The following is a 57,671-nucleotide window of genomic DNA, read 5'->3' on the forward strand; positions in this document are numbered from 1 at the left end:
ACTTAAAACGGGCTTTATATTAGATATGTGAAAAGCATCTGGTGTCATGAGTATCAATATAAAGCTCGTTATTTTTATTAAAATCAATATTATAACATAAAGTTGTGCCATACTGGCCAAAGTCTCTATACCACAATATGTTACATAAATTATAGTAGCAGCTATAACCACTCCGAAAAGTATCTTTGGAGTATACTCCAGTGCTGTTTGAGATGTAAGCTCCAAAAATTCCCTGAATATATTGCTGGCTATATATACAAAGTAGGCAATATACACAACTGCCAGTATATTGCCTATAATTTTTCCATATATTTTAGGCAAATAAGTTACCAGCGTATCCTCAGGGTATTCTTCATAAACAGTTATATACATAAATTGAAACAATATGCCCACCAAAGAGTATATTAAATATGCTATCCACATATCTTGTTTTACATCCGGAGTCAAAAAATACAATATAATGCTTCCATATTGAAAAAGTACCATTAATATAAAAAATTGATATATGGACATTCTTTTTGGCATAATTAACCCTCTTCTACAAGTTTATATGATTGAATATTATTTTAATCATATTTCTACTTAATTATACTGTCCATCCAATACAAAGTAGTTTTCCACAATCTTATTTCAAAATATTTCTTTAAATTTATAGAAATATAAACAGCCGCAAAAGCCTAAGATTGCTATAATTCCCATAAAATAATAAGCTGTTCTCATTCCAAAATTCTGCGATAGCATTCCTGAAAATATTGGAATCAAGGTCATTCCAACTGCATATATAGCTTGATAATACCCCATGGCGGTTGATTTTTTTGTCTGCGGAACATTTTTCATAGCTTCACTTGTGCAAAACGAGAAAAGAATTCCCTGTGACATAGCAATTAAAACTTGTGAAAAATATATAGTTGTAAGGGATTCAGCATTGGGAACAATTATACAGTATATTGAAACACATATAAGTATCCATGGCAAAAAGAACCCTGCTCCAAGCTTTTCAGCCATTTTCGATGCTGAAAAGTAGGAACTGGCCACCGCAAATCCTATGTATATTATAGAAATTATTCCTATTTGATATCCCCGTGCACCAAGTCCTTTTGCTATCTCATTTGTAAAAGACATTGCCGTAGACATAACTATACCCTGCTGAATCATAGCTACAACAGAAAAACCAATAAGTCTCTTGTCCCTGTAAACAGACGTAAGTTCTTTTATAGGTAGAGGTATAAAATCAGGTTTTGGCTCCTTTATAAAAATTGCCATTATAGTAGACAAAACTGACGCAACTATACTTAAAACACATAGAAAGTCCATTCCAAATCCGTCATAAAAAAATAATCCCGCAACAAACCCAAGTAAAATTCCTAAATTATTCGCAGCTATAATTACCGCCATGGACTTTTGCATATGACTTTTATCAAAATAATTAGAATAAAGCACCATAAAAGATATCCACATTGCAGATGCAAGCCCTGACAGAAAATTTCCAAGTAGGAACCCAACTGGTCCTGGTAAAACCACTCTTAAAATTGAGGCAAATCCGCTTGCTCCTGCACCTATCAGTATAAAACTTTTGTGCCTTCCTCTAATATCTGCCATTATGCCTACAGGCATGCGCAGAAGCATTTGAGACAGTCCGTATACTCCAACTATAACTCCCACAAAACTTGCTCCAGCACCTTTTGAGAGAAGGTATGGAGTCTGATATGGCATGTATACATATTGTGAAAACCAAAATAATATTACAATTCCAATCAAGATATTTTTTTGCAGCTTCAAAACTATTCCCCCTTAAATAATATCCGGTTTATTTTTTCAACAAGCACAAATAAAAAGCTTTCTATGATTTTTATTCTATCATAGGAAGCCCCGTTTTTTTTATAAATCATCCATATTCAATATATTACTTGATATTAAAGGAATCAACTATAGTACATCTTCGTTTTCTGCAAAATGACCTGGCCGATGTAAGACCTTCGCCTGTAGGTCCTGCAATGGTAAAAGTAGTGTGTCCTTCACCACCGACTCCTATGCCCGCGTAAGATGGAGCATTTTTAACAAATATTGTTGTCTCAAGCAGTCTTGCCATTTTAGTGAGCTTGTCAACATTTTTTGAATGCATAATTGCAGTATGCCTATTACCGTGCTCTGCTGCATATGCACATTCTATGGCATCATCAACATTGTCGGTCCTTACAATAGGAAGTATTGGCATCATCATTTCTTCTGTTACAAAGTGATGACCCCTGCTCACTTCCATTATAATTACCTTAATATCATTACCAACATTTATTCCTATTTTATCTAAAATATATGGAGCACTTTTTCCTACGAAGGAAACTTTGGGCCCGCCTTTTTCATTTGTAACCAGCTCTAAAAGTTTTTCTATTACAGAAGCATCCTTAATCTCATAGGCACCGTTGACTTTCATATAATGTATCAAATAATCACATACTTCGCTTACTACAAATACTTCCTTTTCCGCAATGCACGGAACATTATTGTCGAAACTGCAGCCATTTACAATGTCAATTGCAGCTTTCTCTATATCTGCCGTTTCATCTACTACAACCGGTGGATTTCCAGCCCCAGCCCCTATTGCCTTTTTTCCTGTTGACATAACCTTTTTTACAATAGTAGGACCGCCTGTTGCAACAAGCATGCGAATTTTTGGATGATTCATCATAATATTTGTGTTCTCAATTGAAGGCTCTTTAACTGTAGCAATTAAATTATCCGGCGCACCTGCTTCCTCAAGCGCCTTGTTTAACATTATAACCAACTTTACAGATGTATTTTTAGCCCTTGGATGCGGACTGAATACAACTGAATTTCCACCTGCAATCATGGCAATTGAGTTGCAGATAATCGTTTCTGTAGGATTTGTAGTTGGTGTTATAGCTCCAATTACGCCAAAAGGACAATACTCAACTAGTGTAAGGCCTTTGTCACCTGTAATAGCTTCTGTTTTCAAATCCTCCGTCCCATATGTCTTTTCTGCTGCAATCCTGTTTTTTATTAATTTATGTTCATATTTGCCTATCCCTGTTTCATCAACCGACATTTTGGATATTAATTCTAAATTTTCTTTTTTCAAAACCGCCGACTTTATAGCATCAACATATTCTTGTCTTTTGCTCACCGATGAGATCAATAATTTTTTCTGCGAAATGCTGGAGGTCTCGATAGCGTCATTCATAGTTTCAAAAATACCGTAGTTTTTTGCGGCCCTTACGCCATCATTGTTGGTTCTAACCTCTTCTACCGCTTCTTTTACCAACTTTTCAATTATACTCATATCCAATTCCATTTTTATTCTATTCCTCCTTCTCATAATTATGGATTATCATAAGCTAAAACCCACAATTCCCTACAGCTTCTTTACAATGCATGGCAATGCCAAGTGGAGTTACAAGCAACGGCTCATTAAAAGTTATTGTTTCTATACCTGTTCGTTTCTCAAACACACCACAAAATTCTTTAAAAGAAGACGCACCCCCGACAACATAGATATCAGGCACATCATATGGTGTTATATATTTTTCTGCGATAGATGCCATTTTATCCACAACCGGCTTTATAATCGGAAAAATTTCTTCATGCCTTTTTACATCTGTCTTGATTTTCTCTGCTTCATCTACGGATATACCATAATAACCTGCGAGAACCAATGTCATATGAATACCTCCTGTAGGTTCATCAGATGAAAATATCACATTTCCATCTTTAAGTATGCTTATACCTGTAGTACCACCTCCGACATCAACTACTGCACCATTTCTTATATTCAATATACTTGCTGCTGCCGTTGGCTCGTCAACAACGTTTATTACTTCAAACCCTGCTGCTTCAGCAACATTTACCATACATCTTACATTTCCCTTTATTATTCCCGGAGGTACCGCAACAGCTGATGTATTCAAGCTTCTGCCTATGCTGTTCTCAAGATTCTGTTTTAATTTTTTAATTATATTTATAGCTCCTACAAAGTCTACAACAATGCCGTCTTTTACAACCTTGGAGGGATGCATGGCTCCACCAACCGAATTACCTTCTGAATCAATGACTGAAATTACGATATTCGCTGTACCAAGATCTATCCCAACTTTTAAATCAGCACTGGAAGGATTGCATTTATGCTTTTCAACTAATTCTGCAAACCTTGCAAGAGTATCATTTTGAATTTTCACTAAAATACCTCCTCATTTTTTGTGCAGCACTACAATGTCATTATTTTTCAGGGCACAGGCATTAGCTTCATCTACATCTATGTGCATTTCCAATGCAGATTTTTGAGATACTCTAACTAGGACATTTCCAAGCACACCTTCTCTTTCTCCAACAGTTTTTACTTCTATAACATCTTTATCCTTAAAGCCCAGTTTTTCAGCATAATCAGGTGTCATGTGAACATGCCTTAGAGCAATTATTGTTCCTTGTTTAAGCCTGATTATTCCTTCAGGTCCCTCTATTTCAATTCCCGGAGTATTTTCAAGATTTCCGGATTCCTTTATAGGCGCTCTCACTCCTAATCTGAAACTGTCCGTCATAGATATCTCAACCTGGCTTTCATTTCTCACAGGCCCGAGGATTCTAACCTTTTCGAACTGTCCCTTAGGGCCCCTTATTGTCACAGTTTCATTGGCTGCAAATTGTCCAGGCTGTTTCAAATCCATCTTTTTTGTAAGTTTATAATTTTCACCAAACAAACTCTGTAAATCTTCATTACTAAGATGTACATGTCTATTTGATATTCCAACCGGAACACAATATTTCTTTATATTTTCAATTTTATTTACTACAATTTTTGTAATTAAATTAACCGCCTCTTCTTTATTCATACACATATCACTCCAATTATTTAAAACTCTCTTCTATATATTTCACGGCTTTACTTTTCAATTCATCTACTTTATCAACTTTTTCCCATCTAAAATTTTGATTTTCTCTTCCAAAGTGACCATAAGCCGCAGTTTTTAAAAATTGAGGTTCCCTCAAATGAAGTTCATCTATAATATCTGAAACGGAAAAAGAAAATGTATCTTTTATTATCTTTGAAATATATTCGATATTTATATTTTCTGTACCGAATGTGTTTACTACTATTTCCTCCGGAGCCGAGGAACCTATAACATAATTCACTGCAATTTCTATTTTTCCCGCCAGCTTTGCCGCTACTACATTTTTTGCTGCATATCTTGCCATATACGCTGCCGATCTATCTACCTTGCTTGCATCTTTTCCCGAAAAAGCACCTCCACCATGCTTTCCAATTCCGCCATAAGTATCTACCATTATTTTTCTGCCGGTCAATCCTGTGTCTGCCGCAGGGCCTCCCAGTACAAAACTTCCTGTAGGGTTTATGTGTATTTTGGTATCATATTTCAACAGATCGCTGTCCAGTGCCTTATCAATAATTTCATATTTAATAACTTCTCTCATATAATCATAATCAATATTCGGCTCATGCTGAGTTGAAACAACTATACTTGTAATTGATATTGGTTTCCCTCCTTCATCATACTTCATTGTAACTTGAGATTTACCATCCGGCCTTATCCATGGAATTTCCCCATTTTTCCTGGCTTCTGCGAGACGCATCGTAATCTTGTTTGCCAAATCCTGTGTTAAAGGCATAAAGTTCTCTGTATCATCACAGGCATACCCATACATAATCCCCTGATCTCCTGCACCAAGCTCCCCTTTGCATTTATCAACCCCTACTGATATATCTTTTGATTGAGCAGTTATATTGGTAAGTATTATGCAGCTTTTATAATCAAAACCAAGTTCTTTCCTATCATACCCGATATTCTTTACAATTTTTCTGGCTTCATTTGCTATATCAACCTTCCCCTTTGAATTCACTTCGCCTGCTATCATAATGGCGTCCTTGGAAACCATGGTTTCAATAGCCACCCTTGAATTTTCGTCTTGTCTTAAATAAGCATCCAGTATGCCATCTGATATCTGGTCGCAAATTTTATCGGGATGCCCTTCTGTAACGGACTCTGATGTAACAAAATATTCATTCATACCTCATCCCCACCCAAAACCATCTTTTTATATTTGTTGATTGTCCTATTCTCATATTTCTTGAAAACCTTGCTAAAATAGCCGCTGTCATTATAACCGAGCATAAAAGCAATTTCTGTAGTCGTTAAATTTGTAAAACAAAAATAACTCTTTGCCTTGTTAATTCTCATCATGTGCAAATATTCCATTATACTTATATTAAACTGTTTTTTAAATATTCTGCTCAAATACCCCTGACTCACAGGACAATTGCTAATTATTTCATTCAACCCGATTTCTTCATACACATGTCTGTCAATAAATGAAAAAACTTCGGCTAAAACAGGGTATTTTTTTACACTGTTATATTGAAAAATATAATTAATAACTTTAAAAAACCAAAATTCAAAATATTTTTCTTCTCTTGAGAATTGATCATCTATACAAATTAATTTTGTAATATCCTTTTTTTCACCTTTAATAAAATTAACACTATCCAATAGACTCTGAGCAAATTCTACAGCAATATCTTTTTGAGTTTTTCCACAGGTGATTTTTGAAAATAATCTTTTTACTATTTTTGGAATAGATTCTTTTGCCTTTTTGAAATCATTTTGTCGAATTAACTTGCTAATTCCACCCAGTTCATTTTCAATATGCTTTGAATTCTCCATCTTGTACCTTTGCAGGATCTCATTTATTCTATTAAACCTTACAGGTTTTGATATATATGCTTTTACCTTGCTTTCCAGAGCCTCAATTGCAAAATCAAACACATTGTATGAAGATACTATATATATAGTTGTGTTTTTATTTTGTGCATATATTTCTTTACTTGCTTCAATACCGGATTCTCCAGGCATCATTATATCCATAAAAGCTACATCCACTCTATTTCTTTCGCATACATCAACTGCATCTTTTCCATTTCCGACACAATATGAGACCATGAATCCTTCCACTTGGCTTATCATTATTTTTAAAGATTCTCTCATAAGAGGCTCGTCATCTGCAATCATTACTTCATACATATACTTATACAATCCTCTCCTCAAGTTTTAACGGGCATCGTATAACTATTTTTGTACCTTTCCCTTCTGATTTTTCAACCAAAACATCATAATTTTCTCCGAATAATGTTACAAGCCTCTTTCTAGCACTCTCCATACCTATTTGAATAGATTCACCTTCATAATTTCCCTTATACAATCTAAACTTTTTTAATACTTGATCACCGCTCAATCCAGGTCCATTATCCTCTATACATACCACTATGTCTTTTTCTTCTAAATACACGTTTATTTTAACTTTACCACCTTGCATATTGCTCGCAACTCCATAAAAAACCGCATTTTGCACAAATGGCATTAAAATATCGGCAGGTATTTTTCTTGTACTTGCAGCGTTGTCCATATTTATTTCATAACTAAGTAATTCGCCGTATTTTACTTTCTGAATTTTTAAATACAGCTCGGCACTTTCTACTTCTTCCTCCAGTCTTTTATATCTTCTGTCACTGCCCAATGTATGTTTGAGATATTCAGCAAACATAACTATCATTTCATTTGTCCTAGGAGCATTTTCTATTACCGTAAGACTTGAAATTGAATTTAGAACACCAATTAAAAAGTGTGTATCCGATTCTGCTTTTAAATTCATTATTTCAATATTTTTCAGCTTATTTTCTATCTCCAGATTTTTATTTAAATTTTTCAAACGGTAAACCTTCATTTTCAAGGCATCTTTTTGAACCAGTCTATGTGCCTCTTTCTCTCCTAATTGATTCATAACAAGAGCTACAAGTTCCACAATATTAATAAATTTGTTGTAATCATATACTTGAACTTTCTGCTTCAATTTTTGCAGTCTCTCATCTTCTTTATAATGACTTAAATGATTTATTACGTTTTCAAATTTTGTAATATTATCAGGTGGATTAAAACACCTCGCTTGTCCTCCAATAAAAGCTCCAAGGTAATGCCCCCTTACAATTATGGGTATAGCTGTTTCCATTAAACCGTGTGGACAAAAATATATATAATTTTTCTTGGTAACTGCTGCCTGAATTCCGCCTAAGGCATCCGATGCCTTACATGCACAGAGTCCGGTTTCACTTTTTCTTATTTGATTGCAAAAACCAGTAAAAGAAGTCATTTCTGTAATCGGATCTCCTTTGTAGTCTACAGTAACAAATGCAAGTCCGGTTGCCCTTGATATTTTCTCCTGGATATTTTCCAAAACCTTTTTACCGAACAAATTACTGATATTAAATTTATTTATCAAGCTTTCGTTGATATCATCAATATCAGTTTCAACATTAGCTCTTAGTTCCTGCATTTATTTCACCCTTTCATGGATTAAAAGAATATACTCATTGCGATTTTATATTCTATTATATGAAAGAGCATATCAATATATTGATTCTAATATGTTTTCCAAATCTTTATTACCCGCAGCTACTGCATTTGATTGAGTACAGGCATCTTTCAATGCATTCTCTGCCATAGAAGCCTTTTTTATATCAAATTCAGACTTTTTAATACCGCACTGTCTGAGTTTTGTCTTCATGTTCATAATGTTTTTTATTGCTTCAATGTAGCTTTTAAGAACTTCTACTGCAAACTTACTTCCTTTGTCTATATCCACCATGCCCGTCTTGTAAACCAATTTTGCGTATTTGTTCAAGGTTATTTCATTCTTACTGTTAAAATCAATCACTTTACATAGTAGAAAAGAATTGCTAAGCCCGTGGGACATATGAAATTCCCCGCCAATCTGATGAGCCATACTATGATTAATTCCAAGTCCTGCGATATTAAATGCCATACCTGCCAAATTGGATGCCTCCTGCATATTTTTTCTTGCCGTTATATCTTCTCCATTTTCATAACACCTAATTAAGTTTTGTACTGTAAGTTCAAATGATTTCTCACACAGCGCGTCAGAGTATACATTTGAATTTATTGATACATAAGCTTCCATAGCATGGGTTAATACATCAATACCTGTGTTTGCAGTTATGTCCCGTGGTACTGAAACCGTAAGCTCTGCATCCAGTATAGACTCGTCCGGAAGTATCGCATCATCAAAAATGGCATGCTTTATCCTTGTCTCGGAATCTGTAATAACTATAGCCGAACTAACCTCGGAACCTGTACCGCTGGTGGTTGGAATTGTCATAAATTTAACTTTATCTATAAAATTTCTTTTCTTCAATATATATATAATGCCTTTGGCAGTATCAATAGCCGAACCTCCTCCAAAACCAATTACTACTGTGGGTTTTATCTTTATTAGTTTGCTGACTCCAAGGGCTATCACATTAAGTGGAGGATCCGGTACCACATCATGAAAAATATTCACTTTATTACTTCCATTAATCAATTTTAAAAGCTTATCTATACTGTTATTCCCTACTAGAAAATCGTCACAAATTATCCATATAACTTCATTATTAAACTGCTTTAATCTTTCAAGAGAATTTGTTCCAAAATATATTTTTGTCTTTATATATACACTATTCAAAATTCAACACCTCTTTTTTAGCGTATAGAAAACCCACTTGTCAGGCTACAGCGTCTTCTTCTTGCAAAATGTCTTGCAGTTGTAGTTCCCTCTCCTGTTGCTGTTGCAACTGTAAAACTTGTATCACCTTCTCCATTGAATCCAATTCCCACAAGAGATGGACCATTTTTAACAAATATTGAAGTTTGCATAACTTTTGCAGCCCTGTTCAATCTCTCAATTGATTGTGAATGTATTGTCGCAGTGTGTCTAAGTCCCTGCTCTATTTCAAGTGCAGTATCTATTGCTTCATCAAAATTCTTGACCCGAACAAGTGGTATGAGAGGCATAAGCATCTCAACTGTTACAAAAGGATGATATTTTACAGTGCTTAAAACTATCAGCCTTACCTTCCTGTCACAGTGAATTCCTGCTGCATTTAATATTTCACCTGCACTTTTTCCCTCAAATCTTTTATTGAGTTTTATGTCACTTGTCAAAGTAACCCTTGCAAGCCTTATTTTTTCTTCTTCACTGGATACATAATATACACCGTTTTTTATGAATTCACTTGTCAATTCATCTGCAATACTTTCTACTGCAACAACCGACTTTTCAGTTATACACATAATGTTATTATCAAAGGAAGCACCATATACAATATCACGTGCCGCCTTTCCTATGTCCGCTGTTTCATCGACAATCGCTACCGGATTTCCGGATGATGCTCCAATAACCTTCTTTGCAGACTTCATTGCTGTGCTTAAAAGCTCTCTGCCTCCTGTGGTTACAATTAGAGCTATATCCGGGTGCATCATTACTTCTTTGGTTTTAGCCATAGAAATTTCCGAAAAAGTAACGACTAAATTGTCAATGCCGCATTTTTGACTTATAGCGGAAGAAATTATTTCTGTAACAAATTTAGATACATTTATTGCACGTGGATGCGGACAATGAACAACAGCATTTCCAGCTGCAAGCATTCCAATGGTATTACTGATTAATGTGGCACAGGGATTTGTTGAAGGATGCACTGCACAGACAACTCCATAAGAAGACAATTCATATAGTGTCATTCCATTGTCCCCCGTCTTTACTTCTGTTATAAGATCCTCTATGCCTGGTGTCTTTTTGATTGCAAAAACAAGCTTTTGCAGTTTATCCTTTTCATTTCCCATCTCTGTTTCCTCTACAGTTCTTTTTGCTATTTCACTAACATGTTGAAGCAATTTTTCTTTAACAAAATCAATGATTTCCTGCCGCTCGTTAAGCGTTAATTTTGTGTATTGGCTATATGCACCTAATGCAGAAAATACTGCACTATTAACTGAAGGAAATATACCATTTTTTATTTCATCCAACATATTATTCTCCTTCTTAAACAATGATTTTGTCTATACATCTATAGTGTCTATAATTCCAACAATCGCCATATCTATAGTAACTTTTGGCGTATTTATTCTAACAGCTGATCCCCTGCACACCAAAACATAATCTCCAATACCGGCGCCTACATAATCCGCTGCAACTTCATCATGTCCAACAAGATTTTTATCGGCATCCATTCTTTTTAATACCATTAGTTTATAACCAACCAGTGACTCCTCTTTTCTGGTGGCAACAACTGTACCAACAATTTTCGCCATATACATTTTTCATCACATTCCTTCTAGCCAGTTTTTTATATTTTTAATATATCTTGAATTTCAATGTCAAATCTTAAAAGCATTCTGTAATACTCCAGCATTTTTTGTATATACGCTTCAGGTTCTTTTCCAGTAAATTTATCAAAGCCTTTACTTATGAGAATAACTCTCTCGCCTTTTCCTATACTGTCAAGTATCCATCTGCTTTCAAAGGTATCATCTATACATAACGCAGTTTTTACAATTATGTTTCTTGGAGTCACTGGAAATACTGTAATATAATTTTCCAGGTTATGACTTGATATTTCATTTCGAGTCAGTATTTTTTCAAATACAGGAAACTCTTTTAGTCTTTCATTATATTTTATATTCAAAGGAACCACTGCGTATATTTCACATTTGTCATTCTCACAAATGCTTTCAAGAAAAGAATTATATTTTTCACTCCAATTCTGATTGAATATCATATATATCTTTTTTTTAGGTTTATTTTCAGCACAAAGCAACTTAATAATTCTTGTAATCAATTGACTTAACTGTCTTTCATCTATTTCCATAACTTACCTCATTCAAAGTTGAGAATCAAAGAACACCTCCAATCCTCAACCCAACAATATATTATTCAAACTTTGGTATGATTTTTTCAGTATCTGTATGTGGTCTTGGAATAACATGTATCGATACTACTTCTCCTACCAGCTTTGCCGAAGCAGCTCCAGCATCTGTTGCAGCCTTTACAGCTCCAACATCCCCCCTGACCATTACAGTTACAAGTCCGGAACCTATTTTTTCGTATCCAACCAAGTTTACATTTGCAGCCTTTACCATTGCATCCGCTGCCTCTATTGCTGCAACAAGACCTCTTGTTTCAACCATTCCCAATGCATCTGAATTCATATTAAAATACCTCCTATTTTTTCATTCTTTAAACAATCTACTTTTATCCCATTATATTTTAAATATACGGCACTGTATTGGACTTAGGTTCGTCCCCCAATGTCCCCAGTAATTTTTTGCCAACATCTATAGCTGCTCTCACAGCCTGTCTTACCGCACCTGAATCTCCACTGAAAGTCAATATAACTTCATTTGAATAGCTTGTTCCCCCATTTCCCGGTGAACTGTACCCTATAACATCCACGTTTGCCGCTTTCACAGCCACATCGGATAAAACCGTTCCTATGGCAGCCGGTCCTGCGCAAACCATTCCAAAGGCTTTTCCCACTGGAGCTTGAAATGCCTTTTCAAGACAATAACTTGCTCTGGCAGTATACTGAAATTCAAGGTGTCCTGCATCATTACCATATACATCCCCAAAATATTTTCCAACGCTGTCAAGTGCTATTTCCACAGCCCTCTTTGCATCTGATACATCATCTGCTCCTATATATATAAGACTTCCATGACCTGCACCGCCTTTTGTATCTCTTGGGAGTTCTACAGTTATTACCTCTGTGTTAGTGGCTTTAACTGCATCATCCACCGCCATAATCTGCGGTCCCGCTCCAGTTCTCGCCCCAATAATTCCTATGGATCTGTACCTGCCTAATTTCATAACTTCAGTGAGCATTGGATCTACGCTTGCTATAACCAATCCTATGGTGTCTCCAATTGCAGTACCTATGAACTCTGTAACGCCAATATCAGTCTTGTCGGCTTTGTCTTCCAAACAAGTTTTTTTATCTGTTTTATTTTTTATTCCAAGTTCATCAGAAACTTGTTTCATAACCTTTTCAATTAATTCTTCATGCATTTCAAATCCTCCATTCCACTATTTAATTTTCTAACCGCCAATTACACAATCAAATCCGGCCTTTTCAACCAATTTTTTTAGATCCTGTATATTATCTTCTTTAAGTTTTCGAGCATCCTTCATCTCATATTCTCTTCCAATCAGTTTATATTTGTTTTCTCCATAAGTGTGATACGGAAGCAAATGAATGCTCTTGACATTACTAAGTGATTTGGCAAATTTACATATATCCTGAATACTGCGGCTATTGTCATTGAAATTTGGTATTAAAGGTACCCTGACTATCAAGTTTGTCAATTCGCTAAATTTTTTTGCATTTTGCAGTATTTTTTCATTGCCAGCGCCTGTAAATTGCCTGTGCAGATCTGAATCCATATTTTTTATATCCATAAGTATTAAGTCAATGTACAGAAATAATTTTTTAACCTTTTCAAAAGACACACATCCTGTAGTTTCTATTGCTGTATGCCACCCCTGGGCTTTTGACGCTTTAAATATTTCTTTTGCAAATTCTGACTGAACCAGCGGTTCACCACCGGACAAGGTTATCCCTCCTCCGGATCTCCTATAATTAGTGGCATCTTTCTTTAATTCTTTTACAACCTCTTCCACAGTCATTGTCTCTCCCTTCAAAGTCAGGGCACTTGCTGGACACACATTTACACATTCCCCACAGGCAGTGCAAATATTTCTGTCAATATACCATTTATTGTTTTCATTAATAGCCCCTTTTTTACAAGCTGCAATACATCTTCTGCAATGAATACAATTATCCTTTTGATACATTATAATGGGCTTTAAGCTTTGCGATTCCGGATTGCTGCACCATTTACAGCTTAATGGACATCCTTTTAAAAAAACTATAGTACGAATTCCAGGTCCGTCATGTACCGAGAACCTTTGGATATCAAATACTACTCCCGTCATGTTATAATTTATTGTACTCATAATTAAAGAATCCCCTCATTTACAAGGTCTGTTCTGTACGGCTGATTATGTTGTCCTGAACTTCCTTTGCCAGCACTACGAACTGGGCACTGTATCCTGCAACACGGACAACTAAATCCTTATGTTTTTCCGGTTCTCTCTGTGCTTCTAATAGAGTCTCTCTGTCCACAACATTGAATTGAACATGCATGCCCTTATGGTCAAAATAACTTCTGACTACAGACGAAAAATTTTTAAGTCCAGTATCTCCTGCAATTGCAGACGGAAGGAATTTCTGATTATAAAGTGTACCATTTGATGCAATGCAATGATCCAATTTTGCTACAGAGTTGGCAGCTGCCGTAGGTCCGTGTGTATCTTTTCCAGCCCTTGGTGAAACTCCATCTGCAAGAGGCTGTTTTGCAAGTCTTCCATCTGGAAGCGCCTCCACATCTTTTCCAAACAGCACATTTGCCGAAACTGGATAGATTCCTGCCTGAAATTGTCCTCCTCTAGGATTTGTGTACTTTTCAACCTCATGGCAGTAAATTTGAGCACATTTTCTGGCAATCATATCAACTGCATCTATATCATTTCCATACGAAGGTGTGCTGTCAAGCAATCTTCTGAGACTTTCAAAATCGCTGGAATCATCATAACCTCCAAACTCATTTACAATCTTGTTTTTAATCTGTTCCAAGTCTGCAGAACCTGAAGCACTTAAAATTTTCTTGACTGCCTCATAAATCTTCATTTCTGTGATATTCTCGCTGTCGGCACTGCCCTTTTCCGTATCCTCATGACCAAAATTAGAATTTAGCGCTTCCTTCAATTGTTCCATATTTACATCTTTATCTTCAAACACATGTTTTTCAATCGCATATACGGAATCTCCGGTATCTGCTATTCCAAAAGCCTGAGGTCCGGTGAAATTATAAACTGCCCCACCTTCTTGAAGTGATTTTCCTCTTCCTATACAATCGTCTACCAAAGCTGACAAAAATGGAAGTGGTGCTCTCTCTGCATGTGCATAATCTACACAATTATCAGCCTCTGCAAGATGATATACAAAATACTTCATCTGCTTCTTGAACGCAGTAAAGAACTCGTTTATATTCTTAAAGGATGTCATGTCTCCTGTAGCAGGTCCCAGCTGCTTATCTTTGACCTTCCCATCATTAAGTGTTATTTCAAGCACTTTTGCTACATTGAAAAATGCTGCATCATGCCAACCCTCTGTTTTATGTGGACACTGAGGTTCAACACACCCAATAATGCAATAGTTTCTAGCATCACTGAGACTTACTCCCCTGTTTACAAGTGCAGGAATAATGACCTCATCGTTATACATAGCTGGTACACCCGTTCCAAGTCTCGCAACTTCGCAAGCCCTTAATAAAAATTCATCTGGAGTTCCCTGCCATATACGAACAGAAAATGATGGTGCTGGAAGTTTGACGTGAGCAGTTGCCTCCATGCACATGTATGAAAGTTTATTCGTAGCATCAAGTCCGCCCTCTGTCTGTCCACCTACACATAAGTTCTGAAATACCGCATATCCTGCAAATGCCTGGGCGGAAACTTCATCACGTGTTTTATTTATATCGTTGAACTTTACCCAGACACAGTCAATAAGCTCTTGAGCAAATTTTTCAGAAATACTCTTGTCAGCCTCCAAATATGGATACATATATTGATCAAAACGTCCTGGAGAAATTGAATGTCCACTGGATTCAATTTGCAATAGAATTTGTACAAACCAAAATGATTGACAAGCCTCATAAAAACTTGAAGCTCCGTTTTCTGGAACCCTATCACAATTTTCTGCTATTTTTAAAAGTTCTGCCTTTCTTGTGGAATTTGCTTCTTTACTTGCCATTTCTCTTGCTTTATCTCTATATCTATGTGCAAAATTAATAGCAGATGTATATGCAATAATTACTGCATTGTAAAACTGCTGTTTTTTAATATAGTCCGGATCTTTTCTTTCCATTTTACTCATTGCACAAACAACTTCAGTAATTACACCTTTAAACCCTTTTTTAAGAACCTTTCCATAATCCACACAAACATGTCCAACCCCGCCGTAGAAATAGTTTCCTACTGTGAATACTCCATTTTCCATACATTCTTTGGTTTTTTTAGACATATATGAATCCGCCAATTCACTTGTTGTTTTTCCCTTCCAGTATTTAAATGCCTGACTAAGTTCCTCCGCCGTCTGTTTTGGTATCTGAAATGGGTCTGCCATCCTGGTGCTCATAGTATCAAATTCTTTAGCAACCCAATCATAGGAAAATTCCGGACAAATCTCTGTAGAACGAGGGTTTTTAGTAATTGATCCAACAATCAATTCATCATCACGAATAGTTATGGGCAAATTATTGAAAATTTTCTCTACAGCTTTTGCACGTCTCATAATAGGAGATTGTCCCTCTGTCTCCTTATATGATTCAGTAATAAGTACTGCCCTTTCAGATTCAACAAATGGAATAGCATTTACAATAGTATTTTTTAATCTTTCAATTCTTTCAGTTGGTTTTGTAAAACCTTTAGATATCATTATATAGCCTCCCTCACATAATAAAGTTAATAAATACCAGTTTGTCAATACAACAACAATTATATACCATTATTTTGAAAACGTTATAACACTATTAAGACTAATTTTTCGTAAATTTAAGACCTCATTTTACTAGGTAAAATTCCAACTTTAAGATATTGGTTTGAATTTTACCTATTATAGAACTGTACTTTACATGAAATATAATTTTTTTAGTAATAAAGTATACATAAGTATCTTGTTTGAGGTGATTTCTATGGGAAATGATATTCATATATCTAAACTAACATTATTAATAGCAAAAAAACTGCTTGATAATGCAGAGAAAACTGCTTTAAAAATGAACGTACCTGTGACTATATCAATAGTTGATGAAAGCGGAAATGTAATCGCATTACATAAAATGGACAATTCTATTTTAATAAGTATTAAAGCATCAATTTCAAAAGCTTATACTTCACTTGCATTAAAAACAAGCACTCAAAAACTTCAGGAACTTGTAAAACCCGATGGTGATTTTTATACACTGCAAAACATAAGGAACAGTAATCTTTGCTTCATGAGCGGAGGAATACCTATAGAAATTAACGGAAAAGTCATCGGTGCCATTGGAGTCAGCGGCGGGACAAAAGAAGAAGATATACGGATTGCCGAAAGCGCATTTAGATAAAAATTGTTAACGTATTGATACTTTTACATGCAAAAACTTGTTTATAATAAATTATATCGTTTGAATTTAATCCGTTAATACATTAGCCAAGGAGGATAAAATAATTGAGCAGATTTCTAAAGCATAAATCCATTGTAGTCATAATTCTATGTGTCATTGCATCAGGAGGAATATATAAGCTTATACGCCATGAAATTAAAAAAAATTATGGTACCGTTCACGAATCATGTATAAAAATACCTGAAAACATAAAAAAAAGGTCAGCTTATCTTATTAATAAAGAGCGTACTGAAAAAGGCTATGAAATTGGAACAGACGGCCGGGCTGTGGTGTCACTGCGATTTGATGATTATCAAACCATTTTTAATCATCAAATATATCCTATGCTTATTAAAAGAGGGCTTCCTGCAAGCATGGTACTGATATCTCGTTTCAACACTGCACAAAGATGGGGCAAGGGCACTACGTGGAATGATGTAAAGAAGTGGAATGAAAATGGCATTGAAATTTGGTGCCATGGAACAGATCACAAGGATTATGACAAAGCCGGTTACAAAGGACTATATGAACAGGTAGTAACTTCAAAACATGAGATACAAAGTCATAACATAAAAGTGCTTGGTTTTGCACAGCCAGGTACTGAAGCCACTACAAAATACATTCCCTACAACGGACTTACAAAGCCTTCAGATTTTAACAGCCAGGCTGGAATACTGCTCATGCAAAACTATGGACTTGTGGAATCCTCTGCATACGCTCCAGAGAGACCTTTGCCAATACATAACTTTTATGGTTTAAATCATTTTACTGTATCTGATGGATCCGGCGAATCGCTGGCAGACTCAAAAAAAGAAATAGACAATGCTATAAAAGATAAAGCTGGTGTTGAACTTATGTGCCATTCCGGTAATCTAGGAAAACCGAGAAACATAACCTTAAACCAGTTTTCAGAACTCCTTGATTATATAAAAGAAAAATGGGATGATGGATCCATAGAAGTTTTAACACCCTCTGGACTTTGTTTTGCAAATCCAAAAAGTAACCATAGATTAGAAATATTAAATCGCAAGTCAATTGTAGGAACAACATCATTGACAATCAACGATCTGGATAAAAAGCATGTTCAAGGAGAACAATTTGTTTTTGAGGGATCATACAAATCGCTTAATGGACAACCAAGCCTCGGAAGTATACAAATAAACTACCATAACAAAATACACACTTTAGGAGTCAATCACAAAATCAAAAGTAATGCTTTGTGGAAAATGGAACGTTTTGTTTTCGGAATACCTGTCAATACCAAGAATATAAAAATTGATTTTAATGACCTTAAGCACACAACTTCTTGGAAAGACATAACCATAAAAATAATATAAAGTATAACACATTTATAAGTATAGACTTTGCACAAATCTATACTTAGTATATTTATTTTATTCATGATGCATCCATGTTACAGGGTACTCTAAATTCTCCGGCAGTTTTGTATTTTTATTGCCTTTTGCACAATTTATCTGTCCTTGGGTTAAGAAAACCGCCTCCCTTAAATCTGCATTATTGAAATTTGTATCTCTTGTATCAGCACCTAAAAAAATTGTTCCATCAAACCTGCAGCTGTCAAAATTAGCTGCAATCAGCAGTTCCATTCCAAAATCAAATCCGCTCATATCTTTTTTTGAATAATTTTTTCCAAAAAATTTTGATGGTTTTTTTCTATTTTTATGACGAATGTCTTTTTTTATAAAATCACAGACCTGCTTTAAAACTACATTAACCTTGTCCTTGTACTTTTTCATATCAATATCAAGTAGGTCCTCTGGAATATAATTGCACATGTTTTCATTCTCACAAATTAGACTCTCGATATTGCTTTCCAGTCCTTTGTCCAAAATTATTGTCATGGATTCCTCCAAAAAATAACGTATTTGATATAATTGAAACACTATGACAAAGATATCAAATATTTCTTGTGATTTTTCCTTTTCACTTTGCCACGTAACTCCTTTATATATTGATTGTGTTACATGCTGTCCAGCACCAAAACAGTCATAACCTATACATCCCTTCATATTACGTTTTTCGAGATTCTCATGAATTCTGCAGCGATAATTTTTTTCTAAATTAATACAAGGTTTGCCTGCAATTTTATTTTCAGGAAAGCCGTCTATTTTTGAGAAAAACAGTGCAGTACAGCACAGACCACTGCACTTTGAACAGTCTACCTTCAAATTTTTCAGTCTGTTTTTACTTTTTTTATGTATTATCATTTTAATATCCTCAATTTCTAAAAAATTTCTGCTTACTTTTCTTTGCAGTCATGTTCCTTTCCCCACTGGCACATCGATTTTACAATGGGAATGAGACTTTTACCCCTTTCACTGAGTGAATACTCTACCTTAGGCGGAACTTGTGCATATTGTTTTCTCAATATGATTTGTGCACTTTGTAATTCTTTAAGTTGTGAACTTAACATTTTATGGGTGATTCCGCCTATATTTCTTTTTAAGACACCATACCGTACAGTCTCCATACAGGCAATCGCATAAATAATTTTCAATTTCCATTTTCCGCCTATAATTGACAATGTATATTCAAAAGGTTCTTTATTTCCTAAATAGCATATTTTCTCTAGCATATCATTACTCTCCTTTATGATAGTATATCACAAAAAAGTTCATACTATTAATTATATTCACATTGGCTATAATTAAATTAGTTAATACAGAAAGGATTGATATTTTATGATTATAGATGGACATTCTCACTTAACTTTTCCTGTGGAAAAACATATTGAGGCAATGGATAAAGCCTTTGTGGCAAAAACTATCCTATTTTCCACATCCTTTCATCCTGAACTTGCAAAAAACGCAGAAGAGGTTAAAAGTTCAATGCAATATCTCGCTGACCTCTTAGCAGGTAAAAAGGGAAACATGACTCAAATACGGGAAAAATCCAACGAAGAATTGAAACATGCCATAGAGAAATATCCAAATCGTTATATTGGATTTGGAGCTGTCCCCCCTGAGTTGAATTTAGAGGATACAATGGAGTATGTTTATAACAATATTTCGAGGAACCACTTCTGTGGTATGGGAGAATTTACTTTAAGAACTGGAATGACTTCTCTTTTAGAGAATATATTTAAGGTATCAAGAGAATTAAGCAATCTTCCTATATGGATACACGGATTTTTCCCAATGACTCTAAATGACATTAAAAAAATATATGAATTTGCCGCATTATATCCTCTAACTCCTGTTATATTAGGACACCTTGGAGGTGTTAACTGGCTTGAATCAATGGATATGGCAAAACAATCTCCGAACCTATTTCTTGATACTTCCGCATATTATTCTACCTTTGTATTAAAAACCGTAATAAATGGTATTCCAGAAAAATGCATTTTTGGAGTTGATAGACCTTTTGGTGATATTGAACTTTCCATTGAAGCTGTGCGTAAAGTTTCAAATTCAAAATCCATTTCAGATGCAGTACTCGGAGAAAACATGGCATCACTGCTTAAACTCTAGTAATAAATATCCTCTACACCAAAAACACCTATTCCCATATTTATATTTTAAATTTGAGAATCTTTCAAATATCATTAAACTGCTCTTTCCTTTTAAAAATCCCATAAAACCGGATACACTTATCTTTGGTGGTATTGATAAAATCATATGTATATGATCTTCACATGCACAGCAGGTGGTTTTCTTTTGGACATTAAAAACCGCAGGATTCTATTAAACCCTGCAGTATGTTTTCACCCTAAAGATTCTATTAAATTATTGACATAATCTATAACCGGTTTAATGCTTTTTCTGTCAACAAAATTGACTTTTTTTCCGTAACTGTCCAAAAACAAACGTTCCTCTTCTGACAACTCATCACGAGATTTTCCTGCAAAAGTAATTTTTTTCATCATTGCCATCATGCTCCGGTGAACCATTCCAAGTTTTTTGTAGTCCATACTCCCGCGAAGATGAAATATTTTTGCCCTACTCCTAGTTTCCTCAGATAAATTCTTGTTCAGTATCTTGGAATAATCTGTAGTAAGTGGATCTGCTAGGCCTACAGTGAAAACAATCAAGTTTTTACACTGAACTTTTTCTAAAAAGTCAGCTCCTATAACACCACCTGCATAAAGTGCCCCTCCATATATTACTATATCAAAACCTGAAAGTGTCTTATAATTTATAGACGACCTCTCCATTAAATCAGCATTTAAAGCTTCAGAAATCCACAGGGCATATTGTTTTGTAGTACCATATTTGGACTTGTATACAACAGCAATTTTCATATACCAGTTCTCCTAACTCTCACTTATTTACAATGGCTTTATTATATCATACATTGAAAGTTCTCTCCTTACTTTTTCTACATCTTCTATAATTCCATCCGCATCTTCTCTGCACTGTTTTCCGTATTCAATAACCAAATGTGCACAGGGAGTGTATTTTCTATACATATCGAAAAAATCTTCAATGTTCATTTTGCCATTTTCAATCCTATCGTGGCTGTCATGAACTCCATCGTTATTGTGAATATGATATGATGCAATTTTGTCCTTCAATACACTTATGACATGATTTAAATCCCAGCCGTTGGCAAATGCATGTCCAATATCAAGCAGTACCCTGTTTTCAGACATTAGCGCAATATTTATAAATTCTTCCTGTTCAAGTAGTACATTTTCAAGTGACTGAACTCCTGAATTTTCTACTACTATTTCTGCTTCATATATTCTAGCCATTTCATTTAATTCTGCAAGATTCTTTACAGAGATATCTATCATATCAGTCTTACATTCATCTTCTACCTTACAGTTGTTGTAATGGTACACTATATATTCACTATTTAGTTTTTCCGATACCTCAAGTGTATTTATAAAATACTCTTTTGCTCTGTTGTATTCTACTGTTCCTCTTCTTGCCGAGTGTTCCGTATCATAATAAGGGCCGTGAAGTGTACTTTTATATTTTTTTAATCTGTCTATATTTTTATTCAGCTCAGTTATGAATTTCCGATCCTGCCATTCCGGGAAAAGCTCTATTCCAACAGTTTTATCATTAATCCTGTCCATAATTGAAAATATATATTCCATCTCACCAGGTTCGCATAAATTGGTACTTATATATATACTCATAATAAAATTCATTCCCTCCTATAGTTCCTTTGGATATCCGATTGAAACTGAATTGCTTCTATAAAACAAATGTATTTTTGGAGAATCAGGTCTAAAGTATACAACATCCTCAGATTTAAATTCATTCTCCTCTGATATTGCAATGATTTCATTGCCTTCCACCTCAAAATATATTCCAACCTTGTTGCCATAATCCTCAATATATTTTACAATGCCTTTTAGCCCATCCTTTATGACATCCCTGCTTAATTTTATATGCTCAGGTCTTATTCCAAAGAAAAATTCATTTGACCCAGCTTCATTCACTTTTTTCTTCCATATATTTGCTAAGGGCATACTTTGCTTTCCTAAATTTATCATACCTTTTTCACAAGTTACTTCAAAAATATTCATAGATGGTGAACCTATAAATTTTGCAGTAAATACATTCTTAGGCCTGTTATATACATTATATGGGGTATCTATCATTTGAATTGTACCTTTGTTCATAAGAGCAACTCTGTCTCCAACGGTCATGGCCTCCACCTGATCGTGAGTTACATATACAAATGTCTGATTGTACATCCCGTGGATTTTGACAAGTTCTTTTCTTGCATGTCCCCTAAGCTGTGCATCAAGATTTGACAGTGGTTCATCCAAAAGGAAAAAGTCACTTCTCTTTACAAGTGCACGGGCGAGTGCCACTCTCTGACGCTGTCCTCCAGACAAGTCCTTTGGCTTTCTATCCTCAAGTCCGTTTAATTTAAGCGTGTCTATAACAGATAAAAGTCTGTTTTCAACATCTTCCTTTGGAACTTTATGAACTTTCAACCCGTAGGTTATATTATCTTTTACCGTCATATGTGGAAACAAGGCATAATTTTGAAACACCATCGACACATTTCTGTCACCACTTGGTATATTGTTTACGCACTTTCCATTCATATAAAGTTTGCCTGATGTTATATCCTCTAGTCCAGCTATAATTCTAAGAGTTGTAGACTTTCCACATCCTGACGGGCCAAGAAGTATAAGCCTTTCGCCTTCTTTTATTGTTAAATTCAAATCCTTAACGACCTCATTTTTTCCATAAGACTTACATATATTTTCAAATACAATTTCCTTCATAATTATTCTCCTATCCCTTTATTCCTGATGATGTATATGTACTTATAATCTGTTTCTGGAATACTACATACAAAACTACAGGTATCAACATAGTCACTACAGATACCGCCATTGCAATAGTAAAATCCGTTCCACCCTCCGAGCTTATAAAAAGCTGTAGTGCAAGAGGTAGTGTATAATTTGTTTTTGATTTTAATATAAGTACCGGCCACACATATTCATTCCATGAATTAATAAAAAACATGATTGCCGTGGAGATAATGGCTGGCTTTACAATTTTAGATACAATATCCTTTAGTATTCTAAGATGTCCTATATTATCAAGCTTTGCCGCTTCAATCAAGGATTTTGGAACAGTTTTCATAGCCTGTCTTATAAGAAATATTCCCGAAGCATCACTTAACTGTGGAAGAATAACTCCTAGAATATTATCATTAAGACCTATTTTAGAAACTGTAAGATAGTTAGGAATCATAGTAACTGTAAACGGGATAAAAATTGTACTTATCAAAGCAAAGTACAGTATATTTTTGTGCTTAAAATCAAAATATACAAAGGCATAGGCAGAAAATATTGAAGTTATAATTTTAAATCCAGTAACGCATATGGAAATAATAAACGTATTTTGTGTAATCTGCCCAAAAGGAAGTCTTGTAAATACTTCCCTGTAATTATTCAAGGTTGGATTATTGGGTATGATTTCAAATACATTTTTATAAGCTTCATTCAGTTCCTTGAAAGAGCTTGAAACTGCGAAAACTATTGGGAAAAGTGCAATAATCACAAATATCACCAAAAGTACATGCCATTTAAATTCTGATTTAATTTTCATAATGTATCCCCTTTTCCACATATTTGAATTCTAAAATTAGCAATGCTACAAACAATACCATGGTCACAACGGCAAAAGCCGATGCATTGCCTGTTCTAAACAGTATGAATCCTTCCTGATATGCATTGTAGATGGCATTTGAGCTGGCATTGTCGGGTCCTCCTTGAGTAATTACTTTAATTGGTGTAAACACATATTGAAGTCCTTGAACTATTGTCATTATAAAAATATACACACCTGTTGCACTTGACATTGGCATTACAATGTCTAAAAATATTCTATGCATTGGTATTTTATCTATTTTAGCAGCCTCTATAACTTCACTTGACACTCCAGATACCCCTGCAAGTATTACAATGAAATTATATCCAAATATTTTCCATGAAGTTATAATACTCAATACTACAATAACAAGTCCGTCAGTTTTGCTCCACACGGGAAGCGCAATTCCAAATAGTCTGGCAATTACAGCTGCCGGCCCTGAAACGGGATTTAAAATCCATAAATACAAAATAGAACCTACAACAAGTGATACAACGCTTGGAAGAAATATTACGCTTTTGTAAAAACCCCTGTTCTTTTTTATAACTGTTGAAAGTATAAACGAAAGAACATAAGGTGCTGCAAAATTTATTACAAGCAGAATTATAATATACAAAAATGTATTTCCCATGACCTTGTAAGTAAGTGGATCCCTGAACAACTGTATATAGTTTTCAAGACCTACGAAGGTCTTTTTAGGTTTTATCATATTCCATGAGAAAAAGCTCAAATATACCGTCCTTACAAGAGGCCAGAACATAAATACTGCAAAAGCTGCAAAAGATGGCACAATAAACAGGAATGTCAAGATCTTCTGCCTTTTATTATAATTTAAAGCCCTATTTTTATATTTCACTTGAATCCTCCCAATTTGCAAGGAAAGGCAAACTATTTTCCACCTTTCCTTTAATTAACTGAAATTATTTGTTAAGCAACTTGTTTATCTGCTCCTGGGTAGACTTCATACCCTCTCTTACTGATACTTTACCGCTCAAAATTTTATCTCTCATATCAATCAGTAATTGTTCTGCTTGTAATCCCGCATCTCCAGGGAAGGATGTCCATGATACAACACTGTCCATTTGATCAATTGCTGCAGTCATCATCTTGTTTTCTTTCAGGAAATTTTTCAATCCCTTTTCAGACGTTGCCACGTCTTTTCTCGGTGGAACATATCCAGTTCCCTCTGTCCATTTTGCCATGGATTCTACACTGTAGAGATACTTCTCAAATTCCCAGGCTGCCTTTTGCTGTTCATCACTTTTTGCAGTTATTGCAAGGAAACATCCTCCTGCAGGAAGTCTTTTTTGTTTTCCCTGCCATGAAGGTGAACTGATTGCAGCTACATTAAAAGCTGCACCTTTTTGAATGTTCGCCCTCTGAGCAATAGTTGTATATACCATTCCCACGTTTCCATCAATAAAGGATTGAACTCCTTCATTCCATGATATATGCAATGCTGATTTTGTTTTTAAAACCATATCTGCATAAGTTTCATAAGCTTTAATACCATCTTCTGATGCAAAACTTGCCTTATTGTCTTTCATGATCCTTGCACCATTGCTCTCTAGAAGTGCCTGCTGAGCCCAGTTGTCTGCAGGTTCCTGCATGTAAAAACCGTACTTTCCTGTTTTTTCTTTAATAGTATTTGAAAACTTAACAACATCCTCCCAGGTTTTAGGTCCATTTTCATCAAGTCCTGCTTTTTTGAGAATGTCCTTGTTTATGTAAAGTACCGGTGTACTCAAAGAATATGGTATCCCTACCTGCTTGCCTTCCTTGTTCTTTGCAAGATTGGTTACATTTGGCAAGAACTTATCTTTTATAAAATCTTTGTCCTCTGGAAAATTTTTGTCTATGACCTCCTGAGGCTGTACATAATCGAAATTGTTTGAAAAATAGTCTAGAAAAGCCCAGCCAACCTGCACAATAGCAGGTGTTTTTCCAGTTGCAGACTGAGCCTGGAGATTCTGCAAGAGTCCCTTGTACATATCCGGATTATATTTTGCTACAACCTCAACATCCTTACTTTGTGCATTAAAGTCTTTCACCAGCTCGTCTACAGTTTTTCCTCCCTGAGTTTCAGCATTAACATGCCAGTATTCAATTTTAACCTTTTTCCCATTTGAACTTGCATCTTTATTACTTGAACTCACTCCACACCCTGTAAGTGCTGCTGTGAGCAATGTAACTATTGAAATCATTTTTAAGATATTTTTTTTCTTCATTATATTTTCCTCCCAATTCTGTACAAGACTTTCTTTAATTATGTATTAGATAAAAGCAGAGATTCAAAAAAACACAAAATCACCTTCTCCCACACAAATATGTTTATAACAGATACATACTACAAACATAACTTTTAAAAGATAATTATGGCTTTCTCAAATCTCCGCCAATTTGTAACTTAATTACTTGGAATTTATATCTACATTCCACAAATCACTTTCACTAAATGATATTCCATCTGCTCCAGCCTCCAGTCCTTTTAATATCTGCTCCTTTTTTTTAACAAGTCCACCTAATATTATAGGCCTTTGAATTTCATTTTTTATATCTCTAACAATAGAGCTGGCATAATCTCAACTGCATTCGGGTTATTCTCCTTTATACTTGCTATGGCATTTTTCAGTGAATCAGAATCAATCAGGAAAATCCTCTGTACTGTAATTAATCCTTTCTTCTTTGCCGCCTTTAACATACCACTTTTAGTCGAAACAATTCCAACAGGATTTATATGTTCTTTTATAAAGTTTACCGCTTCTTTGTCATTAGATAACCCTTTTACAAGGTCAGTATGCAGGATTATGCGTTTTTTGTCATTGCATGACTTAAACTTTAGACTCACAAGCTCATTTAATCTTCCATTCATTAAAATTACAAATGAAACTTTTGAATTCACCGCAAATTCCAAATTTTCGTGCTTAGCTGCTGCTATCAAAGGATTGCTGATTAAAATTTCGCCTATATTCAAATAACTTCCACCTTCTAAATTCATTTTATGGCTTTATTTTAATCCATCCAGGTTAACAACACATTATACTTAGTTTAAGTTTGACTTAACAATTGTTATATACCTATTAACAACACTTATTGCTTAGCTGCAAGACAGTAATTAACATTATCAAAGGCTGTTATCGTGGCATTTGTTGCCAAACCACTTTCAGCCAACATTTTTTCCACTTCACTGTATGAATAACTTCCAAGCATTTTTTGACCTGTCAACTCAGCCATTGCAGCTTGTTTTTTGGCACGTTCTCCTGCTTTATCCGTAGCAGTAAATTGATGATCTATTTCAAAGATCTCAATTTTTGATGCCCAATCAGACTGACGATAGGCAAAAGAATCATACCCTGCAGCAAAAATCAAATATTGACTTGCGCAGGCTTTAACAGAATTTTCAAGGTATTTTTCTGCAAATACTGCTCTGCCAAGTGGCGTAGGCGATAAATAATTATCAACTATCCAGCGCAGTGCCTGTTTTTCTGTGCCCTTAAATGATGGGTTGAAGAATACTACCCTTTTGACATATTATATATTATAATGTAAAAGTTTACAAAATAGACATATTTATAAATTCATTTAGCCAAAAATCATTTTATGAATATGCTTTTTTTATTTATCTGCAGTTCACTTGATGTCAATTGAATAATTAACTCCTCAATTGCCGATATGCTTGCAACAGCACAAATGAAATAAATTAATGAATTTATTTCAATATAAAAAAGCAATATTGGAAATCCAAATAATAATATTCCTGTTGTTTTATTTCCATAAGTATGAATACTTGCAAACGTTTTATACTTTTTCACAGCTGCAATCATAGATGCTAATCTAATAAAGGCTATTAAAAAAATCCATATAATTACCTTAAACTCAAAATTTACAATTTTATAAAATACAAATAATAACACAATGTCCATTACCATATCGGCTACTGAATCAAGCTTCGCTCCAAACATACTCGTAGTGCCGGTTTTCCTTGCAATAATCCCATCCATAATATCACTGACTCCACAAATGATATATACTGCATAAAAAGATATGCTTAATGGTTTGACAAAAATTAAAATCACTGAAAAAATAATCCTACTAAATGATATGCAATTTGGTATTGTTTTCATATTATCCTCACCTCATCCAAATTATAATAAGGGAACGACTAAAATTGCATAGCCATTCCCTTTGTTTTTTATATTTATTTACTTTTTCGCTTCTATAGATGTAAAATCAAACTTTGTCACATCAAACAATCCAACGTCTGTGATTTTAAGCTCCGGTATAACTGCCAGCGACATAAAACATAACGTCATAACAGGTTCTACTGTTTCGTTTACCTTCAGTATATTATGGGCATCCTCATGAATTTTTGTGAGATGTTCACTAACCCACTCGCCGGATTTGTCCGTCATAATTCCCCCAATTACAAAAGGCATTGAATTTATAACAGAACCATTTTCTACAAGAACAATACCGCCTCCCTGCCTTGCGAGGCTTTCAACTGCTGTTGCCATATCCTCATCGTTAGTTCCGACTACAATGATATTGTGGGAATCATGAGCTATTGAAATGGCTATAGCACCGGTTTTAATTCCATAATTTCTTATAAATGCAGTTGACACATTTCCTGTACCCTTATGTCTTTCCACTACTGCAACCTTTGCTATATCGGAAGTTTCTTCAAATATAAAGTTCCCCTCTTCATCAGTTTTCACCTCTGCCACACCACTGCCTGTAACCACTCCTCCAGGTAAAATATCTATAGTCTTTACCCTGTTTGATTTCAGGTGCATTTTAAGCTTTTCCACTGAAAAGTCCTTTATATTGAAACACCCTCTAACTTTAGAATCGTCACTGCGTTTTACAGGAAAGAGATACTTTCCGTTTTCAGCTACAAGTTCACCTTTAATAAAGACCTTTTTAACTTTAAATGTACTTAGGTCCTCAAGAAATACCAAATCCGCCCTTAAACCCGGTGCAATAGCTCCCCTGTCTTTAAGTCCGAAACATTCTGCTGCATTTAAACTTGCCATTTGAATTGCAGTTATTGGATCCAGCCCTTCTTCAACACACATCTTTAGATGATGGTCAAGATGTCCCACAGACAAAATAGTCTTTGGCTGTCTATCATCCGAGCATAGTATGAATCTTCTGCTGTTCACTTCAGTTACAGCTTTTATTATAGTTCTCAAATTATGACAGGCAGAACCTTCTCTCAGCATTACATACATTCCCTTTGAAAGTCTTTCCTTGGCGTCTTCTACGGTTTCACATTCATGGTCATCGTGAATTCCAGCTGAAACATATGCATTTAAAGCATTACCTGCAAGACCCGGACTATGACCATCCACTATCTTATTTTCCATTTTTGCAACCATTATTTTTTCAAGAACATCATCTTTCCCATTTATAATTCCCGGAAAATCCATGAATTCACCAAGGCCAAGTATTCTTTCGTCTTTAATTGGCTCCTTCATTTCAGCTGCATTTATTTTTGCTCCGGAGTTTTCCCAGGGAGTAGCAGGCACACAGGAAGGAAGCATGTATTTTATATCAAGCTTTCCCCCTTCTGATGCCTTTAGCATATATTGAAGTCCCGTTATACCCGCAACATTTACAATTTCATGAGGGTCTGCAATGATAGTCGTGCCTCCATGAGGTACAAGAAGCCTTCCAATTTCCTCTGGTGTTACATATGAAGATTCTATGTGAATATGGCTGTCAATAAACCCGGGTGCAACGTAAGCACCTTCTGCATCCAGAATATTTTCACAGTCATAATTTCCAACGCCTGCTATAAAAGCACCTAAAACCGCTATGTCCTTTCCTTCTATAATTGAATGACTGTAAACATCAACTATTTTTGCATTTTTTATTACAAAGTCGGCATTTTTTCTTCCTGCTGCAACATCAATTAATTTTTTCAATCCGTTTTTATCCATCAATACTACCTCTCTATTAATCTATTCTTCATTTAATTCGAGAATAGGATTGTATACACACAAATTTATACAATCCACAGGTCCACAATCAGTTATAGCATAATCCGGTATTGCAGTAATTGGAAGAAAAATCATATACATTATAGGATCTGGAAGATTGCATCCAAGTTTTCTAGCTGCAAGAGTAAGTTTTTCTTCCTGTTTTGAAACCTCCTCTGGAGTTTCATCTGTTACAATTCCTCCAATAGGCAGCGGAAGAAACTCTGATATTTTTCCATCTTCAACTACAACCTGGCCACCACCATTTTTAATAAGGTAGTTTGCTGCAGTAGACATATCCTCTGCGTTTGTACCCATAACAACAAGATTATTATCGTCTGGTGCCGCAGAAGATGCCATAGCACCTTTTTTAAGCTCCCATCCAGAACAAAATCCAAGGGATTTGTTGCCATTGACTCCAAATCTCTCAATTACCGAAACCATAGTTACATCTTTTTCTATGTCGGGAATAACCACTCCATTTTGAACTTTTAATTCCACATCTCTCCTCTTTCTGACAAAAGGTCCTTTAACATCTGCTGAAAGTACCTTTGCAGTTCCATTTTTAATATCCACATGATATTTAAAATCTTCGGGAACTGTTAATTTGCATTTTAACTCCCCGCTGAAAACAGAAGTTCTTTCAGGAGCAGTTATATTGACAAGTATTTTATCATCTTTAGACACTAATTGTCCATTTGTCATTACAGATAGAACATTAAACTTTTCTGGTGCATCTACAAAAACAATGTCTGCTATTTTTCCTGGACATATGGAACCTATTCTGTCATCAATTCTATAGGCTTCGGCACTATTTATTGTTGCCATCTGAATTGCCTGCATAGGTGAAACTCCTGCCTTAATTGCAAGTCTTACAACATTGTCAAGATGTCCCTTTTCAATCAAATCCGATGGTGTTACATCGTCAGTGCAAAAACTTATTCTTCTTGCAAGATAAGGATTTACTTCTGTCACTGCTTTTATGTTCTCTGCAAGAAAATGAGTAACTGATGATTCACGTATAAGCATGTGCATGCCTTTTCTCATCTTTTCAACTACTTCTTCATGATCATAACTTTCGTGGTCCAACCTGACTCCTGCACATAAATATCCGTTTAGATCCTTCCCTCTTGCCATTGGAGCACATCCAAACACAGGAAGATTATTCTTTGAAGCAAGGGAAATTGCAGCAAGAGTATCATGATCGAGTTCCTGTACAGCTTCACGTACTGTTTCCCATACACCGTTGCATTCTTCCCATCTTTGCACTTCACTGTGAATTTTCTCATTAAAATTACATGAAATAGTTGATGTAGGGAAAGTATATGGAGTTTTATACGGAGCTCCCCAGAATACTTTTAGAGGAGTTTTCTTTGCTTCTTCAAATACCTCCTTTAATCCTTCAAGACCGGCTACTGATATATACTCGTCAAGTCCTGAAATCATACTTGTTGTACCATGCGGCACTACAGCCTTTGAATAACTTGTAATACTAAGTTTTGAACACTCGCTGTGAATATGTCCGTCAATCATTCCAGGCACCATATATTTGCCTTTTGCATCTATAATTTCTGTTTTTCCACCAATATAACCATCTATATCTCCAACTGCTACAATAGTATCTTTATAGATTGCAATATCTGCCGGATACACTTCGCTTGTCATTACATTTACAAGTATTCCTCTGGTGATTGCCTTTTCAGCAGGAATAAGTGCCCTTCCAGCCTTTATAAGTAACTCTAAATTTTCTATTGTTTTCTCCATTAATACTTCTCCTTCTTATGTAAAATTACTTCATTTCTCCAATTATATTGTCTACAAGGAAATTCTGCTTCAATATTTTATCATCACTCATTATTTTTCCTTTTTCTACAAGCACATTTCCTTTATTGTCCTTTAATTCTCCAGCGTATATTTTAATTTTACCGCTGTCTATATCAGCTTTAACCTGTTTTGCCTTATCCTGAATATCCTGTGGAACCAATGCTGAATTGAAAGGAGCAAGTTTTGCACAATCTCCGCCTTCATAGTAATAGTCATCTGTTGTAGCTGTTCCATTAGATACTTTGGTTATTATTTTTTTGAAGATAGGAGTGAAATTCCACTCAAAAGATGTAAGTACTGCCTTTGGTGCAAGTTTTTGCATGTCTACATTATATCCTATACAAAATGCTCCATTGCTTTCAGCTGTCTGTGGAAGTGCCGGCGAAGATGCTTCCATTGCCAAGTATTTTATTCCCTTGTTTATAAGAGTTTTGGCACTTTGGGTTTCAGTATCCACGTTATACCATGTGTTGTTCCATATAAGCTGTACCTTCGCATTTGGATTTGCATATTTTGCTCCAAGGGCATAACCATTTGCTGCCGCTCTTACAGATGATTCCGGCATTGAAGCTGCAAATCCTAAAAGATTGCTCTTTGAAAGGAGTTCTGAAACATAACCTGCTACAAACATTCCTTCATAATTCTTAATCTGATATCCTATTAAGTTATCTGCCTTTATTCCACTTTGAGCCACCATTATGTCCGGATTCTGCTCTGCAAGATCGGAAAGGAATGGAGCATAACCTGAGCTTGCACCAATTACAAGATTTACATTGTCACTTGCAAGGGCATTATATGCATTTTGAACTGAAGTCTGATCCTCTGCAACATTTTCAATAGTAATAAGATTGTCCTTAGGTATACCAAGTTCCTTCATTGCATCAAGCAAACTCTGATGTGTAGCCTGACACCATCCTCCATCATTAACCACAAGAGACGTTATTTCTCCAATTTTTATCTTTGACATATCAACTTTTGTTCCTGTTGACTTTGATGAAGTGTCACTACCTCCTTTAGATGATGAACATCCCGTAATGCCTACAAGTATCATACAAAATACAATCACTGCACTTAAAACTCTTTTTTTCATAGTTTATTTCTCCTTTTTTAATTATCTTTTTTCACGGTCAAAAGCCTTGCAAAGTGCCGCTGGTTCATTTGATACTTTGTTTCGAAAATTTGCCGTTGAAATAATAAATGCGATTATAGTTATAGCATATGGAAGCATACTGTATATCTGGGACGGAATTTCAGGCACATATACCTGCATATTTATTCCAATTATACTTATAGCACCGAATAAGATTGCCCCAAGTGCCGCCTTCACTGGATTCCATCCCGAAAAAGCCACAAGTGAAAATGCAATCCAGCCTTTTCCTCCAGTCATTCCCTCTGTCCAGAAATTAGTATATGCAAGTGATATACATGCTCCACTTACAGCTGTCAAAATACATCCTAAAGTTACATATATGTACCTAAGAGCAAATACATTGATTCCAATGCTGTCCAATGCTTTTGGATTCTCACCAAGCGCTCTTAAAATCATGCCATACCTTGTCTTGTATAAATAAAACATGCTCATTGCCAAAAGTATGTACATTATATACACAAGCAGGTTCTGCTTGAAAAAAATCGGACCTATAAAGGGTATTTTACAAAGTCCTGGGATCGCCAGTGTATGAAACTTAACAGGAACTGCAAGTCCGGCAACCTTTTTGCCTATAAATCCACTAAGCCCTGCCCCAAAGGTAAGGTATGCCATTCCGCAAACCGTCTGATCTGCCTGAAGTGTAACAGTCAAAAATGAATACACAACTCCCATTAAAATTCCAGTTGATATAACAACAAGCATAGCTGTAAAAAGACTGTGTGTATGATATGCAGTTACAAATCCTGAAGCGGCTCCCATTAGCATCATTCCCTCAAGGCCAAGATTCATCACACCTGCTTTTTCTGAAAATATTTCTCCAATAGCCGCATATAAAATTGATACTGCATAAACTATTGACGCCGCACCAATAGATACTATAATGCCTGACATATTATTCCTCCTTGCCGTCTAACATTTGTATTTTATGAGTTGCAAAGAAATCTCCCGCTATTACAAAAATCAAAATACTTGCTTCAATCATCTTTGCTATCTGTGAAGGAACACCTATAATCTGAACAACAGCACAGCTATTATCCAATCCTCCAAATAAAATAGCTACAACGACAACCAAAATTGGATTGAATTTACTTAAATATGCAATTACAATTCCCGTATACCCACTTCCGTTTGGCATTTGAGACTGAACCCTGTGCATGATTGAAGTAATACCAACAAAACCCGCTATTCCTGCAACAGCACCACTTAATGAAAGAACAAGCAAAATATTTCTCTTTACTTTGATGCCTGCATACTCAGCTGACTTTGGACTGTATTTTACAACTTTTACTTGATATCCAAAAGTCGTACATTTAAAAATAAAAATAACAATAATTGCCACCGCAAAAGCTATAAATATTCCTGAACTGATGTTTATATCTCCAATATAAGGCAAATAGAGATCTCTTGGGATGAATTTTGTAATTGGTATGGTCTGGCCTTTTGCCATCCAGGCTCCATAACACAAATAATCCAAAAATAATAGTATTATGTAGTTGAACATAAGAGTTGTTATGGTCTCGTTAATATTCCAGTAAGCCTTTAAAAGAGCTGCTGCAAGGGCTGGAAGCATACCTCCGGCTATACATAAAACAAACATTACAATGAAATTGAAAGGTGGATTTAAATGTGGCCCAAACAGAGCGAATGCTCCTCCAAGTATCGCTCCCATTGCATACTGTCCTTCAGCTCCGATGTTGTTTAAATTCATCTTAAGTGCAATAGCTACGCTTATTCCTGTGAAAATGAGTGGAAGTCCGGCATTTACTGCACTTCTAATACCTCTTATGTTAAAAAACGATGATGAAATCATTTTTCCATATACAGTAAGTGGATTTAATCCAATGGCTTTTAATATTATTCCATTTAATAAAAACGCACATAATATTGATAAAATAGGAATTAAAATTTTGATATATCTTGGTGTAAATTGTCTCTTTTCTACTAAAACATTTTTAAAAATCATGGCTTTATTCTCCTTAAGCATATTCTCCTGACATCATTTTGCCTATTTCTTCATAATTTGTATCTTCTATATCTTTTATTCCAACAAGCTCTCCATCACAAAGTACACCAACCCTGTCACAGGTATGAAAAATCTCATCCAGCTCCTCTGAAATTAGAAGAATTGCAGCACCCCTGGCCTTTTGCTCAAGCAAAATTTGATTTATAACCTCAGCTGCACCTATATCAAGTCCACGTATTGGATATGCCGCCACTATAACCTTTGGATCTCCCTCAATTTCTCTTGCAATTATAAGCTTCTGCTGATTCCCGCCGGACATCATACTTACAGGCAAATCCTTACCTCCATGTTTTATGGAAAAATGTGATATGAATTTGTGCGTTAATTTTCCTATGGCATTCTTTTTCATAATTCCATGATTGCTATATTCTTTTCCTTTAAAATTTTTTAGAATTGCATTTTCTTCTATGCTCATTTCAGGGATCAACCCCATTTCCAAACGATTCTCAGGAATAAAGGCAATCCCTGCTTTTATATGCCGGCTTCTGCTTGAATTTCCAAGCTCCAAGTCTTCCATATTTATACTTCCACTTTTTAACTTCCTGATTCCAGAAACAACTTCCGAAAGTTCCTTTTGTCCATTTCCCGCCACACCTGCAATTCCGAATATTTCTCCCTGACGTATACCAAAACTTACATGCTTTAAGGCCTCTATTCCTTTATCATTCAAGGCACAAATATCTTTCATTTCTATAACTATTTTTGCATCTTTAGAAACCTTTGTTTTTTCAACGGTGCTTTTAGGATCCCTTTTTCCTACAACTGCTTTTGTAAGTTTTTCTACGGTAGCTTCAGAAGAAGGTATGGACTCTTCAACTTTTCCGCTTCTAAGTACTGTAATGCGATCTGCATTTTCCATGACCTCATTCATTTTATGAGAGATAACTATTACAGCCTTCCCTTCATTTGCCATACTTCGAAGTGTTTTAAACATTTCCCCTGCTTCCTGCGGTGTCAGCACTGCAGATGGTTCATCCAAAATTAAGATTTTAGTATCACGACAGAGAAGTTTAAGTATTTCAACTCTTTGCTGTTCGCCAACCGACAACTGCCATATTTTTGCTTTTGGATCGACATCCAAATTAAATTTTTCCGAATATTCCTTTATGTTCTTCTCCATGCCTTTATAATTTAGAATTTTATTGCATTCTGGAATATTCAAATAAATATTCTCCGAAACAGACAATGTTGAAACAAGTTGAAAATGTTGGTGGACCATGCCAATGCCAAGTGACACTGCATCTTTAGGTGATAATATCTCAATTTTTTTGCCATTTAAAAAAATCGAACCTCCATTCGGCTTGTAAATACCTGTAAGTATATTCATAAGTGTACTTTTCCCTGCTCCATTTTCTCCAAGCAGTGCATGAATTTCTCCTCCACTGATATTAAGATTTACATTGTCATTTGCTATAAAATTTCCAAATTTCTTTGAAATATTCTTCATTTCAAGCAATAATTCTTTACTCATAGCTACCTCCATAAAATGACTTAAGATTTACACCTATGCCATCTTCCATATAGTATACCCTGCTCAATTAGATAATAAAAAAGCAGAACGAGATACCTACCAGGCTTCCCGTCCTGCAAACATATATTTCAATATCTTGAAATACTACTTGTCGAATTTGAATATTTAATTTTTACGAAAAAAACCCCTTTGAATAACAAAGGGGTTTACAAGCATAATAAAATATACCTACAAACACCCATAGTCAGACAATTTACGGTAATCTGGTAGAAACGCCCGGACCTTATTTCCAAGCATATACGGGTACTTTTTTATAAACATCAAAATAACTTCATTTCATTGTTTATAATATTACAATATTTTTTAATATAAATCAACAGGAAAATTTATTGCATATTTTCCCAAAGCCCGGTTTTCAAAAATCCTTCTGCATCATTTTGTGCCTTTTTCACAATATTTTTCTCATATCCAAGGAGTTCAAGAAGCTTTATTGCATTTTGAGTTACCGACCTACCATAGTGTATCTTATAATCAAACAATACCTCTTTTTCCTCAATACGCTCCTGAAAATGATAGTTTTTAAAATATTTCTCAAGTATGTGGGTGAGTTCCACATCATGGGTTGCGGCAATACATATACAGTTCATTTTAGAAACATGTTTAAGTATATTGGAAGATGCCGCTATTCTCTCAACTGTATTTGTACCTCTAAGTATCTCGTCTACAAAACATATCACTGGAATCTCAGAATTTATGGCATCAATAATTCTTTTTAAAGACTTTATCTCTCTTATATAGTAGCTTTCACCACTTGATATACTATCCCTCAAAGCCATGGAAGTATATATTTTTGCATAAGGCCCGTTAAAACTTTTAGCTTTGCACATACATATTGTTTGTGCAAAGATCATATTGACTGCCATAGTCTTGAGAAACGTAGACTTTCCTGAGGCATTGGAACCAGTAATTAAAATATCCTTTTCTATATGAACCGAGTTTGGAACTGCTTTTTCTATAAGTGGATGAACCATATCATCTATTACTATCTTTGAATTTTCTTTGTGACTTGATTCCTGCAGATTTGGTATACAATAATTCTCAGTTCTCTCTCTATAGGATGCAACAGCTATGCAGCTGTCCAGAAGTCCTACTATGTAATATATATTTTTAAAATATTCCACGTCTTTTTTCAATGCTGCACTCATTTTTGAGTAATTTACAAGATCAAACAAAAACAATATATTTATGTATTCAATCATAAACCCCATATCGGAACCATTGTTTTGACTTACAAGAAATACATTTTTTAATTTTTTTACATGCTTCAGGGAATCCAAGAGTTTGTTCTTATAACTTCCAACAACATCATCCAAACCTGTTTTTAAAATGTCATCTGCACATTTTATTATTTGGGATATATACGAGAAATCTCTAAGCCTGTAGTCAACTTTTCGTTTGGCCATATAATGAACAATAAGGTTGACTACAAAAGATGTGAATATAACTATCCCAAACAATTGTATATTTATAAATATAAATATAATGGACACTAGAGGAATCAACCCTAAAATCCTGTATATGACAGGGTTTATTTCTTTAAAATCATCTCCATAAAAATAATTGCTTATGGAGATACCACTTTTCATGCCGAGTTTTGAAATTATATACTGTATACTTTTTCTATGCTCTTCATTTTTTGCGAAATACTCTATTATTCTATTTCTAAACTGAAACTTCTTATCTGAGTAAACAGGATTTCTCAGCATATAATATAGATTTTCCTGTCCTACTCTGCTGAATGTAGTATCAATATCTTTAAAAATATTATCCATTTCAAGATCATTCCATGTTATATCATCTATGTATTCTCCTTGAGAGCTGCCTTCTATATTTCTAAAATATCCTGATATATCCTGAATTTCTTCAATGTCTATTTTTTTGTTAGATTTTAATCCCCATCCCTTATTTATTTTTTCCTTTGTTTTAAAATCATTTTTTAATTTTGACCCTGCTGAAAACAAAGTACTTACAGCAGCAACAAGCACTATATACCCTAAAATATATAACATATAATCTCTCCTGTTAGTAAATATTCTTTTATAATTCATGCAAAAAAGCACATACAAACGCAATCACAACATATACATATGGCTCTAGTTTATCAATAAAAGTATCACTTGACAAGCTTCCAACTTTTGTCTTGTCAGCTAGATTACAAAAAATATTTTTAAGAATGTTGGCAATATTTTACGATACCTCTCCCACAAAATTGGCAAGAGAAAGCCAAAAGGCATGAACAATATGACGTTGAGTATGCTTGTAATATTCAATGAATCTTTAAAAGGAACTAAATTCATATTATCAATATGAAATATCGGCTGTCCTAATTCCAATGATAAATTCCACTCAAACCACGAAGGAACACCCACTACGGCTATCAAATTAATCATAAGATACAATATAAAAAAATATCCAAACAAGTAATGTTCCCATAATATTTTCTTTTCTGATTTCTTACTGATTTTGTTTAATGCAATATTTAATATAGTCACCAAAAAAAGCGGTATTATAATCATAAACAGCATTTATCTTCCCCCTCTCTTATTTTAATATATCTGTAATAAATATTATCATATTAAAGATAAAGAAATAATAAATATATTGACTATATTAAAACATGCTGTTAAACTAGTCAATATATTGTCAAATCTTTTTAAAGGAGAATCTAATTATGAAAATAAACATATCCAATATAGAAACATTTGTAGATGAAAAAGTAAAAATCACGGTATCAGACCTGGCACCGGAAAGTAACTTAAAAGTCAGTTTAAAAATGGAACTCCCATGGTGTCATGGAGAAGAATTTTCATCTTATGCTATATTTACAGCTGATAAAAATGGAAAAATTGACTTGGATGAAGTTAAACCAAAAGAAGGAACTTACGAAAATAATGATAGTATGGGGCTAATCTATTCACTTAGAAAATCCAAAACCAGCGGTAAAAATATTGCAGAAAACATATCTTGCAATGAACCCATAATTATGAATATGGTGTTTGAATCTTCAACTGAAACAAATACAGTAAAGCTAAAAAGATTGTTTAAAACAAAAGACGTTATTACAAAACATATCTCTGCAGAATTCGAAGGGACTCTATTTTATAAAGAAAAATGCAGCAAAACAATTTTAATGCTCGGTGGTTCAAGCGGAGATGTAAATGCAATGGAACTTATAGCAGCGCCCATTGCTTCAAGAGGCTTCAATGTTCTTGTTGCACCTTACTTTTCCTCAAAAAACCTTCCATCAAATTTAGAAAAAGTACCTCTCGAATATTTTGAAAAAATATTCAAATGGATTGAGGAAGATGAGATTACAAACACAAAAGAAATATTCTTGTACGGGGTATCAAAAGGCGGCGAATTGGCACTTTTACTTGCCTCAAGATACCATCAAGTAAAAAAGGTAGTCGCAGTAGAACCTCATTCTTACTGTTTTCAGGCACTTAATGGAATGATGAGTGGAAAAAACGTCTCATCCTGGTCCTACAATGGAAAATCCATTCCATATATAGAAGTTGATAATAATATATTTTTTGAAGAACAAAAGAAGGATACAGAAAAAGGGATTCCATTTGGATTTTTAGGCACTTATAGAGAAAGCATAAATAGAGCCGACAACAGAGAAGAGGCCAGAATAAAAATTGAAAATTCCAAAGCTGATATTCTGCTCATTGCCGGCAAAGAAGATAATATATGGAATAGCTATGATGGATGCCTTGAAATAATGAAGGCTTTAAAAAATAATAATTACAAGTACCATGCAGAGTTATTATGCTACAATAAAATGGGACATCCGATGCCAGTTCCATATGTTATTCCCATAAGTGAGACTCTGTCCTTACCTATGAACGGTGGGATATTCTCTGCCGGAGGAAGCATATGTGGAAATGCAGAAGGCCAATACAAATCATTCAAAAAAACAATAACGTTTATGGAGGATAATTGTTAATGGAATACGATAGACAATTGCATTTAATGTATATTATGACACAAGCCTTTTCGAGTCTTGTTATGACTTCAAATAAAATTCAAGTTGCAGGAAATGAATATTTTAATTCCCTGACATCAAGGCAGTACATGACCATGCTCGCAGTATTACATTTGCCAGAAGACAATGCAACACCTATAAATATTGCAAAAAAACTAGGCACAACCAAACAAAATGTTACCCAGCTTATTGGCAGTCTCCAGAAAAAGGGGTTTATATCCGCCAGGCCAAGTAAAAAAGACAGAAGATCTGTTAACATACATGTAACTCCTGCTGGTATGGATGTAATGATAAACGCTGGAAAGACCAGCAGCATTGATTTCATGGCTGATATTTTTAAGAATTTCACTGAAAAAGAGATAGAGATTCTATGGAAACTGCTTGCTAAATTATATTCCTTTGATGGCTCTAAAATGGATGGATTTCAAGAAAATGTCGAAGTTTCCATACCTGATATGGAATCAGAATTAAAAATTGCATTGGAAAGATTTTGTAACAGAAGAAATAAAAAATAGAAGAATGAGTATGGATTTAGTTTTATACAAATCTATACTCATTACTCTTAAGACTTTACATTTAAATTCATAACCTGTCCGACCGTTAATCCTGTCTTATCTGCTATGGTTTCTTTATCTAGTACATCTAACAGTCTTTTTGCTATTTCAATTCTCTCCTCTAATCTTCCTTCTTCTTTAATACTCTTTATAAATGCTGTTTTTTCTTCATTTGCTTTCCTTCTGTCATTCCATAAATTCATGGCTTTTGCGTCGCTTCTTAAATATTCCAGGCCTTTATTTGTTATACATATTTCCGTCTCTCTCATAACTCCAAATTTGCCTTTAAAACTTATTTTTCCTGACTCAACAAGTTTTTTAATTCTCCAAAATATAAAATCATCCGTAATTCTTGGCTGAGTATTTCCAAGAACATCTCCCACAGTTCTTGCTGATTTTTTATATTCATTACTAGTATATTTTAATATATTTATATCAAAGTAATCTTCACACACGCTTTCCATATTTCCATTTATATAACTTCTAAGCAGTAAATTTTCTTGAGTTAATTTTTCCCATCTATTTAACAACTTATCATATTTGTCTTTTTCTATTTTTCTTGCGAGCAATAAATACTCAGCTATTTTTTCAGGAAAAATTTCTCCTACTGAACCTGCAATATATGTGAAATTTTTGCCTTCACTGCTTTCTATAATTTTGTCAGACACATTAATACTATAAACATTTACGTTTTTATCCTTTAAAAGATAAATTGTATAAAGCATCCCGCATATTTCTCTGTCACAATGTCCATACCATAGATACAAAGTATCGCCACCTTGTATATCTGAAATGTCATTATAAAACTTTTTATAGTTGTCTTTCAATTCATCTTCTTCAAGATAAACATCCTCATCACAATTGAGTTCTTTTAAAAAGCTATCCCTGCTGTTTATATCCTTCAAATTATTTATTGGTCCACTTGAAAGATTATCATAAAATGCTATAATCTTATCTGCCTTAATAATATTTTTTTTAAAAGCATATTTAAAAGTTGCGCTTGAACTTTCTGAAAAAACTATGTTGATTATTTTACTCATAAAAAATCCCACCTTAAATAAATTACTAATAATTATACCAATAAAACAATAAAGTGAATATGGCTTTATTCACACCCTCAACCTTTTTGCCCATGCTTTAATTGTAAATGGCAGATACCTAGACGCTATAACCGGCACATAAATAATTGACAAGCCTCCTATTAATGCTCCAAAATTATTCTTTAGCAAAGCAGATATAAGCATTACAAGTCCAGCAAAGCCCATGGCATTAAACAGTACAAAAGAGTATTCATAAATTTCTGCCTGAAAAACATTCATCGGAGCTGTAGCAATTAATTTTATACATTGAATTTGAATATTCCATCCATTTCTTGCAGACATCACAAGAGCTCCTGTGTTATCATGCCATTCGGATGAAAAAATAGTTCCTATTGAAATAGCAATAACTAACATCATAATCTCTCCAATACCGCTAATCATATCAGTAAGCAGTTGTGACCAGCCTTCTGTCCATTCATATCAAGAAATTCTTTAAGTTTTTGATTTCTTCGCTCATAAAATCCCGTTAGTTTCTCAGGTTTCACATAACTTATCATTAATCTATCTGAATCAGGGCTCTTAAGTTCAGGCCATAATGTTTCAAGAAAGCTGTTTACAATTTTCCAATCTGTTCTATTTAATTCAGCTACATCATTGTTTAAGTATTTCTTTTGATAATCTTTAGTAATTTTCTGAAGCGTTTCATCTGTTAATGTTCCACCCCACTTTGCAGCATAATTCTGCCTATACCTTATATTCTCATATCCATCAAGTTTACTATTAAAAGTACTGCTGTAGTCAAACTGTGTTCCAAAAGAAAACCATTGGTATGAAAGAATACTTCCAAACAAAACTACATAAATTATACATAAAAATACACTTATTCTAACACTCGCTTTCTTCCACAACTTTTTATGTTCCATAAAAAATAATTCCATATTATCCCCTGATCCCCTCTATGGGAAAATAGCATAAATATAAATCTTCCAAAGTTGCATCACAATGTATAGCTTGTTTAGAAGGCTTATCCTCTGATATAATCCTCAATACAATCCTATTTCCTTAATACAAATATTATTTGCAATCGTATAAAGATAAGCTTTAAATTTATTTTTTTATTATATTTATATAAATTTTTAAACAGCCTTAGAAAAGTTTCCTGTGTCAAGTCCTCTGCTTTCTCATTATTCCTACAGTGCCATCTGCAGTATCGCAATATGGATGTATAATATTTTTTTATCAATTCATCAGCACTATTTTCATCTCCTTTTCTAATTTCATCAATTAATTTATCATCATCCATATTTAACCTGTGTCCCCTTTGCATAAGTATATATATTAACGTTTCTTCTTGCTGAAATGATTAATATAATTATAAAAATCTATGTTATAATATCTATAAAATCATAAAAATAAACTATCGTAATTTTGAATATTGTTTTGAAAAAGGAGATTTACATTGGATAAAAATATTGAATGGTACGTTTCAAAAAAAATTGCCAGAACTCTAGAAGGTCTAAAAAATAATAATATGACTGGATATTATGTCGAAAACCGAGAACAGTTATTAAAAACCTTAAGAAATTTAATAAGTGAAAACTCAGTTGTTGGTATAGGCGACTCAATGACCCTGTTTGAAACTGGAGTTATAGATTTTCTTAGAAATGGAAAGTACATGTTTTTAGATAAATATAGAAATGACATTACAAGTAAAGAAAAGAAACAGATTTACATTCAAAATTTTTCTGCTGATACTTTTATATGCAGCACAAATGCCTTAACAGAAAATGGTGAACTTTATAATATTGATGGAAACGGAAGCAGAGTGGCCCCTATGATTTACGGTCCCAAACAGGTGCTCTTAGTTGCCAGTATAAATAAAATTGTTAAAGACATAGATGAAGCTAAAAATAGAGTGCGAAATTATGCAGCTCCAATTGATGCAAAAAGGCTAAACAAAAACACTCCCTGCACCAAACTTGGATACTGTGTAGACTGCAAAAGTCCAAACAGAATATGCAACTATTTCACAATAATTGCGAGACAATTTATTAAGGATCGAATAAAGGTTATCATAGTTGGTGAAAATTTGGGATACTAAAAAGTTACTAGATTTAGTTTTTTTACCATATCACACGTAATTGCCTCGTGGTCAAACACCTTTTTAACTTCATAAATAGTTAACCTATCTCCTAATTCCTAATATTCTTTTGTCCAATCTATGTATTCTTCTTTTGAAAATATTCTATCAGGCATATAATCAGAGCCATCATCATATAACTCCCATCATTTCAACCTTTTCACCTAATTTTAAATTATAATATGAATATCTATACATTATCAATTTTATTTTCTATTTGTTTAGGTACAGGTATTCTAGGATCAATATGGGGATTATTTAGATGTGTATGGGTATATGCGTTTCTATATTCAGTTGGAGTAACTCCAGTTTGTGACTTAAAACGCCGCATAAATAGCTTTTCATCAGTAAAATAGGCATAAGCCGAGATTTGTTTGACTGTTAAATTAGTACGCAGCAAAAGTAATTGGGCAACTTCTATCTTCAAGCGAATTATATATTGTAACATCGTCACTCCTGTATAACGTTTAAACAACCTAGTTAAATAATCAGGATTAAATTGTGCTGCATCAGCTATCTGTTTAACAGTTAAATCAGAGGACATATTTGCACGAATCCATTCCTTTAACTTATCAATTTTATTCATGCGTTCTTTTGGTTTTGAATATTGAACAACAAAATGATTGCTCAATTCAATTAAAAATGCAGTCATTAAGTAATCGCTTTCTTGCTGGCCATAGTGGTTTCTACCAGAAACGTCCAGTATTTGGTGGATTAGAATAATAAGCTTTCCTATATTTTCAAGGTGAAATTGTGAAGGTAAAATTACCGATTTAGCTAAGTTTGAATTCCATAAGTTATTTAAAAACTCTGATACATCTCCACCTTCACTAATCCTCCTTTTTTCTTCAATTAAAGCAGGCTTTTTCTTTGTAAAAAAATGCAGCCAGTAAAAGTTGACAGGTGATGTGGAAATACGATAACCAAACATCTTAGAAAATGGAGGAACTAGAAGAATATCATGCTGTCTAATGATGTATCTAGTAGACTTGACTTGAATGTAAAATGTTCCTTTCATGCAGACTATAATTTCATAATCTCCACTATGATACATCGGATTATGCTGCCATGGTGTATCTGCTGAAAATTCTCCACCCTTGTAATATAAAACAGGATCTGACAAAAGAAACGAATAATAAATCATAAATATTCCACCCTTTCTTTTTGTAAAGTCGTAAATGTCCACCATAGTTACTATTATAGTCATTGATAATAATCATGTAAATGCTTACAATCTAAATTGTAATAAATTTTTCCAAAGGAGGATTTTAAAAATGAACACGATTAAAAACAATGAGGTCATTCAATCTAAGGATGATAAATTGCCACTTCACCGCAAAATCACTTACTCTTTTACGGATATGTCCGGTAACCTTCTATATTGCATTATTAGTAGTTATTTACTTTATTTTTTTACTGAAGTGTTTGGACTGTCAGTTGGAATTGCAGGTACATTATTACTCATCGCCAGGTTTTTTGATGCTTTAGATGCCCCTATTTGGGGAATTATAATTGACCACACTCACAGCAAATATGGTCAAAGCAGGCCCTGGTTTCTATGGATGGCCTTCCCATTTGCTATCTTTGTATGGCTTTTGTTCACTACACCTAATCTTTCGGGAACTGCCAAAGTAATTTATGCTGGAGTCATGTACATCTTAGCAGGTATTTCTTATACAGGAATGTCTACTCCTATAACTTCAGTCCTGCCAAATTTGACATCGAATTCAGAAGATAGAACTGTGGCAAACTCTTTCAGAATGGTAGGTGGAAACATTGGTAACTTTTTTGCAATTACTTTTATTTTACCTTTAGCAAACTATTTAGGACAGGGTAATAAACAGAAAGGTTGGTCTTTAGCTGTTCTAATATATGCAGTTGTTGCAGTAATTCTATTATTAATTGCCTTTGCCGACATGCGTGAAAAAAATATCGAACACGAAAAAGTAATCCCGCTTAACAAAAGCTTTAAAGCTGCTAAAGGCAATTGGCCCTGGGTACTGATAGTAATCGCTAATGTGATTTATTGGACAGGTTTTATGTGTCGAAATTCTACACTAGCCTACTATTTTCAATACAATATGAATAATCAATCTCTGATTTCAATTTTTAATGGATTTACGATTATCCAAGTTGCTGGTATGGCTTCTGTACCCTTGATTGTTAAAATATTTAAAAAATGGGGAACTACGGTACTTGGACTAAGCGTGGCTTGTATTGGCCAGTTGCTGATGGCATTAGTTGGACAAAATATTAATGCAATGCTAGTCGGATGGTGTCTAGCTTGTATCGGTAGCGGTATAGCATGTACAATGTTTTTTGCAATGGTAGGTGATACAGTTGACTATGGTGAGTGGAAAAATGGTCTTCGAGCCAGTGGGTTTTTAACCGCAATCGGAAGTTCTTTTTGCATTAAGATGGGTTCCGGATTTGGATCGTTTATTCCATCAGTCATCATGAAAATGTTTAATTATGTTCCAGATCATGCTCAAACAGTTAGTTCCTTATGGGCAATTAAATTCTCGTTTATGTGGCTGCCAATTATTATTTTCATTATTAATATAATTCCTATGCTGATATATAAAAAATATGAGGAACACGAACCTATTGTCAAGGCAGAGCTGCTTGAAAGACATAATAATCTAAAAATTCAATAAACGAGTTACTCAAAAGGAGTGTTAAAAATGAAAGCTTACAATAATTTGGAATTGAACAACGTTAAAATCACATCTGAATTCTGGAATCGTTATCGAGAACTGATTGTAAGAGAAGTCTTACCCTACCAATGGTCAGTAATGAATGATGAAGCAAATATTCATATAACTGAAGATCCTCAAAAAAATAGAACAGATAAAAACAGTCATGCCATTGCCAATTTAAAAATTGCTGCCGGTAAAATAAAAGGTCACCATATAGGATTTCCTTTCCAGGATACCGATGTATATAAATGGCTTGAAGCTGCTGCTTACTCTCTTCGTTATCATCCAAACCAAAACCTAAAGCAAATAGCTGATGACTTAATCGATTTAATTGGTGAAGCACAGGAGGACGACGGATACTTGTCCACATATTTTCAGATTGATGCTCCTGAACGAAAATTTAAGCGATTAAAGCAATCACATGAGTTATACACAATGGGACATTATATTGAAGCAGCAGTAGTTTATTATCAAGTTTCCGGCAATGAAAAAGCTTTAAATATTGCTCGTAAAATGGCAGATTGCATTGATAATAATTTTGGCCCGGAAAAATACAAAATCCATGGATACGATGGACACCCTGAAATTGAATTAGCCTTATCACGTTTATATGAATTAACACATGATGAAAAGTACCTAAATTTAGCATATTATTTTTTAAAACAACGCGGCCAGGAACCTGAATTTTTTGATCGTCAAATTGAAAAAGATGGATTTGATCGTGATTTGATTAATGGTATGAGAAATTTTCCACTTAGTTATTATCAGTCTGAGGAACCAATTCTAGATCAGAAAACAGCTGAAGGTCATGCTGTTCGTGTTGCATATTTATGTACCGGCATTGCATATGTTGCCCGATTAAAAGGTGATGAGGATCTGTTAAGTGCTTGCAGACGATTTTGGAATAATATTATTAAGAAACGTATGTATATTACAGGAAATATCGGTTCTACTACTACTGGAGAAGCATTCACATATGATTATGACCTGCCGAATGATACTATGTACGGTGAAACCTGCGCATCTGTTGGTATGTCTTTCTTTGCCAAACAAATGCTTGAAATTGACTGTAAAGGTGAATATGGAGATATTTTAGAAAAGGAGCTTTTTAATGGAACTTTGAGCGGTATATCACTGGATGGCAGACATTTTTTTTACGTCAATCCATTAGAAGCAGATCCACTTGCTAGTAGAAATAATCCAGGAAAATCTCACATTTTAACACAACGAGCTGACTGGTTTGGCTGCGCTTGTTGTCCAAGTAATATTGCCCGTTTAATAGCTTCTATTGATCAATATATTTACACTATTCACAATCATACGATTATTTCTCATCAGTTTATTTCTAATGAAGCCAATTTTGATAATAATGTTTCCATTATACAGAATAATAACTTTCCTTGGGATGGAAATATTAAATATAGCATTAAAAATCCTGGTAAAAATAGATTTAAATTCGGTATTCGCATTCCCTACTGGTCACATAACAACTACAAAATTAAAGTTAACAATAAAACTGTAAATTTACAAATGCAAAGCGGTTTTGTGTACATTTGTGTAGAATCACCGCAAGTACAAATTGACTTAAGTCTCGACATGAGCATCAAATTTGTACGCGCGAATAACAGGGTCAAAGACGATCTCGGCAAAGTCACAGTACAACGTGGCCCGATAGTATATTGTGCCGAAGAGATGGATAATTCAGCTCCATTATGGCTATATCACTTAACAGAACAATCACAATCACACTATAACTATGATGATTATCTGTTAAATGGAATTGGAACTATTCAAATTGATTCTCAGGTTTTAAGTGAAGATAGTGAAGAAGAGCCATTGTACGCGACAATAGCAAAAAAACCATACTATTGGCATGAATCCAAATTAAATCTAATTCCATACTATGCCTGGGGAAATCGGGATGATGGACAAATGGCTGTTTGGCTTAATTTGAAATATTAATCGGATATATCTGTTAATAATATAAAACTATATAGTATAGTGGGGGGAAAAACATTGAAAATTTTATTGAAAGTTTTTGGAGGACAGCCTATCCTCTCCTGGTTACTACAGGTTGCCCTTGGATACTTGGCATTTTTAGTCAGTCGTCATAAAATTGCCAACAACATTAATACCTTAATTCTCGCCGGAGTATTAGTTATTTCAATTTTTTTAAGTTTATCTATTAACTCTAAGTGTAAAAAAAGTTATTATAAGAAACAATAGTCTTTTATTTTTACTTTGTATCAAATTCCTGTAAACTTAAAAATCACTGTCATCACTTTATGCTGTTTTTCACAGTGATGACAGTGATTGTGTTTTTATGAGAGTTGTCACTTAGTATCTACAATTATTTCCCCGGTATTTACTGCTGTACCCCCAATTTTAACCCTATAAATTTCATTTTTCCTAATTGACAATGAAGCTAGTATCTCTGAAGGCTTTTTCATAGAATACCCTTGTTCAAAAACCATTTTCTCTGCCCTATTTTGTGAAACCATACCATATTTATATAAGTAACAGCTTAATGCTCCTATAGACACAACTCTAACTAAAATATAAATTTAACTCCATTAATTTCCTGCCTTTGAAAATATATTATGACATACTTTGTTCAGCAGATTTTTAATTTTAAAAATTTCTCAAATTCTAAGCTTACATCCACTTATATATGTATAATAGTATTATGAATTCATTAAAATAAATGTACGAGGTAAAATAATGACTAGATTAGATTTCAAAGATTTTAAATTAAGTAAAGACATATTAACTTCGATAGAAAGACTTGGATACAAAGAACCTTCAGAAGTTCAGGCAAAAGTTATTCCACTTATTTTAAAAAATAATGATGTTATAGCAAAATCCCAAACTGGAACTGGAAAAACTGCGGCTTTTTCAATACCTATTTGTGAGAATATAGAGCTTGAAGAAAGAGAGCCTCAAGCCTTAGTAATATGTCCTACAAGAGAACTTGCAATTCAAATAAAAGATGATTTTATAAACATAGGCAGATTTAAAAGATTAAGCTGTACTGCTGTATTTGGGAAAGAACCTATACATACTCAAATAAACAGATTGAAACAAAGAGTTCACGTTGTAGCAGGAACTCCTGGAAGAATAATTGATCTTATAGACAGAGATGCTTTAAAACTTAAAAATATAAGATATTTAGTTATAGATGAAGCTGATGAAATGCTTAATATGGGTTTTATAGATCAAGTTAAAAGTATTATAAATAAAATTCCAAAGAAAAGATCAACTCTTCTTTTCTCTGCTACTATATCCGAAAAAATAACTGATTTATGTAACAGATACATGGTAAATCCCGTTTTTATAGACATTAAATCTGAAAATCCTGTAACAAACAGAATAAAACAGCTGTACTATGAAACAGACTATCATAATAAATTTGATTTACTTAACAAAATAATGTACACAGAAAGACCTGAAAGTGCCATGATATTTTGCAGCACAAAGAAAAATGTAGAGGATTTAACTTTAAAGCTTCAAGATAGAGCATACTCTTGTAGAGCCCTTCACGGTGGTATGCTGCAAGCTGACAGAATAAATATCATAAAGAGCTTTAAAAAAGGTGAATTTAATTTTTTAGTATGCACTGATATAGCTGCCCGGGGAATAGACATAGACAATATAACACACATCATAAACTATGACATTCCCATGGAAAAAGAAAGCTATATACATAGAATGGGAAGAACGGGCAGAGCCGGCGGAAGTGGAACTTGCATAACCTTTGTAACTCCAAGAGATTATAGATTTTTAAAATCAATAGAAGAACATTTTAATATTATCATAGAAAAAGGTGAAGAGATTTCCGAGGAAGAGGCAAAAAAAGGTAAACTGCTGTTTAAGAAAGCTTCAAAATCTGCACCTATAATAAAAGAAGACAAAAACGAGAAGTTAAGCAAAAATATAACAAAAATATATTTAAGTGCAGGAAAAAAGAAAAAAATACGTCCTGGAGATATAGCAGGAGCCATATCCAGCATTGATGGTGTAAATTCCGAAGACGTTGGAATTATAGACATACAGGACAATTTCTCCTACGTTGAAATTCTTTCTGGAAAAGGAAATTTAGTCCTTGAAGCACTTAAGAATAAAACTATAAAAGGTAAAAATGTACGGGCTGAAAAGGCGCAAAAATAATTTACAGAAATTTGATATTACTATAAAAGGCATTTTCTTAGAGAAAATGCCTTTTATATAATGATATTAATGATTCGCTAGATATGATTTTAGCCATTTAAGTGCCGGACGCTCAGTACCATTTGAATTGATCAAATGAGTATTATTTATCCAAGTTTGTCCTTGAATGTATCCCCACAAGGTTACACCTTTAACATTAGGATTTTCCCATAACACCGGGAACTTTTCTTTATATCTCGCAAGTTGTGTGGCATCATCACCAGTTATGTCAAGTTCCGATACATATATTGGCAATCCAGTTGCAGATAACTTGTTTAATACAGTTCTAATAGTATTTGGAGAAACTGTATCCATGTTGAATTGGTGGCATTGAATACCTATTCCATCAATAAGCCCTTTACTCTTAAGTATATTTATAATTTTTACATATTTATCTGCCTCACCGGGATTTCCGATTATTCCATATTCATTAATCAACAACTTTGAATATGGAAAGGCTTTCCTTGCCTGCTGAAAGGACCAAACAACCCAATCCCATCCAGTCGATCCATCTCCACCTATGGCATTTTTAAATGCTATTTTAGTGTGCAGTGGTTCATTCACAACATCTACAAAATCTGAACCTGAGTATCTTTTCCCAGCAGCTTTAATCCACTCTGATATCTCTGATTTTTGATCCCTTTGTGAAAGACTTGTTATCCAATTTGGTGCTTGGGATCCCCATACTAAGGTATGAAATTTAAATTTCATACCTTTACTTTTTGCATAATTATAATCAGTATCTGCCGCAGCCCAGTTCATCTTGTTTCTACTTGATTCAACCGAACCCCATTTGGTTGCATTTTCCGGTGTCACTTCATTCCAATACTTGTCAAAATTAGAAGGAACACCATTTCCAATTATATTTCCAATGAACTTATTATGAGACATTGCTGCATTTACATTTACAGGAGCCGCTATAGAAAAAAACAAACCTAATGCAACCGCTCCAACGCACATTTTAATAACCTTTGATTTTAACATAAAAATCACCCCTAATTACTTGATATCCCCTACAAATGTAGTTACACTTTGTGCTGGAAGTGATGCTGTAAAGCTTCCATTTACTACATTTGTATCAGCTGATTTAGCTATGTTTTTTGATGCTGTTGTTACCCATGACGATACTTTAGATGCTGAACCCTTTTGTATATTAAATCTTTGATTCACCTGAGACGTTCCTTTGTTTATTGCAACAATAACTACTTTACCAGTGCCTTTATATGCAGACACATAAACATTGTTTGTTGGATTCTCTGTTGCATCAACTCTTACATATCCAGGACGAATAAATTTAGAAAAATGAGCCATCATATATCCACGCTTGCTTATGTTGCCATCTTCTTTCATAGGACCATATTGTCTGCGAATGTACCACCATACATATGCCTGGAAATTTCCTTCTACCATGGCATTGTGCATATGATACGCAACATCCAATGCTTCAGGCCAACGATCTGCTGAGTTATTGTCACTATTAGGAACGTATACTTCTGTCATCCATAGCTCTTTTCCTGCTCCTTTTTGTTTAAAAAGAGGATAAGGGAAATCTTTAACCTGAGTACCATAAGTATGAGTACCAAGGATGTCCATGTTAGCAAGAGCTTTCGGATCGTTTAATATAGGATCATACATCTTTTTCTGATAAGAAAATGACTCAGGTGACATTACTCTACAGTTAATTGATCCAGCATTTTCTTTCATAAAGCGGTGTATCTCTTCTGGAGTCCACCATGTCCAATCTTTTCCATAATCAGGCTCATTTTGAATAGAAATCGCATATAGATTCACACCATTATTCCTCATGTATGAAACAAAATCATTAAGATGCTGTGCATATGCCGCATACTTATCATATCTAAGCCGTTTTGCTTTAGTATCCCCATTACGATTAAAAGTTTCAGTCATATCACTTGGCGGATTCCATGGAGAAGCAAAAACTATTGCTCCATGTTCAATTGCTTTTTTAGCAGTTGGTAGTTCTTTGTACCAGTTATTTTTATTGTCATCCACGTAAATTCTTAAAATAGAAAAACCCAACTGATTATAACCATTACCAAAAGCTGTTTCTCTTTGAGCCGCCGTCAAATCTCCAGCCCAAGCCGGGTGGTTTATACCCCCAAATCCACGAATTACTTGTTTTTCATCAGATAAATTTACTGTTACATTTGATGCTGCATTAGCTGTTGCAGATAATGATGTAAATACTGTACAAGTTACTGTAAGTGCCAATAAAGATAATACTATTTTTTTTATTTTCATTATTAATATGCTCCTTTTTACTCTAGTTAAATTGCCAATAATCAATATTAAATAAATTTTTATTGTTTGTGCCAGTAAATTTCAAGAAAACGTTGTGAACACCGCTGATTTTCTGTAGATTGCATTGTATTTGTTTGCAATTCTTATTTCCTCCAGTAGGACTTACGTTGAGAGTACCACCATTCCATCCAATCGTCTCAGCTTCTGTCATATTACGAGGAGATGATAACCTTTTACAATACCTAAAAGCCTTTACTAACGTTTGAGCGTGATATATAACATACCACTGATTGTTAAATTTAAAAACTGCATAATGATTATTTCCACTGACTCCAAAAAATATTACTGGATTTTTTAAGAAAATACCTTTATAGTTAAATAGTCCCATAGATGTATCAATTACAGATGCACTCCCGTCTGTGTGAACCATATCATTATTCAATTTTATAACTCGGCTTGTTTTTGGATTTGCAATTTGACTTTGGGTACGGTTATTACCGCCTGGTATTCCACCGCTGAAATACACATAACCTGTCCCATTTTCATCAACTAATACTGCTGGATCAAAAAGCCATATAACTCCATTCACTCCATGAGTATTGTTAGTGATTAGTTGTTTTCCGATTGAAGTATCTGCTGTAAGTACACCGATACTGCCTGCATCATTGGCAAAATAAAGGAAAAATTTATCCCTGCCATTTATGACTTTATGTGCAACTGCCGGTGCCCAGGAATTACTCGCCCACTTTGCTGCTCCATTTTGTCCTGCAACTGGAATTTCCCCATGATCAGTCCATTTTACCATGTCATCAGATGATATGCAGGTTATTGACTTGATATTACTATAATCATTATCAACAATACTTCCATTCTTGTACATATAGGCATCGCTGCTCATATATACATATTTATGTTAAATAGTAAATGTTCAACAAATTTTCATTAAGAATACTGTTATAATACTAACAAATTTTCTATTGTTTGGCAATATATTCGTCATAAAAATACATTTTTTTAGTTTACGCTGTTGTTTATCTGAATAATATCGCTTTAATTTTACACTTCAGCAATAACTCTAGATGGAAGTCCAGAAAAGCCACTTATATTGATTGGAAACCTATATAACTTAAAAGCGTTTCCACTGGATTTTTCTAATAACAAATCCAAATTTTCAAGATTTTCAATAATAAAAACTCCGTTACTTGCACAATAAGTATCTGCTTTGAAATGCCCCTCAGGTTTTTTAACCCCTGCCATATCAGCACCTATAAAGCTTACTAAATTTATATCCCCTAACTTCACCTCCCCATTATCTGCAGCACTCACATCAAATATTTTTCCAGACGTAATTATATTATTCATATTAAACTTTTTATCCATAATATCAAATTGCTATTTTTTATTTCACATAACAGGTAAATTATTAGAGAAAGGATTAATAGATGGAACTCACCTTGAGAAGAATAAAAAAGATATTTATTAGATAGTGTTCTTGGTAGGATAGAGCTTTTGGAAATTCTCCAATAGCCTTTCCTTTTCCCAGTTTACATATATTGAACTTTTTGCAACTTCTTTAGGCCTGGGAAGCTGCTGGACCGTTCTATTTGAGACGTGTGCCTTTGCAAAATATAGGTTCCATAGATTAGTTGATAGATCCCTCTTGGAGTTGATTTTATTGAATAACTTAGAAAACACTATTGTCACTGTATCCTATTTTTCAGTAACAATAGTGTTTTTATTTTAGTATTTAAGTAACTTTATAATATGGGTACACAAATTTCACAATAATGCTCCCTTAACATTGGCATTGCATAACGTTCAATTATAGGTCTTTTTGAATCAAAAACATAAGCTCGTTTTGTCAACTTTGGAAATATTTCCAGCCAGGCCGTTTTCATAGCTTCTGCATTATGATTTATTTTAAATACACAATATTTGCCTCCAACAATTTTGCCAAAGTTAATATAATTATTATTGATCTTAAATTCATTTGAAATAATCAAACATACATCATAACGACAATCTTTAGATTCCGTAATTTCAGGATTATCTTGTGCTATTCCCAGTATAATTGAATTTTCATCCAATAAATTTCTTTCCCTAGCCCAATTTTTTAATTGTTCCATTATTTTTATATTTTCCGAGCCATAAGCTCCTGTCCTTCGTATATATGCAATTTTATGTTCCGGTATCGTTTCAATATTAGTATTCATAGTTTACCTTCTTTTTATATAAAGTACATCGATGCCTAAATTCATCATATTATGATTTAAAATATATTTCAACTTATTTTTTAAAACAACTTTCATAATAACATGATTAATTCACTTAAGCCTAAAGTACAAATAAGATGCACCTATAACAATAAATAAACCCGACAGCATTAGTTCAATACTCCCTATTATTGATTTAACTATTTCACTTAAAATAACATCCTGATTTATAAATTGAAGATGCAATGGATATCAGGGACATGATACCTTTATGTACTCCAGATTGTTTGGGATTCTTTCCCGTATAATTATATGCAGCACTTTTTAAAGTCCCTAACTATATAATTTATTAGCTAGGAAATAATACCCTCTGTAGAATTATTCTATTAAACATGCTATAATTTACTCGTACAATTGAATAGGTTGCATGTGGGCTACTGGTATCACTCATCCCTGTTGAAGGGAGGTGATACAATGAGAGACATATTAATGTTACTTTTTGAAGCAGGATTATTCCTCATTTCACTATTAACATTTATAGTTTTACTTATTAAAGAAATAAAAAAATAGTAGCCCCGTCCGCAAATGGAGACTACTATTTTTTGTTTTAAAAATTTAGTAATACCAGTTGCCTAAGCAACTAGATTGTATACTACAGGATGTTACCAGCATCCTGTTTTTATTTTCTCTCTTTGTATTTATATTATAACACATTTTATAATTTAAAATCATATTTTCATAAAATTTTAGTGAACATTATCTTTAGTATAATTCCTCAAATCCTCTCATATGAATCCATTACACAAAAAAGCTACGTCATTTGTGGTAAGGTTCTCCGTGAATTATCTTAAATCCACGATAAATCTGCTCAAGAAGAATTATCCTAAAGAGTTGATGAGGAAACGTCATCTTGGAAAAACAAAGTTTAAAATTGGCTCTATTTAAGATTTCCTCCGAAATACCAAGTGATCCTCCAATCACAAATGCCACATCACTTTTACCTGATATGCCTAAATCATCTATGTAATCTGCAAAATTTTCCGAAGTTATCATCTTGCCGCCAAGATCAAGTGCAATAACATATACATTGCTGTTAATGTATTTAAACAACTTCTCAGCTTCTTTTTGTTTTACGATATTCTTTTCTTTTTCAGAAGCATTCTCTGAAACCTTCTCATCCTGAACCTCTATAATATTTAGTTTGCAGTATCTCGAAAGTCGTTTTGAATACTCCGCTGCAGCTTGCTTTAAATATGTTTCCTTTAATTTTCCAACACTAAGTATATTAATATTCATATATATTCACACCTCTTAAAAATTAGATTTTGTTAAAACTCATTGGGAAGCTTAGAAAAGCTCCCCAATTCAAAGTCAAAAACAGTTATTTTCCAGAATCTAATGTATCTTTTAAAGATCTCAGTACACTCTTTAATGTTCTGCTTGCCATCTCCTGAATATCATCCATCACTTCTTCACTGCTCTTTATCCTGTTTAGGTATACATCAAGCTCACCCTGCCCTAAATTTTTCACACATTTTGCCACAGAGTACTCAACATTATCAGATTTCAAGACTATGGTATCGTCAGGTTTGAGATTAAAGTACATTGGATCATCAGACTGTATGCTTTCATACGGCTCCATTACTTTTTTTCTATCATTATCATCAATTATATAAAAATTTATTACGGTATCCACTTTGCCATCCCTCTCTACACTGATTTTTTATCCTATACCAGTATATTTTTAGGAATTAGTAAATGTTACTTGCAAATTAGAATTACCTCTTGTTATAATTTTTTGAAAAAAACTTCTTGAACTTTTCATAAACCACATCAACACTTTCACCTTGAAAAT

Annotated in this window: 58 protein-coding genes, 2 pseudogenes and 1 riboswitch (2 of these 61 running past the window's edge); of the genes and pseudogenes, 11 read left to right on the forward strand and 49 right to left on the reverse strand. The window is 34.1% G+C overall.

Annotated features, from left to right (window positions below; translation table 11 throughout):
* From AC4CVH_RS04130 to AC4CVH_RS04205, 16 genes are all read right to left on the reverse strand, one after another.
* Positions 1 to 525, reverse strand: partial view of a GerAB/ArcD/ProY family transporter gene (locus AC4CVH_RS04130; RefSeq protein WP_490786471.1) — the 5' end (the start) only. It extends 591 nt beyond the left edge of the window; the window shows 525 of its 1,116 coding nt (coding positions 1-525); it begins with the start codon at positions 523 to 525; its stop codon lies off the left edge, out of view.
* A gap of 105 nt (positions 526 to 630) precedes the next feature.
* On the reverse strand, positions 631 to 1,779 hold the full coding sequence (locus tag AC4CVH_RS04135; protein WP_490786472.1) for an MFS transporter: 1,149 nt from the start codon (positions 1,777 to 1,779) through the stop codon (positions 631 to 633).
* A gap of 124 nt (positions 1,780 to 1,903) precedes the next feature.
* On the reverse strand, positions 1,904 to 3,310 hold the full coding sequence (locus AC4CVH_RS04140) for an aldehyde dehydrogenase family protein (RefSeq protein WP_490786473.1): 1,407 nt from the start codon (positions 3,308 to 3,310) through the stop codon (positions 1,904 to 1,906).
* A 43-nt stretch (positions 3,311 to 3,353) separates the two neighbouring features.
* Positions 3,354 to 4,190, reverse strand: a complete 837-nt coding sequence (gene eutJ, locus AC4CVH_RS04145; RefSeq protein WP_490786474.1) for an ethanolamine utilization protein EutJ — start codon at positions 4,188 to 4,190, stop codon at positions 3,354 to 3,356.
* Between the two features lie 12 nt (positions 4,191 to 4,202).
* On the reverse strand, positions 4,203 to 4,841 hold the full coding sequence (locus AC4CVH_RS04150; protein WP_490786475.1) for a phosphate propanoyltransferase: 639 nt from the start codon (positions 4,839 to 4,841) through the stop codon (positions 4,203 to 4,205).
* A gap of 16 nt (positions 4,842 to 4,857) precedes the next feature.
* Complete coding sequence (gene metK / locus AC4CVH_RS04155; protein ID WP_490786476.1) at positions 4,858 to 6,036, reverse strand: methionine adenosyltransferase; 1,179 nt, start codon at positions 6,034 to 6,036, stop codon at positions 4,858 to 4,860.
* Entirely contained in the window at positions 6,033 to 7,046 is a 1,014-nt protein-coding gene (locus tag AC4CVH_RS04160; protein ID WP_490786477.1) for a response regulator transcription factor, read from the reverse strand. The genes metK and AC4CVH_RS04160 overlap by 4 nt, the downstream gene beginning before the upstream one ends.
* A 4-nt stretch (positions 7,047 to 7,050) precedes the next feature.
* The gene (locus AC4CVH_RS04165; RefSeq protein WP_490786478.1) at positions 7,051 to 8,352 is read right to left on the reverse strand and encodes a sensor histidine kinase; all 1,302 of its coding nucleotides are present in this window, start codon (positions 8,350 to 8,352) and stop codon (positions 7,051 to 7,053) included.
* A 72-nt stretch (positions 8,353 to 8,424) separates the two neighbouring features.
* Entirely contained in the window at positions 8,425 to 9,540 is a 1,116-nt protein-coding gene (locus AC4CVH_RS04170) for a 1-propanol dehydrogenase PduQ (protein ID WP_490786479.1), read from the reverse strand.
* Between the two features lie 17 nt (positions 9,541 to 9,557).
* A complete protein-coding gene (locus AC4CVH_RS04175) occupies positions 9,558 to 10,883 on the reverse strand; it encodes an aldehyde dehydrogenase family protein (RefSeq protein ID WP_490786480.1) in 1,326 nt (441 codons plus the stop codon).
* A 30-nt stretch (positions 10,884 to 10,913) separates the two neighbouring features.
* On the reverse strand, positions 10,914 to 11,171 hold the full coding sequence (locus tag AC4CVH_RS04180) for a EutN/CcmL family microcompartment protein (RefSeq protein WP_490786481.1): 258 nt from the start codon (positions 11,169 to 11,171) through the stop codon (positions 10,914 to 10,916).
* A gap of 29 nt (positions 11,172 to 11,200) precedes the next feature.
* Positions 11,201 to 11,722: a hypothetical protein gene (locus AC4CVH_RS04185; RefSeq protein ID WP_490786482.1), complete on the reverse strand. Its 522-nt coding sequence runs from the start codon at positions 11,720 to 11,722 to the stop codon at positions 11,201 to 11,203.
* Positions 11,723 to 11,783: 61 nt separating this feature from the next.
* A complete protein-coding gene (gene pduA / locus AC4CVH_RS04190) occupies positions 11,784 to 12,062 on the reverse strand; it encodes a propanediol utilization microcompartment protein PduA (protein ID WP_490786483.1) in 279 nt (92 codons plus the stop codon).
* A gap of 58 nt (positions 12,063 to 12,120) precedes the next feature.
* Positions 12,121 to 12,918 carry a propanediol utilization microcompartment protein PduB gene (gene pduB, locus AC4CVH_RS04195; protein WP_490786484.1) on the reverse strand — a complete coding sequence of 266 codons (798 nt, stop codon included), beginning with the start codon at positions 12,916 to 12,918 and terminating at the stop codon, positions 12,121 to 12,123.
* A gap of 30 nt (positions 12,919 to 12,948) precedes the next feature.
* On the reverse strand, positions 12,949 to 13,866 hold the full coding sequence (locus tag AC4CVH_RS04200; protein WP_490786485.1) for a glycyl-radical enzyme activating protein: 918 nt from the start codon (positions 13,864 to 13,866) through the stop codon (positions 12,949 to 12,951).
* Positions 13,867 to 13,885: 19 nt separating this feature from the next.
* Positions 13,886 to 16,408, reverse strand: coding sequence for a glycyl radical protein (locus AC4CVH_RS04205; RefSeq protein WP_490786486.1), 2,523 nt, complete (start codon positions 16,406 to 16,408; stop codon positions 13,886 to 13,888).
* A gap of 256 nt (positions 16,409 to 16,664) precedes the next feature.
* On the opposite strand from AC4CVH_RS04205, the gene AC4CVH_RS04210 reads away from it, so the two are divergent.
* Both AC4CVH_RS04210 and AC4CVH_RS04215 read left to right on the forward strand, forming a co-directional pair.
* Positions 16,665 to 17,078: a GlcG/HbpS family heme-binding protein gene (locus AC4CVH_RS04210; protein ID WP_490786487.1), complete on the forward strand. Its 414-nt coding sequence runs from the start codon at positions 16,665 to 16,667 to the stop codon at positions 17,076 to 17,078.
* A 104-nt stretch (positions 17,079 to 17,182) separates the two neighbouring features.
* Positions 17,183 to 18,454, forward strand: a complete 1,272-nt coding sequence (locus AC4CVH_RS04215) for a polysaccharide deacetylase family protein (RefSeq protein ID WP_490786488.1) — start codon at positions 17,183 to 17,185, stop codon at positions 18,452 to 18,454.
* 57 nt (positions 18,455 to 18,511) lie between these two features.
* On the opposite strand, the gene AC4CVH_RS04220 is transcribed toward AC4CVH_RS04215, so the two are convergent.
* Positions 18,512 to 19,345, reverse strand: coding sequence for a pentapeptide repeat-containing protein (locus tag AC4CVH_RS04220; protein WP_490786489.1), 834 nt, complete (start codon positions 19,343 to 19,345; stop codon positions 18,512 to 18,514).
* Positions 19,346 to 19,377: 32 nt separating this feature from the next.
* The gene (locus AC4CVH_RS04225) at positions 19,378 to 19,713 is read right to left on the reverse strand and encodes a winged helix-turn-helix transcriptional regulator (RefSeq protein ID WP_490786490.1); all 336 of its coding nucleotides are present in this window, start codon (positions 19,711 to 19,713) and stop codon (positions 19,378 to 19,380) included.
* Positions 19,714 to 19,819: 106 nt separating this feature from the next.
* On the opposite strand from AC4CVH_RS04225, the gene AC4CVH_RS04230 reads away from it, so the two are divergent.
* The gene (locus AC4CVH_RS04230; RefSeq protein WP_490786491.1) at positions 19,820 to 20,608 is read left to right on the forward strand and encodes an amidohydrolase family protein; all 789 of its coding nucleotides are present in this window, start codon (positions 19,820 to 19,822) and stop codon (positions 20,606 to 20,608) included.
* Between the two features lie 6 nt (positions 20,609 to 20,614).
* On the opposite strand, the pseudogene tnpA reads toward AC4CVH_RS04230, so the two are convergent.
* The 18 genes and pseudogenes from tnpA to AC4CVH_RS04320 all read right to left on the reverse strand — a co-directional run.
* Positions 20,615 to 20,776, reverse strand: a pseudogene (tnpA, locus tag AC4CVH_RS04235) (IS200/IS605 family transposase); the annotation flags it as partial.
* Positions 20,777 to 20,841: 65 nt separating this feature from the next.
* Complete coding sequence (locus tag AC4CVH_RS04240; RefSeq protein ID WP_490786492.1) at positions 20,842 to 21,378, reverse strand: flavodoxin domain-containing protein; 537 nt, start codon at positions 21,376 to 21,378, stop codon at positions 20,842 to 20,844.
* 27 nt (positions 21,379 to 21,405) lie between these two features.
* On the reverse strand, positions 21,406 to 22,224 hold the full coding sequence (locus AC4CVH_RS04245; protein WP_490786493.1) for a sugar phosphate isomerase/epimerase family protein: 819 nt from the start codon (positions 22,222 to 22,224) through the stop codon (positions 21,406 to 21,408).
* A gap of 18 nt (positions 22,225 to 22,242) precedes the next feature.
* Positions 22,243 to 23,331 (reverse strand): ABC transporter ATP-binding protein, encoded by a 1,089-nt coding sequence (locus AC4CVH_RS04250; protein WP_490786494.1) that lies wholly within the window; start codon positions 23,329 to 23,331, stop codon positions 22,243 to 22,245.
* A gap of 10 nt (positions 23,332 to 23,341) precedes the next feature.
* Positions 23,342 to 24,163, reverse strand: coding sequence for a carbohydrate ABC transporter permease (locus AC4CVH_RS04255; protein ID WP_490786495.1), 822 nt, complete (start codon positions 24,161 to 24,163; stop codon positions 23,342 to 23,344).
* The gene (locus AC4CVH_RS04260) at positions 24,153 to 25,061 is read right to left on the reverse strand and encodes a carbohydrate ABC transporter permease (RefSeq protein ID WP_490786496.1); all 909 of its coding nucleotides are present in this window, start codon (positions 25,059 to 25,061) and stop codon (positions 24,153 to 24,155) included. Before AC4CVH_RS04260 ends, AC4CVH_RS04255 begins: the two co-directional genes overlap by 11 nt.
* A 64-nt stretch (positions 25,062 to 25,125) precedes the next feature.
* A complete protein-coding gene (locus AC4CVH_RS04265) occupies positions 25,126 to 26,433 on the reverse strand; it encodes an ABC transporter substrate-binding protein (protein ID WP_490786497.1) in 1,308 nt (435 codons plus the stop codon).
* 183 nt (positions 26,434 to 26,616) lie between these two features.
* A pseudogene (locus AC4CVH_RS04270) lies at positions 26,617 to 27,203 on the reverse strand (glycerol-3-phosphate responsive antiterminator).
* A gap of 92 nt (positions 27,204 to 27,295) precedes the next feature.
* Positions 27,296 to 27,679, reverse strand: coding sequence for a class I SAM-dependent methyltransferase (locus AC4CVH_RS04275; protein WP_490786672.1), 384 nt, complete (start codon positions 27,677 to 27,679; stop codon positions 27,296 to 27,298).
* Between the two features lie 119 nt (positions 27,680 to 27,798).
* The gene (locus AC4CVH_RS04280) at positions 27,799 to 28,329 is read right to left on the reverse strand and encodes a CDP-alcohol phosphatidyltransferase family protein (protein ID WP_490786498.1); all 531 of its coding nucleotides are present in this window, start codon (positions 28,327 to 28,329) and stop codon (positions 27,799 to 27,801) included.
* A gap of 78 nt (positions 28,330 to 28,407) precedes the next feature.
* Positions 28,408 to 30,147 carry an adenine deaminase gene (ade, locus tag AC4CVH_RS04285; RefSeq protein WP_490786499.1) on the reverse strand — a complete coding sequence of 580 codons (1,740 nt, stop codon included), beginning with the start codon at positions 30,145 to 30,147 and terminating at the stop codon, positions 28,408 to 28,410.
* Between the two features lie 21 nt (positions 30,148 to 30,168).
* Complete coding sequence (locus tag AC4CVH_RS04290; RefSeq protein ID WP_490786500.1) at positions 30,169 to 31,950, reverse strand: adenine deaminase; 1,782 nt, start codon at positions 31,948 to 31,950, stop codon at positions 30,169 to 30,171.
* Positions 31,951 to 31,975: 25 nt separating this feature from the next.
* A complete protein-coding gene (locus AC4CVH_RS04295) occupies positions 31,976 to 33,100 on the reverse strand; it encodes a BMP family ABC transporter substrate-binding protein (protein WP_490786501.1) in 1,125 nt (374 codons plus the stop codon).
* A 21-nt stretch (positions 33,101 to 33,121) separates the two neighbouring features.
* Complete coding sequence (locus AC4CVH_RS04300) at positions 33,122 to 34,051, reverse strand: ABC transporter permease (RefSeq protein WP_490786502.1); 930 nt, start codon at positions 34,049 to 34,051, stop codon at positions 33,122 to 33,124.
* Between the two features lies 1 nt (position 34,052).
* Positions 34,053 to 35,123 carry an ABC transporter permease gene (locus AC4CVH_RS04305; protein WP_490786503.1) on the reverse strand — a complete coding sequence of 357 codons (1,071 nt, stop codon included), beginning with the start codon at positions 35,121 to 35,123 and terminating at the stop codon, positions 34,053 to 34,055.
* 13 nt (positions 35,124 to 35,136) lie between these two features.
* Complete coding sequence (locus AC4CVH_RS04310) at positions 35,137 to 36,654, reverse strand: ABC transporter ATP-binding protein (protein ID WP_490786504.1); 1,518 nt, start codon at positions 36,652 to 36,654, stop codon at positions 35,137 to 35,139.
* Positions 36,655 to 36,875: 221 nt separating this feature from the next.
* A riboswitch (purine riboswitch) is annotated at positions 36,876 to 36,977 on the reverse strand.
* Between the two features lie 63 nt (positions 36,978 to 37,040).
* The gene (locus tag AC4CVH_RS04315; protein ID WP_490786505.1) at positions 37,041 to 38,723 is read right to left on the reverse strand and encodes a MutS-related protein; all 1,683 of its coding nucleotides are present in this window, start codon (positions 38,721 to 38,723) and stop codon (positions 37,041 to 37,043) included.
* A gap of 138 nt (positions 38,724 to 38,861) precedes the next feature.
* Positions 38,862 to 39,239: a VanZ family protein gene (locus tag AC4CVH_RS04320; RefSeq protein ID WP_490786506.1), complete on the reverse strand. Its 378-nt coding sequence runs from the start codon at positions 39,237 to 39,239 to the stop codon at positions 38,862 to 38,864.
* Between the two features lie 146 nt (positions 39,240 to 39,385).
* On the opposite strand from AC4CVH_RS04320, the gene AC4CVH_RS04325 reads away from it, so the two are divergent.
* Both AC4CVH_RS04325 and AC4CVH_RS04330 read left to right on the forward strand, forming a co-directional pair.
* Positions 39,386 to 40,663: an acyl-CoA thioester hydrolase/BAAT C-terminal domain-containing protein gene (locus AC4CVH_RS04325; protein ID WP_490786507.1), complete on the forward strand. Its 1,278-nt coding sequence runs from the start codon at positions 39,386 to 39,388 to the stop codon at positions 40,661 to 40,663.
* A complete protein-coding gene (locus AC4CVH_RS04330; protein ID WP_490786508.1) occupies positions 40,663 to 41,217 on the forward strand; it encodes a MarR family winged helix-turn-helix transcriptional regulator in 555 nt (184 codons plus the stop codon). Before AC4CVH_RS04325 ends, AC4CVH_RS04330 begins: the two co-directional genes overlap by 1 nt.
* 47 nt (positions 41,218 to 41,264) lie before the next feature.
* Here the strand turns inward: AC4CVH_RS04330 and AC4CVH_RS04335 are convergent, their stop codons facing one another.
* The 4 genes from AC4CVH_RS04335 to AC4CVH_RS04350 all read right to left on the reverse strand — a co-directional run bounded on the left by AC4CVH_RS04335 (position 41,265) and on the right by AC4CVH_RS04350 (position 43,599).
* A complete protein-coding gene (locus AC4CVH_RS04335; RefSeq protein WP_490786509.1) occupies positions 41,265 to 42,296 on the reverse strand; it encodes a DUF1835 domain-containing protein in 1,032 nt (343 codons plus the stop codon).
* A 69-nt stretch (positions 42,297 to 42,365) separates the two neighbouring features.
* Positions 42,366 to 42,713 (reverse strand): hypothetical protein, encoded by a 348-nt coding sequence (locus tag AC4CVH_RS04340; RefSeq protein WP_490786510.1) that lies wholly within the window; start codon positions 42,711 to 42,713, stop codon positions 42,366 to 42,368.
* 20 nt (positions 42,714 to 42,733) lie between these two features.
* Entirely contained in the window at positions 42,734 to 43,234 is a 501-nt protein-coding gene (locus tag AC4CVH_RS04345; protein ID WP_490786511.1) for a hypothetical protein, read from the reverse strand.
* Positions 43,235 to 43,350: 116 nt separating this feature from the next.
* The gene (locus AC4CVH_RS04350; protein ID WP_490786512.1) at positions 43,351 to 43,599 is read right to left on the reverse strand and encodes an RNA polymerase sigma factor; all 249 of its coding nucleotides are present in this window, start codon (positions 43,597 to 43,599) and stop codon (positions 43,351 to 43,353) included.
* 156 nt (positions 43,600 to 43,755) lie between these two features.
* On the opposite strand from AC4CVH_RS04350, the gene AC4CVH_RS04355 reads away from it, so the two are divergent.
* Positions 43,756 to 44,397: a lactate utilization protein gene (locus AC4CVH_RS04355; RefSeq protein ID WP_490786513.1), complete on the forward strand. Its 642-nt coding sequence runs from the start codon at positions 43,756 to 43,758 to the stop codon at positions 44,395 to 44,397.
* A gap of 229 nt (positions 44,398 to 44,626) precedes the next feature.
* Here AC4CVH_RS04355 and AC4CVH_RS04360 read toward each other — a convergent pair whose 3' ends face one another.
* Positions 44,627 to 45,580 carry an AraC family transcriptional regulator gene (locus AC4CVH_RS04360; RefSeq protein ID WP_490786514.1) on the reverse strand — a complete coding sequence of 318 codons (954 nt, stop codon included), beginning with the start codon at positions 45,578 to 45,580 and terminating at the stop codon, positions 44,627 to 44,629.
* Positions 45,581 to 45,710: 130 nt separating this feature from the next.
* Here AC4CVH_RS04360 and AC4CVH_RS04365 point away from each other — a divergent pair, with 130 nt between their 5' ends.
* The 4 genes from AC4CVH_RS04365 (at position 45,711) to AC4CVH_RS04380 (ending at position 51,302) form a co-directional block, all read left to right on the forward strand.
* Complete coding sequence (locus AC4CVH_RS04365; RefSeq protein ID WP_490786515.1) at positions 45,711 to 47,093, forward strand: MFS transporter; 1,383 nt, start codon at positions 45,711 to 45,713, stop codon at positions 47,091 to 47,093.
* 27 nt (positions 47,094 to 47,120) lie between these two features.
* Positions 47,121 to 49,097: a glycoside hydrolase family 127 protein gene (locus tag AC4CVH_RS04370; RefSeq protein WP_490786516.1), complete on the forward strand. Its 1,977-nt coding sequence runs from the start codon at positions 47,121 to 47,123 to the stop codon at positions 49,095 to 49,097.
* A 54-nt stretch (positions 49,098 to 49,151) separates the two neighbouring features.
* Positions 49,152 to 49,361 carry a hypothetical protein gene (locus tag AC4CVH_RS04375; RefSeq protein ID WP_490786517.1) on the forward strand — a complete coding sequence of 70 codons (210 nt, stop codon included), beginning with the start codon at positions 49,152 to 49,154 and terminating at the stop codon, positions 49,359 to 49,361.
* A gap of 495 nt (positions 49,362 to 49,856) precedes the next feature.
* The gene (locus tag AC4CVH_RS04380; RefSeq protein WP_490786518.1) at positions 49,857 to 51,302 is read left to right on the forward strand and encodes a DEAD/DEAH box helicase; all 1,446 of its coding nucleotides are present in this window, start codon (positions 49,857 to 49,859) and stop codon (positions 51,300 to 51,302) included.
* 66 nt (positions 51,303 to 51,368) lie between these two features.
* Here the strand turns inward: AC4CVH_RS04380 and AC4CVH_RS04385 are convergent, their stop codons facing one another.
* The 5 genes from AC4CVH_RS04385 to AC4CVH_RS04405 form a co-directional block, all read right to left on the reverse strand.
* Positions 51,369 to 52,325: an endo-1,4-beta-xylanase gene (locus AC4CVH_RS04385; protein WP_490786519.1), complete on the reverse strand. Its 957-nt coding sequence runs from the start codon at positions 52,323 to 52,325 to the stop codon at positions 51,369 to 51,371.
* A gap of 15 nt (positions 52,326 to 52,340) precedes the next feature.
* The gene (gene xynC, locus AC4CVH_RS04390; protein WP_490786520.1) at positions 52,341 to 53,573 is read right to left on the reverse strand and encodes a glucuronoarabinoxylan endo-1,4-beta-xylanase XynC; all 1,233 of its coding nucleotides are present in this window, start codon (positions 53,571 to 53,573) and stop codon (positions 52,341 to 52,343) included.
* Between the two features lie 52 nt (positions 53,574 to 53,625).
* On the reverse strand, positions 53,626 to 54,483 hold the full coding sequence (locus tag AC4CVH_RS04395; protein ID WP_490786521.1) for a family 43 glycosylhydrolase: 858 nt from the start codon (positions 54,481 to 54,483) through the stop codon (positions 53,626 to 53,628).
* Positions 54,484 to 54,659: 176 nt separating this feature from the next.
* On the reverse strand, positions 54,660 to 54,983 hold the full coding sequence (locus AC4CVH_RS04400) for a cyclase family protein (RefSeq protein WP_490786522.1): 324 nt from the start codon (positions 54,981 to 54,983) through the stop codon (positions 54,660 to 54,662).
* Between the two features lie 377 nt (positions 54,984 to 55,360).
* A complete protein-coding gene (locus tag AC4CVH_RS04405) occupies positions 55,361 to 55,816 on the reverse strand; it encodes an AraC family transcriptional regulator (protein WP_490786523.1) in 456 nt (151 codons plus the stop codon).
* Positions 55,817 to 56,290: 474 nt separating this feature from the next.
* On the opposite strand from AC4CVH_RS04405, the gene AC4CVH_RS04410 reads away from it, so the two are divergent.
* Positions 56,291 to 56,386, forward strand: a complete 96-nt coding sequence (locus tag AC4CVH_RS04410) for a putative holin-like toxin (RefSeq protein ID WP_490786524.1) — start codon at positions 56,291 to 56,293, stop codon at positions 56,384 to 56,386.
* A gap of 246 nt (positions 56,387 to 56,632) precedes the next feature.
* On the opposite strand, the gene rlmH is transcribed toward AC4CVH_RS04410, so the two are convergent.
* From rlmH to AC4CVH_RS04425, 3 genes are all read right to left on the reverse strand, one after another.
* On the reverse strand, positions 56,633 to 57,112 hold the full coding sequence (rlmH, locus tag AC4CVH_RS04415; protein ID WP_490786525.1) for a 23S rRNA (pseudouridine(1915)-N(3))-methyltransferase RlmH: 480 nt from the start codon (positions 57,110 to 57,112) through the stop codon (positions 56,633 to 56,635).
* 85 nt (positions 57,113 to 57,197) lie between these two features.
* On the reverse strand, positions 57,198 to 57,512 hold the full coding sequence (locus tag AC4CVH_RS04420) for a hypothetical protein (RefSeq protein ID WP_490786526.1): 315 nt from the start codon (positions 57,510 to 57,512) through the stop codon (positions 57,198 to 57,200).
* 82 nt (positions 57,513 to 57,594) lie between these two features.
* Positions 57,595 to 57,671, reverse strand: partial view of a YibE/F family protein gene (locus tag AC4CVH_RS04425; RefSeq protein ID WP_490786527.1) — the 3' portion only. The gene runs 1,102 nt beyond the window's last position; the window shows 77 of its 1,179 coding nt (coding positions 1,103-1,179); its start codon lies off the right edge, out of view; it ends in the stop codon at positions 57,595 to 57,597.

The organism is Clostridium pabulibutyricum, assembly GCF_058242705.1.

What these genes read in the sequence shown, in the direction of transcription:
- AC4CVH_RS04140 (WP_490786473.1), bottom strand. Translation starts at nt 3,310, where the DNA reads ATGGAATTGGATATGAGTATAATTGAAAAGTTGGTAAAAGAAGCGGTA.
- AC4CVH_RS04150 (WP_490786475.1), bottom strand. Translation starts at nt 4,841, where the DNA reads ATGAATAAAGAAGAGGCGGTTAATTTAATTACAAAAATTGTAGTAAAT.
- metK (WP_490786476.1), bottom strand. Translation starts at nt 6,036, where the DNA reads ATGAATGAATATTTTGTTACATCAGAGTCCGTTACAGAAGGGCATCCC.
- AC4CVH_RS04160 (WP_490786477.1), bottom strand. Translation starts at nt 7,046, where the DNA reads ATGTATGAAGTAATGATTGCAGATGACGAGCCTCTTATGAGAGAATCT.
- AC4CVH_RS04165 (WP_490786478.1), bottom strand. Translation starts at nt 8,352, where the DNA reads ATGCAGGAACTAAGAGCTAATGTTGAAACTGATATTGATGATATCAAC.
- AC4CVH_RS04175 (WP_490786480.1), bottom strand. Translation starts at nt 10,883, where the DNA reads ATGTTGGATGAAATAAAAAATGGTATATTTCCTTCAGTTAATAGTGCA.
- AC4CVH_RS04180 (WP_490786481.1), bottom strand. Translation starts at nt 11,171, where the DNA reads ATGTATATGGCGAAAATTGTTGGTACAGTTGTTGCCACCAGAAAAGAG.
- AC4CVH_RS04185 (WP_490786482.1), bottom strand. Translation starts at nt 11,722, where the DNA reads ATGGAAATAGATGAAAGACAGTTAAGTCAATTGATTACAAGAATTATT.
- pduA (WP_490786483.1), bottom strand. Translation starts at nt 12,062, where the DNA reads ATGAATTCAGATGCATTGGGAATGGTTGAAACAAGAGGTCTTGTTGCA.
- pduB (WP_490786484.1), bottom strand. Translation starts at nt 12,918, where the DNA reads ATGCATGAAGAATTAATTGAAAAGGTTATGAAACAAGTTTCTGATGAA.
- AC4CVH_RS04200 (WP_490786485.1), bottom strand. Translation starts at nt 13,866, where the DNA reads ATGAGTACAATAAATTATAACATGACGGGAGTAGTATTTGATATCCAA.
- AC4CVH_RS04205 (WP_490786486.1), bottom strand. Translation starts at nt 16,408, where the DNA reads ATGATATCTAAAGGTTTTACAAAACCAACTGAAAGAATTGAAAGATTA.
- AC4CVH_RS04210 (WP_490786487.1), top strand. Translation starts at nt 16,665, where the DNA reads ATGGGAAATGATATTCATATATCTAAACTAACATTATTAATAGCAAAA.
- AC4CVH_RS04220 (WP_490786489.1), bottom strand. Translation starts at nt 19,345, where the DNA reads ATGATAATACATAAAAAAAGTAAAAACAGACTGAAAAATTTGAAGGTA.
- AC4CVH_RS04225 (WP_490786490.1), bottom strand. Translation starts at nt 19,713, where the DNA reads ATGCTAGAGAAAATATGCTATTTAGGAAATAAAGAACCTTTTGAATAT.
- AC4CVH_RS04230 (WP_490786491.1), top strand. Translation starts at nt 19,820, where the DNA reads ATGATTATAGATGGACATTCTCACTTAACTTTTCCTGTGGAAAAACAT.
- AC4CVH_RS04240 (WP_490786492.1), bottom strand. Translation starts at nt 21,378, where the DNA reads ATGAAAATTGCTGTTGTATACAAGTCCAAATATGGTACTACAAAACAA.
- AC4CVH_RS04245 (WP_490786493.1), bottom strand. Translation starts at nt 22,224, where the DNA reads ATGAGTATATATATAAGTACCAATTTATGCGAACCTGGTGAGATGGAA.
- AC4CVH_RS04250 (WP_490786494.1), bottom strand. Translation starts at nt 23,331, where the DNA reads ATGAAGGAAATTGTATTTGAAAATATATGTAAGTCTTATGGAAAAAAT.
- AC4CVH_RS04255 (WP_490786495.1), bottom strand. Translation starts at nt 24,163, where the DNA reads ATGAAAATTAAATCAGAATTTAAATGGCATGTACTTTTGGTGATATTT.
- AC4CVH_RS04265 (WP_490786497.1), bottom strand. Translation starts at nt 26,433, where the DNA reads ATGAAGAAAAAAAATATCTTAAAAATGATTTCAATAGTTACATTGCTC.
- AC4CVH_RS04280 (WP_490786498.1), bottom strand. Translation starts at nt 28,329, where the DNA reads ATGAAAACAATACCAAATTGCATATCATTTAGTAGGATTATTTTTTCA.
- ade (WP_490786499.1), bottom strand. Translation starts at nt 30,147, where the DNA reads ATGGATAAAAACGGATTGAAAAAATTAATTGATGTTGCAGCAGGAAGA.
- AC4CVH_RS04290 (WP_490786500.1), bottom strand. Translation starts at nt 31,950, where the DNA reads ATGGAGAAAACAATAGAAAATTTAGAGTTACTTATAAAGGCTGGAAGG.
- AC4CVH_RS04295 (WP_490786501.1), bottom strand. Translation starts at nt 33,100, where the DNA reads ATGAAAAAAAGAGTTTTAAGTGCAGTGATTGTATTTTGTATGATACTT.
- AC4CVH_RS04300 (WP_490786502.1), bottom strand. Translation starts at nt 34,051, where the DNA reads ATGTCAGGCATTATAGTATCTATTGGTGCGGCGTCAATAGTTTATGCA.
- AC4CVH_RS04305 (WP_490786503.1), bottom strand. Translation starts at nt 35,123, where the DNA reads ATGATTTTTAAAAATGTTTTAGTAGAAAAGAGACAATTTACACCAAGA.
- AC4CVH_RS04310 (WP_490786504.1), bottom strand. Translation starts at nt 36,654, where the DNA reads ATGAGTAAAGAATTATTGCTTGAAATGAAGAATATTTCAAAGAAATTT.
- AC4CVH_RS04315 (WP_490786505.1), bottom strand. Translation starts at nt 38,723, where the DNA reads ATGTTATATATTTTAGGGTATATAGTGCTTGTTGCTGCTGTAAGTACT.
- AC4CVH_RS04320 (WP_490786506.1), bottom strand. Translation starts at nt 39,239, where the DNA reads ATGCTGTTTATGATTATAATACCGCTTTTTTTGGTGACTATATTAAAT.
- AC4CVH_RS04325 (WP_490786507.1), top strand. Translation starts at nt 39,386, where the DNA reads ATGAAAATAAACATATCCAATATAGAAACATTTGTAGATGAAAAAGTA.
- AC4CVH_RS04330 (WP_490786508.1), top strand. Translation starts at nt 40,663, where the DNA reads ATGGAATACGATAGACAATTGCATTTAATGTATATTATGACACAAGCC.
- AC4CVH_RS04335 (WP_490786509.1), bottom strand. Translation starts at nt 42,296, where the DNA reads ATGAGTAAAATAATCAACATAGTTTTTTCAGAAAGTTCAAGCGCAACT.
- AC4CVH_RS04340 (WP_490786510.1), bottom strand. Translation starts at nt 42,713, where the DNA reads ATGATGTTAGTTATTGCTATTTCAATAGGAACTATTTTTTCATCCGAA.
- AC4CVH_RS04345 (WP_490786511.1), bottom strand. Translation starts at nt 43,234, where the DNA reads ATGGAATTATTTTTTATGGAACATAAAAAGTTGTGGAAGAAAGCGAGT.
- AC4CVH_RS04350 (WP_490786512.1), bottom strand. Translation starts at nt 43,599, where the DNA reads ATGGATGATGATAAATTAATTGATGAAATTAGAAAAGGAGATGAAAAT.
- AC4CVH_RS04360 (WP_490786514.1), bottom strand. Translation starts at nt 45,580, where the DNA reads ATGATTTATTATTCGTTTCTTTTGTCAGATCCTGTTTTATATTACAAG.
- AC4CVH_RS04365 (WP_490786515.1), top strand. Translation starts at nt 45,711, where the DNA reads ATGAACACGATTAAAAACAATGAGGTCATTCAATCTAAGGATGATAAA.
- AC4CVH_RS04370 (WP_490786516.1), top strand. Translation starts at nt 47,121, where the DNA reads ATGAAAGCTTACAATAATTTGGAATTGAACAACGTTAAAATCACATCT.
- AC4CVH_RS04380 (WP_490786518.1), top strand. Translation starts at nt 49,857, where the DNA reads ATGACTAGATTAGATTTCAAAGATTTTAAATTAAGTAAAGACATATTA.
- AC4CVH_RS04385 (WP_490786519.1), bottom strand. Translation starts at nt 52,325, where the DNA reads ATGTTAAAATCAAAGGTTATTAAAATGTGCGTTGGAGCGGTTGCATTA.
- AC4CVH_RS04395 (WP_490786521.1), bottom strand. Translation starts at nt 54,483, where the DNA reads ATGTACAAGAATGGAAGTATTGTTGATAATGATTATAGTAATATCAAG.
- AC4CVH_RS04400 (WP_490786522.1), bottom strand. Translation starts at nt 54,983, where the DNA reads ATGGATAAAAAGTTTAATATGAATAATATAATTACGTCTGGAAAAATA.
- AC4CVH_RS04405 (WP_490786523.1), bottom strand. Translation starts at nt 55,816, where the DNA reads ATGAATACTAATATTGAAACGATACCGGAACATAAAATTGCATATATA.
- AC4CVH_RS04410 (WP_490786524.1), top strand. Translation starts at nt 56,291, where the DNA reads ATGAGAGACATATTAATGTTACTTTTTGAAGCAGGATTATTCCTCATT.
- rlmH (WP_490786525.1), bottom strand. Translation starts at nt 57,112, where the DNA reads ATGAATATTAATATACTTAGTGTTGGAAAATTAAAGGAAACATATTTA.